Origin of the sequence: Dyadobacter sp. LHD-138 (genome assembly GCF_030929615.1) — a bacterium.
Classification (GTDB): domain Bacteria; phylum Bacteroidota; class Bacteroidia; order Cytophagales; family Spirosomataceae; genus Dyadobacter.
The window spans coordinates 1-57,671 of record NZ_JAVFVU010000010.1 but is presented as its reverse complement, the minus strand read 5'-3'; the positions used below and the strand labels follow the sequence as shown (position 1 = coordinate 57,671).

The window sequence follows — 57,671 nt, the reverse complement described above, 5'->3', positions numbered from 1 at the left end:
CCGCAGTATCCCGCCAATTTTCTTAACGAAAGTACTGACCGACACGACTTTCCATGTCGCTATCAAACTGGACAGGCTGGAACTAAACAAAACCTTCGTGCTGGATAACATTTATTACGACTTGAATAAATACAATATCCGTCCTGATGCCGCGATAGAACTGGACAAGCTGGTTCAGATCTTAAAGGATAATCCGACGATGAAAATTGAGCTCAGCTCACACACGGATGCCCGCGCTACGGATGCTTATAACATGACACTGTCGCAAAACAGGGCCGAATCAGCGGTAAATTACCTGAATCTGAAAGGTATTGATGCCGATCGTATGACGGCGCGCGGATACGGAGAGCGCCAGCTGATTATTCCAAATGCTAAAACAGAAGAAGAACATCAGCGTAACCGTCGCACTGAATTTACCATCCTGAGCTACTAAAAATCCTGTTTTCAGAAATTTTTCGGATCCAATAAGATAGTTTTTGAACGACTATTTTGTTGGATTCGTTGTTTTCAAACGTTTGTACTTGTAAACCCGATTCTTTTGGCCCTGAACAAGCAAGAATTGCTTTTTTTAGTATACTTGTACGGACAACAATCAAAATTTTCTTTCTATTATCTCCTTCAATGATTCACCGCATTATCTATTGGTTCCGTAACGATCTCAGACTTCACGATAACGAAGCCTTCCTTTCTGCCACTCAAATCGCCCAGGAGGTTGTTCCGGTTTATGTTTTTGATCCCCGTCAGTTTGAAAAGACAAAATTTGGCTTTCGCCGCGCAGGCGCATTAAGGGCACAATTTCTTTTGGAATCCGTTTTGGATCTGAGAAATCGCCTGAGAGAAAAAGGAGGAGATCTGTTGATCCGTGTCGGAAAACCTGAAGAAATTATTGCCGAGCTTGCCGAACAATATGGTGCCCAGTACATATATACCAGCAAAGAAATTGCACCTGATGAAACCAGTGTCGAAACCAGCTTAAGTAAAAACCTGAAAGTAGTTAATGTTGATATTAAGTTATTCTGGATGTCAACTTTGGGCAATGTACTTGATCTTCCGTTCCCCATAGCCAAACTTCCTTTTGATTTTGATGACTTTTACGAAGCACTAAAAGGGGATATCAGGGTAAAAACCGCTTCACCGGAACCTGAAAAAGTTACGTTGCCACAAGGATACGAAGCGGGGCTGATTCCGTCGCTGCCCATGCTTGCCATCGACCCGATGGAAGTTGAGCATAGTAAGTCTGACACAAGCCCGCCACAAAAAGGCGGAGAAACGATGGGACTGCTTAATTTAAGTACGTTTATTGAAAATACCATCAAATCTGGACAAACATTGGTTTCCGATACGCCGATCATTGACTACGGATTATCCACATGGTTGTCGCTGGGCTGTTTGTCCCAAAAATACATTTATGAGTCCTTATTGCCCTACGCCGGTAACAACCAGGTAGAAAAAGTGATCTTTGATCTGTTAAAAAGAGATTTTGCACACTGGACCCTGCTCCGTCACGGCTCAAGGCTTTTCAAACCGGGGGGAATTAAACATGAAATCAATAAGCGCTGGCTGAATGATCTTCCTCTATTTGAAAAATGGACCACGGCCAAAACCGAGAGTGAGGCAGTCAATAAAGTCATTACGAAACTGATTTCAACAGGCACCTTAACCATTGCTGAAAGAATCGTAGCCGCCGACTATCTGGCCAATGAACTTGGACTGAACTGGACCTGGGGCGCTATGTTTTACGAAAGTTTCCTGGTTGATTATAACGTAGCGGGCAACTGGTTCCGCTGGAATAACGTTTCCGGCGTTGGCAGTAAATGAATCCTGTCATCACCGCTGGCAGCACTATATAAGGTCCCGTTGCCGGTTATGTAGTTTTTCTTAAAGATTTTACTAGCTTTGGTCAACTTTGAACCCAATCATTAACTCTAAATCAAATAATACAATGTCAAAAGGACTTATCGCAGTTGTTGTCATTCTCCTGATTTTCGGATTTGTTGGATGTGGCAAATATAATGGCCTGGTAGGCAAGGATGAGATCGTAAAAGAATCGTGGGCAAAAGTAGAAAGCCAGTACCAACGTCGCGCAGACCTTATTCCAAACCTGGTAAGTACCGTAAAGGGTGCGGCTGATTTCGAAAAAAGTACATTAACAGGTGTGATCGAAGCCCGTGCAAAGGCAACGTCTACAACCATAAGCGCAGATCAGCTTACACCTGAAAACATAGCAAAATTCCAGGGAGCTCAAGACCAGTTAAGTGGAGCGCTTTCGCGTCTGTTGGTTTCTGTTGAAAGATACCCTGAACTGAAAGCAAACCAGAACTTCCTTGAACTTCAGGCGCAATTGGAAGGAACAGAAAACCGTATTACCGTAGCACGTAACGATTTTAACGCGGTTGTAAAAGTATACAACCAGGAGGTAAGAACGTTCCCTACGAATCTGTTTGCAGGCATTTTCGGATTTGCTCAGAAAGGTTATTTCACAGCCACGGCAGGTTCAGAAAAAGCCCCGACTGTACAATTCTAATTCATTTTACCCTTATTGCACCGGGTTTCTCCTGAGGCAATAAGGGTGATACCGGTATCCACTTTCAACTTTCAACTCCCCTTATGCCTACCGATTCCATTTTTTTCGGAGAAGAGGAACAAAAGCAGATCATTGCCGCTATCCGGGAAGCCGAAAAACAAACTTCGGGCGAGATCAAGGTACACATTGAGAAAAAGTGTGCTTCGGGTGATGCTTTGGAAAGAGCAAAAGAAGTTTTCGGTCTTTTGAAAATGTATGTTACCCAGGAGCAGAATGGTGTACTTTTCTACCTCGCCTATGAAGACCGCAAGTTTGCCGTGATCGGCGATAAAGGTATTAATGAAAAAGTACCGGCTGATTTCTGGAACAGCACAAAAGATCTTATGCGTACTTATTTTTCCCAAAGCAAATATGCAGAGGGCCTTTGCGCAGGAATTGAAGAGGCCGGCATTCAATTAAAAACTCATTTCCCATATCGTTCCGACGATGTTAATGAACTCCCCGACAACATCTCGTTCGGGTAAATATACCTATGAAAAAATACCTTATTTTTTCTTTAATGTTCTTTTTGATCCTTTGCCGGGTTTCGGCACAGGATATTCCCGTTAAGCCTAATCCGGCGCGCCTGGTCAATGATTTCGCGAAGCAGCTCAATCCTACCGAAGTGAGTGCGCTGGAACAAAAACTGGTTGCTTACAGCGATTCAACCTCTTCACAAATTGCCATTGTGGTAGTTCCCACAACCGGAGAATACCCTATCGCCGATTACGCGCTCAAACTGGGCCGGGAATGGGGCGTAGGCGGAAAAGGCAAAAACAACGGGATTGTTATTCTTTGGGCTTCAACAGACCGGAAAATATTCATCAGTACCGGTTATGGCATGGAGGGCGCAATACCGGATGCCATTGCCAAGCGGATCATCACCCAGGTAATCACACCCGAATTTAAAAACGGTATGTACTACCGCGGTCTTGACAAGGGTATTGATGTAATTTTTAAATATGCCACCGGCGAATACAAAGCAGATCCAAAGGAACAGGAAGATGGCGGAGGTATATCCCCCCTGCTTATTTTCATCATCATCTTTGTCATTATCCTGATTATTATCTCCCGAAATAAAGGCGGAGGAGGAGGCGGTGGTTATCGCAGTTCAGGCGCCGGGCCGATAATATTCTGGCCGACAACCTTTTCAAGTGGAGGAAGTTCATCAGGCTGGGGTGGTGGTGACGGAGGCGGATTCGGTGGTTTTGGAGGCGGAAGTTTCGGCGGAGGTGGTGCCGGCGGAGATTACTAACTGCGGAATTATTCGCCAATCTGGTTAAAGTAAAACATTAAATTCCCCTTTGTTGGGGGCATATACAGGAAAACCTATTCAAAAGCGCCTGCTTTCGGATAGGTTTTCTTCATTTGTGGGGAAACGCATCTACGTATATGCTGGCACAGTTATTTATAGAATTTAAGCAAGATTAAGTTTAACCTAAATTAAATTTTATGGAAAATAAGAATAATACTGGTTTGGTGATCGGTTTAATCATCATGACCGTAGTTGCAGCTGTTTTCGGATATCTTTATTACCAGGAACGTAACATCACAACGAAGCAGGAAGCTGATTTGGAAGTGCGCGTCAATGAACTCGCGATGAATGAAATTAAGCTCGATTCCATATCCAAACAATTAGATGCCAAAATTATCGAAGTAAAAGGCTTGGGTGGAAATATCGAAGAACTTGAAAAAGCCAAAGCCGATTTAGAACGAGACCGTGCAGCTTTGCGAAAAGGTACGATTAAATTGGGCAACAAAATCAAAGATTATGAAAGCTTCCTGACCAAAAAAGACGAAGAAATTGCTCAGTTGCGTGAGGAAAACCAACAACTGATCAGCAAAACAGAAACATTGACCCAGGAAAAGGCAGAACTGGAAACCAGCAAAAAAGCAGTCTCAGATTCACTTTCGGGTGTCGTTTCTAAAAATGCTGAGCTTGAATCAAAGGTTACGGTGGCAGCAGCGTTGCGTGCACGTAATGTAAAGGTATACGCGATTTCATCTAAAGGAAAGATAAGAGAAGGTGAAAACGTAAAAGCAAAAAGAATTGACAAGGTAAGGGTTGATTTCATTTTAGAAAAAAATCCGTTAACCCAGGCAGACAACAAAACCATTTACATGCGGGTAATTGACCCAAGCGGGGCAACCATTGCCGACAACGCAACAGGATCAGGCAAATTCCAGTATGAAGGCCAGGAACAGGGTTACACGATCAGCCAGGACGTTATGTACAGCAACAACAACCAGGGCGTCAGTATCCTTTATGATAAAAACAGCGCTTTCAAATCGGGGACTTACAGCATCGAACTCTATTCCGAAGGTTTCAAAGTGGGAGAAGGTTCTTTTTCAGTGAAATAAGACATTAAAAAGCTAAAAATGAAAAGCCGGATCGACAGTATAAAAACCTGTCTGTCCGGCTTTTCATTTGCATGAATACATGCCAACAGTTTTGCATTATTTCGGCATGTCCATTGCGCATTGCTTCAAATCCGGAATAATTGTTTAAACAAATAATAATTTAAAATTTAGTCATATTATCCTATCTTGCGCCATTAAAACCACCTGGCAGGAACGTTATTGCCAAATAAAACACCTCTTTTGTTTTTATGAATCCGACAATATCCCAGAAGCACCCGCGCGGTCTCTATGTTTTGTTTTTCGCTGAAATGTGGGAGCGTTTCAGCTATTATGGTATGCGGGCAATCCTTCTACTATTTCTTTTAGATAATATACGGGGAGGGATCGGTCTTCCTGCTGCCGAGGGTGCTGCGATATATGGACTTTATACTGCATCTGTTTATTTGCTTACCCTACCCGGTGGCTGGTTGGCAGATAATTATTTAGGTCAGAAAAAAGCGATCTGGTATGGCGGGATTATCATCATGGCGGGCCATATTATACTGGCCGTTCCCGGTGGGAATATCCTGTTTTTTATCGGGCTGGCTACCGTTGCCCTTGGAACAGGATTATTAAAACCCAATATCAGTTCTATTGTAGGGGAATTGTATCCGGAAGGGGGTGCAAGACGCGATGCTGCTTTTTCAATATTCTATATGGGAATCAACCTGGGTTCCGTACTGGGGATTACCATTGTTGGATATCTTGGCCAAAAGATCAACTGGCATATGGGCTTTGGCGCAGCGGCGATAGGGATGTTAATTGGTTTGATCGTGTTTCGTTTTGGAAGTAGAAAATACTTAAAAGGCCTTGGCGATGTACCTCCGGTGAAAATCCGAACTGCCGAATCCGACGCCAAATCAGGTTCTAATAAAAAGCTTGGTTATGCTATTGTGGCGACACTGGTTGCTTTCCTCAGTATTTTACAATGGACCGGCACCATCGACATGACCACCGCCCAGGGGCTGGCCCAAGGTGCAGGGGTTATTATTGTCAGTGTATCGCTCTTTTATTTCCTGTATATCTTAATTGCCGGAGGTCTGACAACTATTGAAAAAAGACGTGTTCTTGTACTGATCGTTTTCTTCCTGGCCGCTGCAATTTTCTGGTCGGGTTTCGAACAAGCAGGTTCATCTTTACAAATATTTGCCGAACGATATACCCAAAGGACCTTTGGTGGCTGGGAAATGCCATCCAGCTGGTTCCAGAATTTCAATGGAACTTTCATCCTGATCTTTGCACCCATTATGGCAAGTCTCTGGATATTCTTGTCCTCGAAGGGGATTAATCCACCCACGCCCGTAAAATTCGCGGTTGCCTTGCTTCTGGTAGGCGCGGGTTTCTTCATCATGGAAATGGGATCCAAGGTAGCTGTAACCGGAGAACTGGTTTCTCCCTTGTTCCTGACCTTTACCTATATGGTTCATACCATCGGTGAGCTATGCCTGAGTCCGGTTGGATTAAGTTCTTATACCAAACTGGCTCCAAAACGTTATGTCAGCCAGTTGATGGGTATCTGGTTTGTGGCTGCATCCCTTGGAAACCTCATTGCAGGTTTGTTTGCCGGTGGCTTCGATGAAGAAAATTTGCAGCAAATGCCTGCTTTGTTTCAACAGGTAACCCTGTTCTCTATAGGTTTTGGATTATTGCTGTTGATATTCTGGAAACCGGTGAAAAACTGGATGGGAGGAATTCAGTAACGGTTTGTTAAAGAAGTCAAGTTTTAAAAACTTGACTTCTTTGTTTACCAGCTATAGTGTTCATTACTTACCCATCGACTTATCACGTATCGATTTGAATTCAGATCCTTTTTTCCAACCCGGGAACGTTGATTCGTAGCTTAACTTCTTCCCTACTTCAAATACCAGCTGCATATCTTCAATGATCCCTGACAAATCCCAGGAAGGCGAGTACTCGTCAGCGGGTGAGTGATAACGGTTATCATTATAATCTTTCTTCTGCGCTTCTCCCCAGGCTTCACCATGCGTCACCGAGACTGAGCCGTTTTCAATATATAAAGACGGAATGCCTACTTTGGCAAAATTAAAATGATCGGAACGGAAATACCATCCACCCGATGGATCCGGTTCGCCTCGGGTTGTCCGTCCCTGTTTGGCGGCAGCTTCATCCGCATACGCATCCAGATCCGACTGTCCTTTGCCGACAATAATAATATCCTTCATTTTACCGAAGGGTTGCAAAACATCCATGTTAATATCCGCCACCGTTTTGTTGACCGGGTAAACCGGATGCGAAGTATAATAATCAGACCCGAGCAATCCCTGTTCTTCCGCCGTTACCGATAGAAACAATACCGACCTTGATGGCTTCTTTTCAAGTTTCGTAAATGCATTTGCAATTTCGAGTAACGCCGCAGTTCCCGAAGCATTGTCTGCCGCTCCGTTATAGATGGAATCTCCTTTAATGGCTTCTCCTTTCCCAAAATGATCCCAGTGCGCCGTGTAAATAATATACTCATCCTTCCGGTCGGTTCCGGGCAACAGGGCAAGCACGTTATTGGATGTCGACTTTTTAATGGTGTTATTAATAACCAGGGAAGTGCGGACTTTTAAAGAAACAGGTTTAAACCCCTTCTTGCCCGCAGCCGTCAGCAACGTATCTGAAACATTGGCGAGCTTAAACAACTTCCTGGCCGACTCCATCGAAATCCAGCCTTCCACGGCCGCGCGCGACATATTGTTATCATCAGAATTAAGATACAATTTTGACTTCGACCAGCCGCTGCGCACCACCGCCCAGCCATAGCTCGCCGGTTTGGTATCATGGACAATCAGCACACCAGCCGCTCCCTGCCGTGCAGCTTCCTCAAACTTATAAGTCCACCGGCCATAATAAGTCATCGTTTTACCTTTAAATAAAGTACTGTCGCCAAAGCCCGGATCATTCACCAATACCACCACCGTCTTACCTCTCACATCCAAACCCTGATAATCATTCCAGCCGTATTCTGGTGCGACAATACCGTAACCCGCAAATATTAACTCTGAATCTGCCAGCTTCACCTGATCCTGAACATGCCTTGAAGCGGCTACGAAGTCATCCAGATAATTAAAGACAACGGATCCTTTGTCGTTTTTAATAACAAGCGGACCGGCCGGTTTGGAAAGTATATCCACCATCGGAACTTTCTGAAAGTAACTGTCACCATTACCAGGCTTCAGCCCCAGTTTTTCAAACTCTGTTTTTAAGTATTGAATTGTCTTTTCTTCCCCCGACGAAAAAGGTTTTCGGCCTTCCAGGGAATCGGAAGCAAGCACTGCGATTTGTTTGGCAAATATTTTACCGTCAATCAAAGAAGATGATTCTTCCTTCTCTGATTTTGCACAACCGGAAAATGCCAGTCCCGCCAGGGCAATGGTCCAAATGTTCTTTTTAATTTTCATTTTGAAAGCGAAAAGGTTAACATTAAATCGACGTTTAAGAACGCACTGATCGGTTGCCATACGTCAATAAGATAAAGATAAACCGATCATCACGATCTTAATAAACTTATTTGACGAAATAATTACATTTGCTTTTATAGAATAACTTACACCAAATAATCTTTACTTATGAAATCAGCTTTTTTAAAGTGGTCCCTGATGGCATCCGTCGTTGTGATCACCTCCTGTAACCGTGAAAAGGACAGCAGTTCTGCCACGGAAAAAGTACCAGGATATGATCTCAGTTCTCTTGATTCTACCCAAAAAGCATGCGATGACTTCGATAGTTATGCAAACGGCGGATGGAAAAAGAAAAACCCGATCCCAGGCACAGAAAGCCGATGGGGTGCCTTCGGAATTCTTGACAAAGAGAATAAAGAGGTACGTCTGAAAGGAATTATTGAAGAAATCACCAATCAGAAAGACCGCAAAAAAGGAAGTGAAGAGCAGCAGATTGCAGATTATTATCAGTCGTTCCTGGATACTGCTACAGTTGAAAAACGTGCATTGGAACCTTTGAAACCCTATCTTGATAAAATTGAGTCCGTTCAATCCCTGAAAGAACTGTCTGCTGTAACAGGAGAATTGCAGAAAGTAGGGGTTTCTACCATTCTGGGTTTTGGTGTGGAAGGTGATCTGCGAAACAGCAAAATGAATGTGTTGTATCAGGGACAGGATGGTTTGAGCCTTGGTGAAAAAAGTTATTACGAAAGAACAGATTCCAGCACGGTTAAGGTACGCGGCGAATTTGTAAAACATGTGGATACCATGTTCGGTTTTGCCGGTTTCAAAGATGCCAATCCGGGCAAAACAATCCTTGATTTCGAAACGAAACTGGCCAAACTTCAACTGACAAACGTTGAGCTTCGTGATCCGATCAAGACTTACAACAAAACGTCTTTCGCGGACTTCGCGAAACTGGCTCCTGATTTTGATTTGAAAGCGTTTGCCGACAAACAGGATATCAAAACGGATACCGTTATCGTTCAGAATATCCCTTATATCAAAAATGCAAACGCGCTTTTGAAAGCGACGCCACTGGCAACGCTTAAACTATATACGCGCTGGCAATTGCTTTCAAACTTTGCAGGATATCTTCCCAAGAGTTTCGACAAAGAAGATTTCCGGTTCTTCAATACGGTTATGCGTGGAACAAAACAGCAAAGAGCGCGTGTAGAAAGAGCCATTCGTTCCACGGATGGCTTACTGGGTATGCCTTTGGGAAAACTGTTTTCTAAAAAATACTTCCCTGAAGATGATAAGAAAAAGGTATCCGAAATGATTGAAAACGTGCGGACCGTTTATGGGGAACGAATTGACAAACTGACCTGGATGAGCGATTCCACCAAAGCACGGGCTCATAAAAAACTGAAAGCATTTACGTACAAAATCGGTTATCCTGACAAATGGAAGGATTATTCGTCCATCAAGATCGAAGCGGACAAATTGTTTGAAAATGTAATTGCTGCTTCCTTATACCAAAATGATGAAAATGTTAAAAAAATCGGCAAGCCGGTTGATAAGAGTGAGTGGCATATGACGCCGCAAACCGTGAACGCTTATTACAATCCTTTGAACAATGAAGTGGTGTTCCCGGCAGGTATTTTACAGCCGCCATTCTACAACCGTGATGCAGATGACGCGATCAACTACGGCGGTATTATCGCGGTGATTGGCCATGAATTTACACATGGATTTGACGATCAGGGTTCACAATTTGATGAAGAAGGAAACCTGAAAAACTGGTGGACCGCTTCGGACCGTGCCAACTTTGATAAACTGACCAAAAAATACATTGATTATTTCAGCGGTATCGAAGCCCTGCCTGGATTTAAGATCAACGGCGCGCTGACGATCGGAGAAAATGTTGCGGATTTGGGCGGACTTACGCTGGCTTATTACGCATTGGAAAAATCACTGAAAGGCAAGGCAGAACCTGCCCCAATTGATGGTTTTAACTGGAAACAACGTTTCTTCCTGGGTTGGGCTCAGGTGTGGCATATGAACACCACGGATGAAGCGTTGCGCAACCAGGTTCAAACGGACCCACATTCGCCTGCTAAAAGTCGTATCAACGGCCCGCTGCCTCATTTGAAAGAATTCCAGGATGCGTGGAGCTGTGGTGCCGGCAGTAAAATGGTGTTACCGGAACCTTCGAGAGTTGTGATCTGGTAGTTTGAAACCTACTATTTTTTATTTGTTTCAAAAAAAAAGCAAAGCCTCCAGGGAAGTCAAGTTTTGAAAACTTGACTTCTCCTTTTTCCCAAAAACCTCCCTTCTTCCCCAACTCACTTTCCCGCCAAATGTTTATTCCGGTATTCACTGGGATTACAGCCTTTCACCTGCCGGAACTGTCGCGCGATATTTTTGCTGTCGGACAAACCCATATCCAGCGCAATTTCAAAAACCGACATATCGGTATCCAGCAGTTTCTGGGTAAATTTTTCGATTCGCAGGTTGTAAATGTATTTGTAGATCGGATAACCCATCACCTCCATAAAGCGCTTTTCCAGCGCTCTGCGCGATAACGGGACCTGCTTGACGACTTCATCCACATGCAGGTTTTTATCAATATTCTGATGAATATATTTTAAGGAAGAAGCAATATGATCGTCATTCGTTGCATAGATATCCGTGGAATGCCGGGTGATCACCTGCGTTGGTTTTACAACAATATCATAAAAATCCCGCATGCCATTTTTGATCAGATGATCCAGCAACTTTGCCGCATCATACCCTCCCTTCTCGGCATCCTGCCCGATACTGGAAAGCGGCGGATCCGAAAACTCACAGATCATCTCGTCGTTATCGACACCCAGCACGGCCATATCCTCAGGAATACGGATGCCATAAAGACGGCAAGCCTCGGTAATATGCTGCCCCTGATTGTCGTCGCAGGCCATTAAGGCGATGGGTTTGGGAAGCGACTTCAGCCATTTGCCCAACGAGCTCGGTTTGTAATACCATAACTCCGACGGGCGTGCCATTTTATGTTCGAAATAATGCACCTTATGTCCTGCCCGCGTCACCCTTTCCTCAAACCCCTCTGCCCTTTCCTGTGACCAGACGATATCCTTAAAACCATAATAAGCGAAATTTTTAAAACCCTTTTTCAGGAAATAATCGGCTCCCATTTCACCCGCCTCATAATGCGCTCCTGTAATATTGGGAATTTCATCAAAACGATTTTTAAAATCCTGGGCAATAACCGGGATGCCGGCATCTATTATTTTACCAATATTGGGATCGTTGTAAAACTGCCCGATAATGCCGTCGGCACCCCATTCCAACGCCCATTTTAATATACCTTCAATACCCACCGTTTCACGGTGAAACAGTGGCATGCGACAAAAAATCCAGGGACCATGTTCTCTGGAATACTTCGCAATACCCTTCAAAAGCGCCTTGCTGTATTCTTCTGCAAAATCGATCAGTAAAATAATTTTATACATAACTGACTGCCCGATGATAAATTTTAGGAGTGCACAAGCCTGTCAAAGCTGTAATCCTATGCAAACAATTCTTTAAGATTTTTCACCGTATCGTTATTGACCAAAGGCTTTGCCCATACGCCAATGCTGAGGATATAACCCAATGTAACCAGCAAAAAAAGCATCGCCAATTTCAACCCGACCAGCTCTCCCAGCCCGCCGATAATTAATGGTACAACCGCACCACCCGCAATACCCGCACACAAAATCCCTGAAAACGTACCATGGTGATGGGGCACAGAATTAAGTGCCAGCGAGAATATAACGGAATACATGACCGAAGCAAAAAAACCAGTCAACGGAAAGGCATACAGGCTCATTTCCTTTGTTCCAAATAACGCTATCAATAAGGCCGCAATAGCCCCAACCGTAAAGACAATTAATACTTTCCGGCTATCCAGCAGTTTCAAAAGTATCAGTCCCAGGAAACAGCCAACGGTAAGTAATCCCCAAAAATAAGAGATCACCGAAGCCCCCGTCGTTGCCGGATCTACGTTATGGTATGTTTGTAAAAATTTGGAGATCCAGTTGGCAATTCCCTGCTCTGTGCCAACGTAAGCGAATATGCCGAAGAAAAATAACAGCACCGATTTATTGGCAAGCAACTCTTTAAAAGCCCTACCGACATCTATGCGCTCATCCTCTTTAAGGTCTACTTTGGGAAATTTAACAACTGCAATGATAACCACCATCAGCAGCGAGATCACGGCAAAAACCCAATACAAAGAAACCCATTTCAGGTTTTCCGGGACCAGCTTATTTAACGTTTCGATCAAAAATCCTGATTGGGCTGAATGTACATTTAATACCAGATAGCTATACAACAACGGACTTAAAAACGAAGCTGCACCGAAAAACAATTGCCCAAGGACCGAGTTAAACGCAAATTTCTCCTCTCCCCCAGCCACCCGCAGCAACGGGTTGATGACAACCTGCAGCATCGCCATACCGACACCAATTAAAAACAGCGAGAGCAATGCAATGGAAAATCCGGGACTGACGGCAAAAAGCAGAGCGCCCCCAAAAGCAAACATAAAGGCGAGCAATAAAACTGTTTTCTCACCGTATTTCTCGATAATCAAACCCGCTGGAATGGACATCACCCCATAAGCCACAAAAAAAGCAAAAGGAAGAAATCCGGCCAGTCCGATACTCAGATCAAAACTTTCGACGATATCCGGGATGATCGGGCCAAGAATATTGGTAAGAAATGATATTACGAAGAAAATTAATAATATCAGGATAACGATAAATACATTTCGTTTCATGGAGAGCTCAGATCGGTGGGTTTCAGACTTACAAGATACGCTAAACGGGGAATTAATAAAAAGAGCTTTCATACAGTAAAAAGCCAGTTTCACTGTATGAAAGCCCGTTGGATTAATTATCCATCAATGCAGCTGCGCCCAAAAGGGCAATATTTTCATTTTCAGAAAGCAATAACGTCAATCGTTTGACGGATTCGGGATAGGCGAAATCCTGAAGACTGTCAAGCATGCTGGCTCTGAAAAACTGATGTGCCTTGGCCAGCGAGCCACCTAAAATAATAGCCTCCGGATCGTAGGTATACAAGACTGTTTTGACGACAACACCCAGATGTATGCCAAACTCTTCCCATATCCTGATGACTTTGGCGTCACCTTTTAACGCGGCTTCATGGGCTTCGTACGCGTCGCAACCGAGATTATCCTCAAAAAAACGGTTACAGACATAATTTTCCAGAATCGAATTTTTATAGGGCAACATCCCGATTTCGCCCGCTCCGCAGTTATTCCCCGGATATAATTCATTGTTGATGATGATCCCGGAACCAATTCCCGTCCCGATTGCCATCCCAACAACAGACTTATACTTTTTTGCAAGCCCAAAACGGTGCTCGCCCAATGTAAAACAATTCACATCATTATTGATCGAAACAGGCAGGTTGAATTCCTTTTCCACAATGTCCCGCAAAGCAACTTCCTCCCAGGAAGGAATATTCATCACGTTATAGACAATACCCTTGTCTACATTCACGACAGAAGGCACACCAATACCAATGCCCTTGACCGGGTACTGCGTATAAGGACGGATCAAATCCATGAGCTGCGTCAATGTAGAAGAAAGCGACTCCTTGTTTTCCAGCAAAACATTGCTTTGTCGTGTGATGGAACCACCCAACTCTATTCCGGCCCGCATGTTGGTCCCTCCGATATCTACGCCTATATTCATTAAAAGTTAAGAAATTAATTATTTATGTGATTTTGAATATTTACTTACATGGGGGTTTCATCCAATTCTATTTTGACGAAACAATGCTTTCCCGGCTTGACTTACCGGCTTTATCAAAACTTTTCAGCTTTACAGTGCCCGAAACTTTCACAGGCGCGTTATACATGGCCGACTGAGCAGTGGGTTCAGAGCCATCTGTGGTATACCGGATCGCAAGTCCTGGTAAATCGACATTGGCTTTCAGCATGCCGTTTTCAATGATCGCTCCCGGTTGCGGCAAGCGGTAGTTATAACCTCCATTCAGATAACTCAGCCTCGGAATCTCTTTTTGCGCAATCGAATTGGCGAAAACATTCCAGCCAGCCGCGATGGACTTATCTCTTGCCGTTTTGTCCTCGATCACTTCCCAGCTTCGCGGCGCCGACCACGCACTTTCAGAAAATCCTAACAATTTTGGCAAAATCGCATATTCCATCATATCCCTTCCCTTGATGGTTTCGCACCAAAGCTGTGCTTCCAACCCAAGAATATTTTTTCTGGCCTCCGGTTTCAGTTTTTCTTTTCCAACAAATTCTTCCGCCATCGGTTTACCCATCGCCGTAGCATAAGTCGTTTTAAACATATCAAACGGAGCAAAAGCCCAGTTGTCCCAGGTATTCACAAACCCCGCCCAATACAACCCCGGCTCTTTGGGATCGTTGTTGTAAGCCATGTCGAAATAAAAGTTGGTCACGTTACAGAGAACTACCTGATATCCGGCATTGGCAAGTCTGTTACCCAAGTCTACATCATATACGTTGTTCCAGATATAGGGTACTACTTGTTTTCCGACAAACTCGGGATTCGAATGATATTTCCCATCGAGCGTTTTGGTCAGTGCGACTTCTTCCCAGCCATGAATTTTCAGATTACGTTTCGCGAGTCGTGGAATCAGTTTCCCGAAAAAATAAGTTTGTAAATTTCTTGGACTTTTAATTTCAGGATTTTCTTTGATCAGCTTCGCCGCCATCGGAGATTTCTCCCACGCACCCTCCGCCACTTCATCCCCACCGGTGTGGAAAGTGTCCATCGTCAAACCCGCCTCCTTGTACATTTTGGCGATTTCATCAACCACTTTTTCATAGAAATGATAAGTGGATTCACGCGCTACACTTACGACATTATCCTTATATCCCTGCGCGGAAATGTATTCTGACTTATCTTCCGGGTCTACCAAACGGTATTCATTGGCCTCTTTTTCTTTCCCTTCTTTCATCAGACGCTCATAACGTGCTTCCATCGACTTGATCGCCGCACGTGCGTGCCCCGGAAAATTCAGCACGGGTATCACATTGATATGGCGCTCTTTTGCATACTTTAAAATTTCCACAAAATCGGCTTTGGCGTAATAACCGCCTCCATGTTTGCCCGCTTCATTGGCAACCGGGCCTGAGCCGTAAGATGGATGCAGCACAGCCGTGTTCATCCCCGAAGTATGCTGACGCTGTGCGCCAACCTTGGTCAGTTCCGGCAAACCGTCAATTTCCAGGCGCCAGCCTTCATCCTCTGTGGTGTAAAACAAAAAGTGGTTAATTTTATACGTGGCAAGCAAATCCAGGACGCGTTTAATCGATTCCTTTGTCTGAAAATTCCGGCTCACATCCAGGTGCAGTCCGCGGAAATAAAATCTCGGTGCATCTTCAATTTTCGTAAAACCAAAGGCAATGGATGCCGCTGGTTTCTGATATGCCTCCAACGGAACAAGCGCCAGCAAACTCTGAACACCATAGAAAACACCGGATGCATCCGTTCCGGTGATGGTAATACCGCTGCCATTGATACCCAGATTATATGCCTCACGGGACACATTATTCACCTGAACTTTGCCGGATTTAAGTATGATCCCATTGGTAACCGGTGTAGCTGGCAAACCACTTTTCGGCTCGTAATTTTTATCCGTAACCGTTTTAAGTTTTTCGCTTAAATATTTCGCCTCGCCTTCCAGGCCCGCTTCGTAGTAAATAACCGTTTCGTTGTTTAAGGTAAAAGTCCCGGCGCTATTCGTCATTTTTACAGGAGCCGGAATAATCTTCCGAAGCTGGTCAGCACCGAGTGTTGTCATAGCAAGATTCTGACTATACCGCAATTCCGCAGTCGGAATCAGATCTTTGTCCATTTTCCCCCGCAAGATCTGGTCCTTTGTTGTAAAGGGCTCAATGTTATAATCGGCCACCTGAACGATATCTTTTTCCTTCCCTTCGTTATCATAAAAAACAAAATACAGTCCCAGCGGTGCATCCGTTTCTTTGATCACCCCTTCGGTTCCCGTATAATGAATGGTTATGGAATCACCCGGATTCAGTTTAAAATCTTTCCCCGGGACCAGTTTATACCAGTCGCCGTTAATATGCTCTACCGTGGCAGGTTCAGCTGTCTTGTTGGTCAGGATCGGCCTGGGCGACATGCTAAAAAACAAGGTCCAGTTCTTATCATTCAGCGCAATATCACCGCCATTTTTAAGCGTAAATTTGGCTTTAAAAGTACCCTCTACTTCCAGGAAATTCGTCATAAGCTTCCAGGAAACACCGATTTTCTGAGCCTCCTCTGTGGAAAATTTATTCGACGGGCTGCAACCGGCCAGCCATAACATCGGGATGATAAAAAATAAATAAGATTTCCTCATGGGTGCTTGTCAATTTTTAATGTTTTAAATCTCCTGATCATCGCATTCATAGTACTGTAAGATGATCAAAACATACCATTTCGTGAAAACTTTTAAATCCGAATGGATGCCCCCGGACATTTTCCGCATACAAAAATGATAATGTGAAGTCCGTAATAGCCCTTAACCTATCCGTTTGCGTATCTAATCTTAAAACAGAAAGTATTATGACAAACCCGGTAGCAGAGTCATCACGTCTTATTTCGCTTGACGCCATGCGTGGTTTTACAATCGCCGTGATGATCATTGTCAACTTCCCGGGAAACGAAGAATTCGTTTATGCTACATTAATGCATTCACGATGGAACGGGCTGACTTTCACGGACCTCGTTGCTCCTTTCTTCCTGTTCATTGTCGGTGTTTCCATTGTTTTCGCTTTTTCTAAAAGAATGGAAACAAAGGGATCTAAAAACGACCTGCATAAAAAAATCGTTATCCGTTCGCTCAAAATATTTGCCGTAGGCATGTTCCTGAATATGCTGCCTGATTTTGATCTGGGGAATTTGCGCTGGACAGGCACTTTACACCGGATCGCGATTGTCTTTCTGGTCTGTGCTTTTGTATTCCTCCATACAAACTGGAAACAGCAGGCATTAACCGGCGCTTTGATTCTTATCATTTACTGGCTGGTGATGACTTTAATCCCGACACCCGGAACCGGAAGAGTAGTTTTAGAACGCGGTTTAAATCTCGCTGCCTGGATCGATCAGCAATATTTACCTGGGAAAATGTGGCAGGGCACCTGGGACCCGGAAGGGATCTTAAGTACATTTCCATCCATCGTAACAGGGATAACCGGCATGCTCGCAGGCAAACTGATGTTAAGCCATTTTACGCCTAACGAAAAGGTAAATTATATGGTAACCATAGGCTTGTTTACGGCGGCGACGGGTTATTTCTGGGGGCTTATCTTTCCCGTCAATGAAAATATCTGGACAAGTTCGTTTGTGCTCGTCACTTCGGGTTTTGCCGCCATGCTATTGGGTGCACTGTATTTTCTCGTCGATATTTTGGGATACAAAAATGGTACAAAACCGGGGATAATTTTCGGTACCAATGCGATCATGGTTTATGTGCTGGCGGATATTTTCGCGCTCTTCTTTTATCTGCTTCCTTTTGGACAAAAAACACTAAACCACCACGTTGTTGATCTGTTCATCTCAACGGGTTTTGCACCAAAACTGGCGAGTCTACTGTATGCTTTACTATTTGTTTCAATCAATTTTGTTCCGGCGCTTTTCCTTTACAGAAAAAAGATTTTTATAAAACTTTAACCAAAAACGCAACCGCTTTTTAATACGAATCAGTAATTATTTAAGATACATATGTCAAAGTTTATTCACAGCCTGCTATTATTTGTCGTCATAAAATTTGGGGTTCCGCACGTCCATTCCCAAACACTGGACCTATCCAAAGCACAAATATATACCACCATTTCAGATCAAAATATACTGTTAAGAAGTATCGAAGTTTTACAAAATGAAGCAGAGAAACGGAGTGGAATCAAATGGCCGGTTACCAAAAAACTGCCAAAATCCGGTCAGTCCGTTATACGCATTGCACTGGAAAATGAGGTCACAAAACTCCCGCCAGCTTATCAAACGGCTTTAAACAGATTACCCGAACTTAAAAGTGAAGGGTTTAAACTTGTGGCATTGCCGTCAGAAAAAGCCATACTTATTGTTGGGAAAGATACACGCGGTATACTTTACGGGATCGGGCGATTTTTACGCAACGCTGACATGCGAAACGGGTCTGTACAAATCCCGGATCAGCTCGCCCTGTCGACAAGTCCGCGTTATCCCGTACGCGGTCACCAGCTGGGTTATCGTCCCAAAACCAATGCTTATGATGCGTTTACCGTCGCTATGTTTGACCAGTACATCCGCGATCTGGCCATGTTTGGTGCAAACAGCATTGAAATCATGCCTCCGCGCACCGACGACGACTTCACAAGTCCGCACATGAAGCTGCCGGCTAGCAAAATGATCGTGGAGCAATCCCGAATCTGCAAAGAATATGGCCTCGATGTATGGATGTGGTATCCCAACCTGGGAAAAAATTATACGCATCCTGATTCTATTCAAAAGGAATTGAAAGAAAGGGAAGAAATCTTCTCGACCCTGCCAAAACTGAATGCAGTATTCGTACCCGCCGGTGACCCGGGCGATCTCGAACCCGATGTACTTTTCGCATGGCTGGCAAAAGAGGCCGTTCTATTGCAAAAATATCATCCGCATGCCAAAATCTGGGTTTCGCCGCAGGTATTTCGCCCTACGCAGAAATGGTTTGACGCCTTCTTTTCACATGTAAATAAGGAATATTCCTGGTTTGGCGGCGTGGTGTTCGGCCCCTGGATAAAATTGCCCGTACAAAAAATAAGGGAGATCGTTAAGCCTTCCATTCCGATCAGACATTATCCGGACATCACCCATAATTACAGTTCGCAATATCCGGTGCCGCATTGGGATCTGGCTTATGCCCTGACCTCAGGACGTGAAAGTATCAATCCGCGCCCGCATGACGAAAAGGCCATCCATAATGCATTTGACCAATACGGAATCGGCAGCATCAGTTACTCCGAAGGCACCAATGATGACGTGAACAAATTTGTGTGGAGCGATCAGGACTGGGATCCGGAAAGACCGGTGATCGAAACACTTCGGGAATATTCACGTTTGTTTATCAGCCCTGATTTTACGGAAAGTTTCGCACAGGGAATTATCGCGCTGGAAAATAACTGGAAAGGTGAACTACTTACCAATGAGAGTATTGACCGGACTTTGGTACAATGGCAGCAGATTGAAAAGCAGGCACCATTAAAAGTGCAGCAAACAGCCCGTTTTCAGATGGGGTTAATCCGCGCCTATTTCGATGCTTACACAAGGCAGCGATTGATATATGAAACCAATATTGAGCAGCAGGCGAAAGGAATTCTTGAAAATACGAAATCAGGCAATTCAGCCGAGTCACTAAAACAGGCAAGGGCAATTTTAGAAAGTGCGTGGAAGAAACCAATCCTGCCCGACTATCAGGCCAAGTGTCAGGCCCTGGCAGATTCCCTGTTTAAAAGTATCGGTGCGCAGTTAACCATCAAAAAACATGGCGCAATGTCGGGCAGAGGTAATTTCATTGACCTGATCAACATGCCGCTGAATGATGCACCATGGCTTTTAGATCAGTTTAATCAGGCCGAAAAAATAACCGATGAGTCAGGACGACTGAAAAAAATACAGGAAATACTCCACAGAACCGATCCGGGTCCAGGCGGTTTTTATGATCATTTTGGTGATCCTGACAGCTGGCATCGGGTTGTGCAAACTTTACCATGGAAGGAAGATCCCGGAAGTTTGCAATCGCCAAGAATCGGGTTTGGCGTCGGGCTGGTGGGTGAAGAATGGGTGGATGAAATCCAGGCCACCGGATTTAAAGGTCAGGTCACCCCACGGGTATGGATGAAACAGGCCAAGACACTCTACGACGAGCCCCTGAAAATCCATTACGATGAACTCGATCCCAAAGCCGACTACCGCATTCGCATTGCTTATACCGGCAGATTCCGTTCCCGCATGAAAATGACAACCGACGACGGCCAGGTTATTCATGATTTTATCAAAACGGGGGATACACCGATTTATGAATTTGATTTACCCAAAGCGGCCATAGCAGACGGGCAGGTCACCTTCATCTGGACCTGCGGAGAAGGTGAAAGAGGCTCACAGGTTACAGAAATCTGGTTAGTAAGAAAATAGCTATCATTTTAAGGCAAACAAAAAATGGGACTTTTACAAAAATTGCAAAACGGAGAAAACGTTTACGGAACCTGCATCACGTCAACGGGACCGATGTGGCCGGCAGCAATCAAGCGAACCGGTGTTGATTTCGTTTTTATTGATACAGAACATATTCCGCTGGGGAGAAACGAACTGGCAGCCTTATGTCAGCAATTTCGGGCATTGGCGATCACACCCATTGTGAGAATTCCATGCCCCGATCCATTTCTGGCCTGTCAGGCAATTGATGGTGGTGCGCTCGGCGTAGTGGCACCTTACCTTGAATCTGTGGAACAAGTCCTCGAACTTGTTGGCGCTACCAAATTCCGCCCCCTGAAAGGAGAATTACTTACGGAATATCTGAACGGAACCGAGCCGATACCGGATGAAGTGAAAAAATATGTTGACCACTACAATGCTGAAAACATTTGCATCGCCAACATTGAAAGTGTCCCGGCATTGGAAAAACTGGATGATTTGTTGTCAGTGAAGGGAGTCGACGCCGTTTTTATAGGCCCCCACGATTTGTCAGTCAGTCTGGGTTTGCCAGAACAATACGACCATCCGGAATTTGAAAAGGCTGTAACAACGATTATCCACAAAACCAGAGCCAAAGGACTTTCTGTTGGTATTCATTTTTCGCTGGAACCGGAGCGCCAGATACGCTGGATCAAAGAAGGAGCAAATATTGTCGTGCACAGTTTTGACGTCGCCCTTTTTACCCAGCGTTTGCGTCATGACATAGGACTGATCAAAGAGGCAGTCGGTGATCAGAAAGCGCCGGAAGATCATACCGCGATGGTTGTTTGATCGGGTCCGGCCCTGTTGGTGAAAATTACTTCCCGCTCCCTTTTTGCATCATCAGGGATTCTATCACCATACCAAGTTCTTTAAATCCCATTTTCTGCGTCAGATAAGCGTGCGGCCCCATGGGGTCGTCACGCCACTCGTTGGTCCCTCCGTTAATAACGATCTTACCACGTTTCAGGTCAAAATAATGCTGTGCGCCACGGATGGCCACCAGCACGGCTGTCTGGTCCCAGCTCATCCGGCCCTCGCTATCATTTTTGCTCAAAGGTATGGCAAGCGCATAAACATGTTTTACAGGACTGTCCAGGCTTTCATTGGCAATAAGTTTCAATCCTGTTTTGATACCGTTTCCAATCTCAACACCGCTGAAAGTAATTTGTGTGGGCCATTTTGCAAATACATTTTCCGAGGCCACAGAATCAATCATGACGTTAAACTCTCTCCCTTTTGGAAATGCTCCTGCCATGGCAACAACCTCTTTCACTTTCCGTTTCACCAGATCTGTGCCTGATAAAGCTGAAAATTTATCGGGCCCGGAATTAAGTAAATTGGACAGATTGGTCAGAAAACCGACCGTTACGATGGTTACACTCTGGTCTGGCTGAGACGCCAGTATTTTACGATAAGTCTCCACCGCATCCGGTACCTCATCCGTAGATTTGATTTTGTGCGGGTATTTTGCCAACAGCATTTCAGGCCATTTCTGCGGCGCACCCATGTCCGGTGCTTTACCCTTAGGCGCGGCAACAGGGATTTCCGGTCTGCCGAAATAATTATTGATAATTTCAATCGTAGGTGCTACCAACGCATTTTTATTGCTTGCAATAACAGCCAGCGGTTTTACCTCTCCGCGGTCCGCCAGGGCGTGCATAACTGCCATGGCTCCTACATCATCGTAATCAGGGCCAATATCCGTATCGAGAATCAATGAAACTTTTTGAACACGGGAAATCTGCGCGGTGGTATACAGACTTATGAAAAGAGAAAGGACCGATAATAAATACTTCATATGTGCACTGAATTTGTTTCGGGTTCGTGAAAATTCACCTCTTATAAAAAAGAAAATACAGTTACTTATACCTTCGAAATACAAAGAAATTTCGTTGCAAGTTTCATTACAATATTCATCCTGTCTGCCCGGCTCAGGAATTTGACTGAATACCGCCTGCTTTCGACAAATAATCCGCTCCAAACTGTGGACATAAACCGTCTAAAGCAAGTCATCCAAACCGGTTAATCCGGATTGGATGATATCGTTTAAAAATTAACACGAAAAACTTTATAACCTGACCACGCGGAATATCTCTCGTTTCTTTCCTGCGACTACCTCCACCAAATACAACCCCGGCGTAAATTCAGCGCTTCCCAGATTGATCTGATATTTTTGAACCGACCCGCTTGCCGCCCAGTTCCCTTTGAGCGAAGGTCTGCCCGTCAGGTCTGTCACGCTCACCCGTACTTCCTCGCCCGCATCGGCCTGATAAACGATGTTGATAATATCCTTGGATGGATTCGGATAAATCTGCCAGTCAATTTTTTCATTGATAACAACGGGGCGTATCGCTGAATACTTGAAGGTTTCATCCAGATCAACCATTTTTAACCGGTAATAACGTACATCCGATTTATTGTTTTCATCATCGATAAAAGAATAATGCTGCCCGGCCTTTGGATTTCCCTCAGCCGATATTTGTCCAAGTTTGGTAAATTGTCCGCGTTTCAAAGCATCATTTCCACGGGCAACTTCAAGTTCAAAATGACTGAAATTAACTTCCGAGGAAGTTACCCACTCAGCCACCACTTCCTGAGACGCGTCGGCACCACCTTTTCTTTTGGCCGTAAAACTGATCAATTCAACCGGAAGCGGCGTACTTGCCCCCAGGGCATCTTTACTGAGCCAGAATTCCGATAAATCTTTCACCTTAAACTCGGCAAAATAGCCTTTGTCAAAAGGGACCTTCTTCGTCCTGGTCGCAGCCAGGAATAACCATCCGGAACTCGTATTATTCGTTACGCTGCCATCCTCATTATTATCATTACCATCACTGTACTTTGAAATTCCCAGCTCATTCACCGATGAAGGTTTCCCACAGCTGCCGCACCCGCTTGCACTGATCAATTTCTCAACATCGGAATCCAGGAAGTAAAAACGGATACTGATCGAATCAGCCAGACTGTTGTTCGTTGGCTTGATCGTAATATTTCTGTTAAGATAATATTGGTTGTTTACATTCCTGACCGTACCCTTGTTGACATACATTCGTACGTCCGTCGTACCAAGGTTCTGATTATTCGCATGCACGGAGGCCACCAAAGTTCCGTTGTTCAGGTAATTAACCCAGCCTTTCTCCCCGGTAGCCGCCTGCGTAGAAACAGAAGCACTCGACCCATCATAGATTCCATTCCGGTTGTCATACACATGAATATCGTCAATCGCAATCCCTTCTTTCGATTCCGTAGCATCCGTTGCCAATACAAATCTCAGACGAATGCTTGCGCTACCGGCCGGTAATGCCATCGTCGCGACGTGCCAGCGCGTATATTGCTGAACACTCCAGGCGTTATTGTTACTATAATTTTTGTTATACCAGTTGGTTCCATCTCCGTTCGCCCCCAGTCTTTTCCAGGTTAACCCATCGGTTGAATATTCCATGTATCCGACATCGCAAGCCGAAGTCCCGCAATCTTCAATATCCAGTGCCATGTTGAAACTCACCGTTGGCGCCAGCATTCCTCTCAAATCAAAGCAGGGAGAATACAAATAGGACACTTCATTTATATTGTAGTTCCCCGTCAAATTGGTTTTCCAGGCTTTGCTTCCACTGGCCGCTTTGCTCACAAGCGCGGATGACGGGCTGCCATATTTCCACGAATTATTCGTCCCGTTGCTATACCAGAATCCACTGCCGCGCTCAAAATCTTCCAAATAGGGAAAAGAGGATATCAAAGGAGAATTAAACAGTTTTGCCGTAGCCAGATCATTGGAACGGTTAGAATCCGACGATAAATCAACCCATGCTTTTACGATATGCGCTCCGGGAGCTGATAGGTCGGCGCGGGCCGTGAAGGTATAATCCGTAGCAGCATTTCCGGCAAGACTTATGATGGTTTCGGTAAAAATGGCTCCGTTATCTACCTGAAATTTCACCGGAATGTCTGCAATAAGATTCGGGGAATTATTCCTCACCGTTATCTTCACCTGCTCTGTATTACTCAAACCGCACCCTGAACTAACAGAACTACTGAGACTTACGAGCTGTACGTCGTTGGCAATCTGGAATATCTTAATATCGTCGAAGCTATAACCCGAACCGCTGTAATCATCCCCAACCATCAAGGTCCCGTATTGTCCCCAACGAATCTGAAAGCTGGATGAAAAACCCTTTGCATTGGCCGCGAGAATATGGCTGAGTTCAATGTCAGCAGACAATTTATAAGGCGTTCCAATCGCGCTCTGGTTAGTGAAAAGATTGTAAACTTCAATCCATTCGTCGGTATCCTTTCCCCTGATCCAAACTTTATTGTTTGCATTGCTCGCCTGTCCGTGATTTTTATATCTGAAATTCATACGGATGTCATCCGAAGCAGCATTGAACGCAGAAAGATTATAAGTCGCAATCAGATAGTTTGTATTTCCACCGGCAATGTATCGGTCGGCATCGAGCACCAGCGCCTTTGTTCCCGAGTTAGCCAAACCCGTATTGACAAAAGTTCTGATACGACCCACGGCCGAGCTTGCCATTAAGTCGTAACGATCCGCACCGTTAAGCCCCATTTTATTTGTAAAATATTCCTGTACCGGCAACGATTCCATATCGTCAGAAAACGGCAAGGATACAACGGTATTATTTAACTGCGTAATCGTTTGAACAAGGGTATTGTTTTGGGAAACAACGTCGCTGCTCTTTTCAATTTCTACTTTAAGGTTATAGGATTTAATCGCTGAAAGATCTGCCAGGTTGGCAAAAGTATGATCCAGCGTTGCTCCCGGTGGTATGGAAGTGGCGATGGTTTGCTCTCCTTTCAGGACATTGTCAATGTAATACCGCACCTTAAAATCTCCGGCTGAACTCACATCATCCAGATTTTTCACTCTGATTGTGATCTTTGTGCTTGCAGACAATTCAGTTGACGTAAATTTCCGTCCCGATGAAGCCGGTGATACAATCGCATCAAGTTTTAAATCATTGTCGGAAATTATCCCGCTACAATTTCCGTTATCCGGTTTTCTTGAAACCGCAACGGCCCTGCGACCAGGGTTTCCGTTCAACCTTGCCCTTACTGAAACCCAATAGGTAACATCTTTTGATAACCCTGAAATGGCATAGTTGGTGCCAGAAGTGGTAGCTACTGAAACCATATCGTCTCCTTGCAGGATCATGACTTCATAATCCGTTACTCCCGAAACAGCTCCCCATTGCAGGGCAATATATCCTTCACATTGCACTGGAGCCAGTGTTAAAACCGGCACCCCAACGATGGTAAACGCCTCACTGACGCTCACCTTACCGGTGCCATTTTGAATGATTTTGATCTTTGCCTGCGACGAGGTCACAGCCGGAACTGTCCAACTCAGCTGACGCAAGTCTGCGGCCACGGACGTATTAATATCAGTCCACGACCCTCCATTATCCGTCGAATATTGGACGGTAAAACCATTCGATTCATTGCCAAAAGAGTCCCAGCTGATGTACATCACTTCACCCTGCTGCACACGCTCCGTTCCGATCGGATACGTAATGGACGTTTCGACAGGAATCGCATCATACACGACAAAATACTCTTGCTCCGGGTTTTGGTTAATCGCAGTCCCCTTGATCTCAATGTTATAACTGCCCGCTGCCGGACGGTCAATAACCACCTGTTCTATATTGTTGGTGTGATCGGCGCCCGTGGTTGCGGGCTTATCTACATTAAGCGGTGCTGCATCCAGTAATTTAGGCAGAACTTTCGCCTGACCAGATGGGGTGACCTCCAGATCCAGGTCATTAACCAAAGTCTGGCTCGCCAGCACGGCCGCAGCCGGATCATTCCAGTAAAGCATCACTTTCAGCTGCGCCGTATTCGCGGGAACGGTGATGGTGTGCGTTTTGGATACTTTATTCTTAACAGCGCCAGTCATGTAACTGCCGCTTTCAAGCATTTTCGCAGAGCGGACCAGATTTAACCAGCCAAAACCATATTTATAATCCGGTCCTGCATTGCCTTTATCGATTCCGCTGTTACAAATCAAAGCCTTTATCAACGCACTCTTCGGATTGGCGCCGCCGTTCAGTTTTCTGTATTGCTGATATAACAATGCGACACTACCGGTAACTGCCGGAGAAGCCATGCTCGTTCCCGAACCCATTCCGTACGCATTGTTAGGCATCGTCGATCGGATGGACGTCCCCTGCACAACAATTTCAGGTTTAATGCGGCCATCTTTGACAGGCCCACGGCTTGAACTTCCGGAAATCACTCCCTCCTGCGTCGTATTACCCACAGTCAAAATATTTTTCGCCGACTGATAGCCTCCCAAAACATTTCCAAACCCTGCAGGAAAGGGACTACACAAATTGGCACCGCTGTTTCCCGAAGCGAAAACATTCTGGAGGTATGGCATCTGGAAAGCCTGTTGATCGAGAATCTGGGAATACAGGTCGTAGGTACCAAAGGAAGAGCAGCTTGAGACATCGTTCCCGTATGAATTATTGGTAACCACCATACCATAGTCTTTCACATAACTGGGTAAGCTCGCAAGAAGATTAGAAAAATAGTGCGTTACGATCCTCGCTTTGGGCACATATCCCTTGTAACGCTCATCAATTATCCCGGCTCCGCCCAGCGTGCCCATGACGTGCATCCCATGCGAAGAACTCACTTCGGCAGCGAAACGGTTAATAATTCGGTCATTAAAATCAATATGGGTCATCGGATCAGCGTTATCCCCAATGCCCACGACAACGCCTTCTCCATGCAGATTCCGGTTTCCGGATGCGGTGGAGCTTAAAACATTTGCACGGGAATTTTCTTCGCTATGGTCATTAAAAGCCTGATCGGGTCCCGGAACGGCCTGTACGTATTGAACAAAAGGAAGCAGCGCCAGTTCTTTGATCCGGTTTTTGGCCGCCCGTATTTCAAGTACGCCATAAGCCTGGTATAAGTCCGATGTTACGTTAAAATTCTTGTTCAGCAGCTCTTCACGAACCTCCTTATACGAAAATGTTTTTGGAAAACTGATCCACAAATCTATCGTTCCATTGGTTTTCAACGCATGGGAAGGAAAATTTCCGCTCACCAAAGAAGTATGCATTTTTTGGTTTGCAGATAACTCCAGCACGGACCGGACCTTCATCTGCTGTAAAGTTGCAGAGGCAAGCGCACGGGTTACCGTCGCAGAATAGGCATTGTTGGGAATGTAGTCCAGCAGTTCAATCCCTTCTGCCTGTAACCGTTTTTTTTCAGACTCATCCGGAATTTCTTCAAACTGAATAACGACAAATGATTTTCGGTTGAATGAGGTCATTTTCCGGTTGAATTCAACTAACTTCTCCGGCGAAATATTTTTCTCAGGGGTAATCGATTCATTTTTTAGCAAGATTCGGTATTGCCCAAAGGTTACAGAAAGAGAGACAGCAAAAAAAACGACAGGCAAGTAGAGGTTCTTTAATTTCATTTAATTATTAGTTCGAACTAGTTTTTTCAAGTTTAGGAAATTAGTTCTAATAATAAGTAAAAGTCGGGCAAAATCACAAAATCATTTCACGAAAACGGTAATTTATACTAAATCTTTACTACAAAATAAGTTTCAACTTGTAACCAAATCCACAATAGATTATACTGTAACCAATAATGATTTCTTACTTTTTCATTTTGTTATTAAAAGAAGAGTACAGTAACTTCGCCCCCTCGGACAGTTTTTTGTCCGGACAAAGATTGGTTTTCCACTTTACAGGCGACAACGTTAAAAAACGAGCATGTAATCCTTAATACGACTTTTATGAATTTATATGGTTTGATAGGTTTTCCTTTAACGCACTCTTTCTCGAAACGTTATTTTTCAGAAAAATTTGCCCGTGAAGGTATTGCCAACAGCAGTTACGACCTATTCGAAATGCAGACGCTGGAAAAGCTGCCTGAGTTATTGAAAAAACACCCCGATTTAAAGGGAATTAATGTGACGATCCCATACAAAAAGGACGTCATTACTTATCTGGACGACCTGGACGACACTTCTGCCGAACGCATCGGTGCTGTCAACACCATCAAGATTTTTGCCGATGGGAGCACTAAAGGTTACAATACCGATTACTACGGGTTCCGCCAGTCAATTTCGGAGTGGATGGACCGCCGCGGAGAAGCCTGCTCCAACCTTAAAGCATTGGTTTTAGGCAATGGCGGAGCGGCATTGGCCGTAAAAACAGCCTTGGAAGATATGAAAACGGAATATAAAATTGTATCCCGTCAAAAAAGCAACGACTCGCTTTTATACGAAGAGCTGACACAGGAGATCATGGAATCGCACCTTCTGATCATCAATACCACCCCGCTGGGAACCTACCCCAATGTAGATACATGCCCTGAAATCCCCTATCAATGGATATCCAAGGGACATTTTCTCTACGACCTGGTTTACAACCCGACGACAACCCTATTCATGCAAAAAGGCTTTGACCAGGGTGCAGCGGTGCATAACGGCTTAAAAATGCTTGAAATGCAGGCAGAAAAAGCCTGGGATATCTGGAATTCGGAAGAAGATCTGTGGAGTGTTTAGGGCAAGGAAACAAATTAATCTGTGATTAACTTGTTTAAAGAATCTACTTAATTCTTGTGTAGTATATAATAAGTTTACGTAGCACACTATAATTACATTACAACCAGGTGTGACACTTTGACAAATTAGCTTTTTATCATGCCATCATCAACTGAAACTATAACCAACGGCTTTAAAATACGTTATGATGGAAAATACCATCAAATAGATGCTAGCGTATTTATTAATAGTCTATTGCATATTACAACAATTATACAGGAAATTAATAAAGTCGCTCAGTCTGACAAAAAAGTTGAAATAAAAATCAAAGCCCTTGAAAAAGGTAGTTTCCTTGTTTCTTTGGAAATTATGGAAACGATAGTTGAAACTTTAAAACATCTTTTTACACCTGAATTATTTACACTTGGCGCTATAATAACAACTTTAAAAGAATTTTTAGAATTAAAAAAACTGTTAAAAGAGAACAAAGAGCACACTGCCGAAGCTGACAAAGAAACAGTCAAAATAACTACGAACAACGGTAATGTAATAATTATCCAGAACCTTACCTACGAAGTTTATAAAAATAGCCCATTGGCTAATGAAGCAGTTGCACAAAATTTTGAAACTTTACAAAATGATCCATCAATTGATGCTTTTGAGATAACAGACAGCGATGAAAATACACTGGTAAAAATTGAAAAAGTTGATTTCCCTCAAATGAGCGTACTCCATGAAGAGATTGATTCTGAAACAAAAACTATTTATGAAGTTGCACTTTTAAGTATCATCAAAATTTCCTTTGAACCTAGTCTAAAGTGGGAGTTTTATCATCGTGGTAATAAAATAGCAGCGAAAATAAAAGATACTGCTTTTATGCTATTAATTGATAATGGTCAAGCATTTTCAAAAGGCGATAGATTGGAAGTAGAATTAAAAGTCACTCAAAAATATGACCAAAGTGTAAATACATACGTTACGAAAGAATACATTATTGAACGTATAATTAGGCATATTCCACGTTCAGAACAACAAAAAATTAATTTTACAACTTAACAACTGTTGAGATAGTTAAGTATTAACATAATACGTCCAAAAATCCTCCTGAATCAATTCTGAGCCAGTTAAAACACCTTCCGACAGTGGTGCTTTGACGCCGCTGCCGATTGTTTTTATACTCTGGCATCTCCTGATCTCATTCCATAGCCCGGCTTTCAAAAAAGCGGATAAAACCTCTGCGCCGCCCTCCACCAATATCGACTGAATTCCCCGTTTGAAAAGCTGCTGCAAAAGTTGCAGTATTTCATCTTCGCCGGGGTTAACCTTGATGTATCCAATACTTCCCCGCTCAGAATATCTTCCCGAATTATTGTCAAATGTTGTCTGGCGGTCGTAATTAACCGCAAAAGTCGGTTGTGAAGTATCAAATAAATGTAAAGATTCGGGAAGTCGTAAATGGCGATCAAGCACAACCCTTACCGGATTTCTGCCTTTCCAGTGACGGACATCGAGTTTCGGATCGTCGTTGCGCGCCGTATTGTACCCCACCAGAATAGCATCTTCCACTGATCGCCATTTGTGGACCCGGACGCCGGAAAACACTCCGCTGATCTGCACAGGCTGTCCATTTTCAGCAGCAATGTAACCATCCGCCGTTTCCGCCCACTTCAAAATAACGTAAGGAAGTTTTTTCCTGAAACTGAAAAAAAAACGCTTGTTTAATTTTTCTCCTTCCCCGGCCAGCACATCACCAACTACTTCAATCCCCGCAGTCCTTAATCGCTCGATGCCTCTGCCAGAAACCAGTGGATTGGGATCGCCATTGCAAACCACAACTTTTTTAATTCCTTTGCGCACCAGCAAATCCGCGCAAGGCGGCGTTTTTCCGGTATGCGAACAGGGTTCAAGCGTCACATAAGCAGTGGATTCTGAAAAAAGATGACCGTTATGTCTTTTCTCAACATCTTCAACAGCACGCACTTCAGCATGCGGACCGCCGTATTGACGGTGCCAGCCTTCACCAATAATCCGGTCATTACGCACGATCACACAACCCACCATCGGGTTGGGACTGACATGCCCGCGCCCGTATTCCGCAAGCTGCAAAGCCCGCTGCATCCACTGTATATCCTTGTTCATTTGGTAAAAATACAAACCTCCTTTCAATCTCAGCTTTCGTGAGTTCTTATAATTTGCTAACTTTCCGACATCAGAATAAAAAAATCAACTCAAAAATGACTTCGGCTCGTCAGTTATATCAACATATTGTTAGTGGAATTAATGTTTATCCGCCCAAAGAATCCCAGGCCATCGCGTTCATGCTCCTGGAACATTACATGCGGTTAAGAAATATAGATGTCCTGGTTGACAGGCCGGTTCCGGAGAATACCGCCCAGCCCGACTGGGGAAATATTATTTCCCGCCTGAACAACAACGAACCTGTTCAGCACATTATCGGAACCACCGAGTTTTGCGGGCTGGAATTCCGTGTGTCTTCTTCGGTCCTTATTCCAAGACCGGAAACTGAAGAGCTGGTGCAAATGGTGACAAGAGATTATGCGGAACCCGACAAAGATGTAGCCATCCTGGATATCGGAACCGGAAGCGGCTGTATTGCTATTGTTCTTGCGCGTTTCCTTCCCCACGTAACCGTGCACGCCTGGGATGTATCGGATGAAGCACTTTCCGTAGCCCGCGAAAATGCCCGCCAGCTGATTGCAGACGTTCAGTTTGCGAAACAGGATATGCTTGATGTGACCTTTCCTTTGCCGGGAAACATTATCAAATTCGATTGCCTTGTGAGCAACCCGCCTTATGTAACCTATTCCGAAGCCGAACACATGCGCCCAAACGTATTGCGTTTCGAGCCGCATGAAGCACTTTTTGTGGAAGACAGCGATCCCTTGTTATTCTACAAGGCCATTGCTGACTTTGGCATTCATCACCTTAAAAAAGGCGGAAAATGTTACGTGGAAATCAACGAACACTTCGGTGAAGGTACGAAGCAGGTTTTTGAAGAACGTGATTACAAACAGGTAGAAATCCTGCGTGATATCCACGGAAAAGACAGGTTCGTGAGAGCAGTCTGGAAGAAATAGCAATGATTCCCCCGAGATAACTGCTGCTATTTCAACCCTTTTCGCATGCACATATCCGGAAACTCCAGGACTTTAACCAGTATACTCCGTGTTAAAAATTAACACCTCATGTATTTAGAAAAAATAAAAGAAGTACTCGACGAAATGGGCAAGGTAGTTGTCGGGCAGGATCGTCTGCTCAACCGGCTGCTGATCGGTCTTTTCACCGGCGGGCACATACTTCTGGAAGGCGTTCCCGGTCTTGCAAAAACATTGACCATCAATGTGATGGCAAAAGTTTTACAGCTCGACTTCCGCCGAATTCAGTTTACGCCCGATTTATTGCCCGCCGATTTGATCGGTACCATGATCTACAAACCAAAGATTGGTGATTACGAAGTAAAAAAGGGACCGATTTTCTCCAACATTATTCTGGCCGATGAAGTAAACCGTTCTCCCGCCAAAGTACAATCCGCTTTACTGGAAGCAATGCAGGAAAAACAGGTAACGATCGGCGACCAGACTTATCTTCTCGATAAACCTTTTGTCGTACTCGCAACCCAGAACCCGGTTGAGCATGAAGGAACTTATCCCCTTCCGGAAGCCCAGATCGACCGTTTCATGATGAAAGTTTATGTCGATTATCTTAACAAACAAGAGGAACTTGAAGTGATGCGGCGGATGTCCGACATTACTTTTGACTATCAGATCAAACCGATTTTGAATAAGGAAGATCTTTTTGCAATCCGCGAAAATGTCAATAAGGTTAACATATCAGAAACCCTTGAACGCTATATCATCGAGCTGGTTTTTGCCACCAGACGGCCACTGGATTATGGTTTAAGAGACGAAGCCCGTTATATTCAATTCGGAGTGTCGCCACGGGCAACCATTTATCTGAACCGTGCTGCAAAGGCGCTGGCTTATCTGGAGGGGCGTGATTATGTGTTGCCGGAAGATATTAAAGCACTGGCGCCGGATATTATGAACCACAGGATCATGTTAAATTATGAAGCAGAAGCGGATGGTGTCAAAACAACCACCATTATCGATTCTATTCTTAGAAAAGTAGCAATCGGATAGTTTCGCTGCGTAAATATGAGTATGTCAGGGCACAGGATCAGGGCCGTGACCACCCCAGGGATGGCATCTTGAAAACCGCTTTAAACCCATAGGTACCCCTTTCAAAACACCATATTTTTGAATAGCCTGGATCATGTATTGCGAGCAGGTTGGCGTGTAACGGCACGAATTCGGCAGATAAGGAGATAAAACGCCCTGATAAATTCGTACCAGTCCAATGAGTAAAAATTTCATTTTGCTTCGTTGTGTAAAGTATTATCTTTGACAATTAACATCATAAACACATGATTTCCTACATAATTTGGGACGTTAATCCCGAAATCTTTACAATCCCTCAATTTCTGGATTACGGTCCTTTTCCCGTTCGCTGGTATGGTCTTCTTTTTGCAGCCGGTTTTTTGATCGGGCAACAAATCATGATCCACATCTTTAAAAACGAAAAAAAACCACTGGAAGATATTGACGCCCTGACCTTGTATATGGTGATATCCACCGTGGTAGGCGCACGTGTCGGCCACTTTTTATTCTACGAACCGGAGGTCCTTTTCAAAAATCCCCTTGAAGTAATTCTTCCTCCGTATGCAGGACTGGCCAGCCATGGAGCCGTCATTGGCATTGTAACAGGATTATATCTCTATGCAAGAACACGAAAAAGCACCGGACAAAGCTTTCTCTGGATCGCTGACCGGATGGTTATTTTAGTCGCTTTGGCGGGTTCATTCATACGTTTTGGAAACCTTATGAATTCTGAGATTGTGGGACGCCCAACAGACGTTCCATGGGGCTTTATTTTCATGAAAAACACAGAGTTCCTTCAGATACCAAGACATCCGGCGCAGCTCTACGAATCCATCTCCTGCTTTGTGCTCTTTTTCATCCTGCTGGGGCTATGGAATAAGTTCAAGGAAAAAACACCACGCGGCTTATTGGTAGGCATATTCTTCGTTTGGGTATTTACCTTACGTTTCCTGTATGAATTTTTAAAGGAAAACCAGGAGGCTTTTGAAGCCAATTATGCGCTCAACATGGGTCAGATATTAAGTATTCCTGTCGTCCTTTTAGGACTTTACTTTATCGTGCAGTCAAGAAAGCATGCCATCCAGAAAATCAGTTAGTTAAGAGCCGGATTACCATAAAATAAATGATAGTAATACAGAATAGTTTTTTTAGTTAAATTGCATTTATCAAGTAATATCTATAATCTATCTGTATGAAAAAGAGACTTATTTTGACGCTTACACTTGCCTCTGTTTTCTTACTATCCGGCTGTGGTTCAAAAAAGCAGGAGAATGAGGAGAAAGAAGAACCTAAAAATGCCGTTGATGCCTTGCAGCAACTTGCAGATAAGGCTAAGAATATGCAAAATAAAGAACCTGTTGACCCGGTTGATTTCCGAAAATTAAAAGAACTATTGCCGGAAAAAGCGGCAGGATTATCCAGAAAAGAGGCTTCTGGAGAGAAAAACGGGGCGATGGGTTTTACCATTTCAAGAGCAGAAGCCAAATATGCTGACGAATCCAACGCTTCCGTCCATGTAGAGATCTTTGATACGGGCGGCGTGGCAGGAGTCGCCACCATGGCGCTGGCCGCCTGGACGATGGCTGATATTGATAAGGAAACAGAAACCGGTTACGAAAAAACGACAAAAATAGAGGGCTACAAAGGCTACGAAAAATATAATAACGAAAGCAAATCAGGAGAAATCAACGTACTGGTAGCAGACCGTTTCGTCGTCAACGTCAATGGGGATAACGTGACCATGGATCAGCTTAAAGGCATTCTTGCCGACATGAACCTGGACAAATTATCCGATTTAAAATAAGCAGATCAACCTTGTTCTCACATAAAAAGGAGCCTTTCGGCTCCTTTTTTGGGTTTAGGGATCTTTGTGTAGAGTTGTATCGGGGGTTAATATCTGTGCAGGTAATTTCAGGCAGTTGCAAAATCTACTTTTTCCCTTAATATCTGTTTTGCTTTCACCAGCTGATTTTTTACCGTATTCTTCGAAATTCTGAGAAATTCTGCAATTTCCTGATACGATTTCCCTTCCTCAATATTCAGTCTTAGTATCTGTTTTCTTTTTAATGACAACGAATCGATCGCAGCCTGAATCAAATAAATTCTCCGTTCCTTCTCCTCTTTTTCATCATCGGCAGCGATTTTGATCAGCTCCATATATTGTCTGCGCAGATAGTCATTTTTCTCAATTTTCTTAAAATGATCGAACGCCATATTACGCAGGCATGTAAAAAGGTATGAATTGAAATTATGATCGGGTTTAATATGTTCCCTTTTCATCCAGATTTTCAGGAAAACATCCTGTACCATGTTCTCCGCTTCCTCCTCATCCTTCAGCAGGGAAATGGCAAATCTCAGTGCCGGAGTCTTATAATAATTGTAGAGCGTCGCAAAAGCGGCTTCGTCGCCTTGCGTAACTTTTTGCAGGATATCTTGATCAGGATGGGCCACGATAGTAATGGTTATATCAAGTGAACAGGGTTAATTCAAAATAGTATGTCTAAACAAATCAATCGTATTAATTATCATTTTTTCAACAATTAGTCCAAAACAACTGCATCAAAAATTCGACAATCTAAACCTTCATTATTTAGCAATAAGCCTTGTACGTTGAAATAAAATATGATGAAACATTATATAGTCAATAGTATATTCCGCTTCGGATTATCTATACAATGTTTTGTTTTGATCGATGCCAGTAGAATTGTGATTATAAATTTACGCGGCGTTATTGAAAAATATATCGCAACTTGCGTAAAAAGATCTTCATTTTGCGTAAAACAGTTTTATTTAATAAAATGTTAACGATTATTTCTCATTTAGCTCTTAAATCCTCCCGCTCAGGCTGTTTCATCAAATAAGAACATCATTTTAAAAGATGGTCTTTTATCGATTTCTGTAAAGTTAAAAGCAGCCTTTTCAGACCAGGACCTTAAAAATGAAACCGCTGCAAATAGCCTACCTTATTCAATGCAGCGTATATATTGCACAGCGAAAGCGGTGATATAATATATTTGAAAAATTAAATTCCTGAACCTTTAGAGCAAATTAATGCAATGGACCAAAATCGTATCGAAAGTATTCTGAATAAAATCTCAGCTGTGAAAATTGCCGTGTACGGCGACTTTTGTCTTGATTCCTACTGGATCATGGACAAGCGGGGTTCCGAAATCTCAATCGAAACCGGCCTTAAGGCCGAAGCGGTATCGGAGCATTATTACACACCAGGAGGCGCGGGAAATGTTGTAGCCAATCTGGCTGCACTTAATCCTGAAAAAATTAAGGTTATAGGCGTCATTGGCAACGATATCTATGGCCGCGAACTAACACGCCAGTTACAAACGCTTGGCGCGGATACTTCTGCGCTTTACACCCAACAGGAAAATTTCAATACCTATAGTTATCTAAAAAGACACATTGACGGCAAGGAAGAGCCGCGAATTGATTTTGGACTTTTCAATGAACGCACGATCGAGACAGACCGCAAGATCCTGGATGCAATTGAAAAAACACTACAAGAATATGATGCGCTGATCTTCAACCAGCAGGTTCTTGGCAGTATTAACAACGAATCGTTTATCAAAGAAGCCGATCTACTTTTTAAGAAATACAGTCATAAAATAGTGATGCTGGATTCCCGACACTATAACGACCGTTTTGAGAATACCTGCCGCAAAGCAAATGACCGGGAAACGGCTGCCTTACTGGGCATCAGTACGAGCCCTGATGAAACCATTCCGACAAACGATGTCAAAAAATACGGTGCCGAAGTTTTTGAAAAAACACAAAAGCCTGTTTTCGTTACCTGCGGCGAACGCGGCATTCTGGCTTTCGACACGGATGGTTACCATGAAGTTCCCGGCTTGCAGCTAAAAGGAAAATTGGATACCGTTGGCGCGGGAGATACCACCATCAGCGCGCTTACCTTATGTCTGGCAGCAGGAATTTCCGCGGGAGAAGCGGCTCGTTTTGCCAATTTTGCGGCCGCTGTAACAGTACAAAAATTGTACACAACGGGTACCGCCACCGGCGAAGAGATCCTAAAAATAAGCCACGAACCTGATTTCGTATATAACGCAGACCTTGCGGAGAATGAACGTCTGGCCGTATATGTTCCTGAAACAGAATTTGAACTTTGCAGTCCTGAAATCCTGGATCGTTTAGGACATATCCGTTATGCCGTTTTTGACCATGATGGTACCATCAGCTCCCTGCGCCAGGGTTGGGAAGAAATTATGGAACCGGTGATGATGAAATCAATTCTTGGGGAACAATATGATACCATTGATTCGGGCACTTATCATAAAGTATTCGAAAGGGTTAAAGATTTCATCCACAAAACCACCGGCATTCAGACCATTTTCCAAATGGAAGGGTTGGTCGCGCTCGTGAAAGAGTTCGGATTTGTACCCGAAAACCAGATTCTTGATAAATTTCAGTACAAGGAGCTATACAATGACGGCCTGATGGAAATGGTCAATAAACGTATGCAAAAACTGGAAACCGGTGAGCTTGGACAAGCGGATTACACGATGAAAGGTGCCGTTGATTTCTTATATGCATTAAAAGAACGTGGTGTAACCATGTATCTGGCCAGCGGCACGGATGTTGACGATGTCGTGAATGAAGCCAAAATGCTCGGCTATGCTGACCTTTTTGACGGCGGCATTTATGGCGCTTTAAAGGATTATACCAAGTTTTCCAAAAAAATGATCATTGAAAAAATCATCCGGGAAAATAACCTGAACGGTAACGAACTGGCTGTCTTCGGTGACGGTCCTGACGAAATACGGGAAGGTCGCCGCGCAGGCGGTGTTTCCGTGGGGATCACCAGTAACGAATTGCAACGCTTCGGACATAATCCGGCCAAACGACCTCGTCTGGTGCGCGCCGGGGCACAATTGCTTATCCCGGACTTTTCTCAGCATAAAAAACTAATCTCGCTCCTGTTTCAGGAAAATGTAGATTACGCTTCGTAATAAGGTTCAACGCGGTGTTTTGGGGAGGTTTTAGCGGAGTTCCGCGGATGATATTAAAAATATGGTATTGTCTGACCTTCCCTCCGAGTGGGTAAATATTCCGAAATGATAAAATAAATGCGGCTTTGTCTGGTACGATCGGTGAGACGGACAGTATTGTTATTATGAATGCCTTTTGAAACTAAAAATATGAAAAAACACACATTTTTATCTTTCCTGGTTTTTCTGATAACATGGACAAACTTAATGGCACAGTCGCCCGAAACCTATGCAGAAAAACTTGGCTGGCCAAAAGGTGCGAAAGTAATCATATTCCACGTCGATGATGCAGGAATGTCCTATTCGTCCAACCAGGGAGCGATTAAATCCATTGAAAGCGGGATTGCTACTTCATGCAGTATCATGATGCCCTGTCCATGGGCCGCCAGTTTTACCAAATATGCGGTAAAGAATCCCAAAATGGATGCTGGTCTGCACTTGACATTAACATCGGAATGGCAGGCATATCGGTGGCCGCCGCTCGGAGGTATCAAACACTCGCCGGGACTGGTTGACGACGAAGGTTGTATGTGGCATGAAGTTGAGGATGTCGTAAAAAATGCCAGTGCTGATATCGTCGAGCAGGAGATCCGTGCCCAGCTTGAAAGGGCGTTAAAAATGGGTTTGAAGCCATCACACATGGACTCTCACATGGGAACACTCTTTGCCCATCCGCCTTTTTTAGAGCGATATATCAAGGTAGGGGTTGAATATGGCATCCCCGTGATGTTCCCGGGAGGAAATAACAGGCTTCTGATCGAATGTCTGAATAACCCGCTTGTCAAAAAGTTAAAGGCGGAAGGGAAATGGAAAGAAGGCATGCAGCTTCCCCAGCCGGCCATTATCAAGGAATCCAAATCGGTTGGTGAAAAAATCTGGAACGCCGAATTGCCCGTTCTCGATGATTTGCATACGATCAGCGGCGACTGGAAACCGGCTGGCGATAACGTATCAGCAGCGCAATGGGGAAAATACAAAGCCGAAAAATTCCGTGAAACAATTACAAAAATGCAGCCAGGCGTGGCCATGATGATTGTCCACAGCAGCGATATTACAGACGCGTTCAAACATATCAGCAGTTCCGGCGGATCCCGTTATGCGGACATGCTTTCGATGCTCGATCCGGATTTAAAAGCGTTCATCAAATCCGAGGGTGTTATTTTAACGACCTGGACAGAAATGCTGGCGAGGCGCAAGCAAGTGAAGTAGTTTATATTGAGTAATCCTGTTTTTTAAAATGAAAATCAAGTTATACGTTTTTTTTCTGTTCTTTTCAATCCATATTGTTCAGGCTCAAACCTCCCCCGTTTTACAACAAACCATTATTTTCCCGCACCAGGAAAAACACGTTCACGGAAGCAGCATCGTCAGCCTGCCCAATGGAGATTTTCTTGTTGCCTGGTTTCAGGGAAGCGGTGAAAGAACGGCCGATGACGTAAAGATTATGGGTGCACGCTTGAAAAAAGGTGATAAAACATGGAGCGAACCATTTTTGATGGCCGACACACCCCTTATTCCCGATTGTAATCCGGTGCTGTTTTTAAATAACCAGGGAAAACTTTTTTTAACCTGGATCGCCGTGCAGGCCAACCTTTGGGAGCAATCGATCATCCGGTTTAAAACTTCTGTCGATTATAACAAAGCAGGTGCCCCGGTCTGGAACTGGCAGGACAACATTTTATTAAAACCCGATAAAAAATTTGAAGAAGAAACAGCCGCAAAATTCAAATCCATGCCGGAATCAACGATTGGCTGGGCCGGTTACGCGCCAAAATATGACGAAATGATTGTGGAAGCCAGTAAGGATGCCACGAAAAGAAGTATCGGCTGGATGACCCGTATCAAACCGCTGCTATTCGAAAATGGAAGAATTGTGCTGCCACTTTACTCCGATGGTTATAATTTTTCCCTGATGGCCATTTCCGATGACAACGGAGAAACCTGGCGTCCAAGCTTACCGGTTATTGGTCGCGGTCCGATTCAGCCCGCGCTTGCCAGAAAGAAAAACGGAGATATTGTGGCGCTGATGCGTGATAGCGGCGACGGCCCGACACAGGTTCACATCAGCGAGTCGGCCGATCAGGGAGAAACCTGGAAAGCAACCGTAAAAACCGATATCCCCAATACGGCCAGCGTAGAGCTGCTTGTTCTTCAGGACGGCAAATGGGCATTCCTGGGAAATGATATTGGCGATGGCCGGTATCAGCTGAGTCTGCGTATATCGGGCGATGAGGGGAAAACCTGGAAATGGAAAACTTTTATTGAAAACGATCTGTCTAAAAAAGGCAGTTATTCCTATCCTTCGCTCATCCAAACCAAGGATGGTTTGTTACACATGACGTATTCGCATCATGCCGAAAAACAGAAAAAAACGATAAAATATGTCGTGGTCGATCCTAAAAAAATCACCAACTGATCATCAGCGCTAAACCCGACAGCTTTAAAACCCTTACTTCAATTGTTATGCACAAGACATTTCTTTATTCACTCCTTTTACTTTGCACTGCGATCTGTTTTTATTCGTGCAGCAAGAGTTCTGTAAAACAACCTGTTCATGAAGACAAACCTTTCGTTCAGGATTACAGTATCAAATATTATGCCGATACCACAAAACTGAATCTTCTTCAGACCTTTTCCGACCGCAATGCAGTTGTACAATTACTTGCAAAGGAAGGTTTGCAACACCCTTTTGACGGTAAATTTTTGTATCACGGTACCATCATGTCTGATAATACATACCGGTTTATGAAATTTAAAAAAATTGCTGCCATGGGTGTTTATGATCAGCAGTTTGTTTATCTGAGTGATTCCGTAGTTTTCAGCAATGCCTGGGCGGGTACTTTGTTTTCCAAACATACGCTTCCGGCGGCAAAAATATTTGAAGGCGGAAAAGATTTCACCTTCCTGATTTCTGACGGAAAATCACTGCAGCTTGTAAAAGATTCGAAAAATCTCTGGAACGGTACTTTAACGGATGACGAAGTTTTGAGTATCCGCTATCAGCAAAATGCCAACCAGTTTTGGATACTTGGAAAAAAGACCCTGAGTGTTTTGTCTGCCGAAAATCAATTGACCAAAGTATCTGACGGCGCTAATTTCACCGCATTTGATTTAACCAATAAGGGGCAAAAAATCGTAATAGGTACCACGGATGGTTATCTTGAATTTGATCCTGCCACTAAAAAACAGATCGGAGCAATCAACAAAAGACTTCCTGTCACCAACATTACTTATGTGAAAGAAGTCCACAACAAGGTTTGGTTTGGCTCAAACGCTGGCGCTTTTTCACTGCGTCCCGATGGCAAATTTGACTATTATTATGGCGAGCGCTGGCTGCCTGGCAATAAAGTTGTCCACATTTCAGAGGGTCCTGAAAACGCAGTGTTGGTTTTAACGACGGCCGGTTTGGGAAAAATCGATTTTAAAGAAATGACGCTGCACGATAAGGCGGTTTACTATGAGGAACAGGTTCGTCTGAGACATATCCGGAACGGCTTCAACGCAGCGCTGGACGGTATGGAAAAAGGAAATCTTGCAACAGGTTATATGTCCGATTCAGACAATGATGGTCTTTGGACCACCATGTATCTCGGAGGGGAAATTTTTCGCTATGCTGCTACCAAAGATTCCGTTGCGCTTCAAAACTGCCGCGAATCACTGGACGCATTGGAAAGACTATTCACTGTAAATCCTGTCCCGGGTTTCCCTGCAAGATCTTTTGAACGTAGCGGACATATCGAAAACCTGGCAGATCCGGAACGCTGGCAGCATGCACCGGAAAAAGAATGGGATTGGAAATCGACCACCAGCAGCGATGAAATCATTGGCCATATGTTTGCTTTTGGCGCCATCGCCGAGCTGATCGACGACGAACCGATGAAAGCAAAAGCCATCACGCTGATGGACACGGTGATGTCACATATCCTGAAAAACGACATGTACCTCGTCGATTTTGATGGAAAACCTACCATGTGGGGGAAATGGAATCCAAAATATGTGAATTCATTCCCGACGAATGTGGGAGACAGAAAACTGAATTCTTCCAACATCATATCCATGCTTCAAACGGCTTATCATTTTACAAAAAAAGAAAAATATAAGGCCAAAGCATTTGAGCTGATGAATAAATTCGGCTACTATGAAAACATGATGCGGTCGATGAATGAAATCGGGAAAGCACCGGCGGATGCCGATGACCATGCAAAACACATGTCCGATGGATGGAATCATTCGGATGACGAGATGTACTTTATCGGCTATTGGGGCTTGTATCGTTATGCGCTGAATGACACGTTGAAAGCAGCGTACAAAAATCAGATCCTGGACCACTGGAAAGCAGAAAGACCCGAAAAAGAAGGTGCCTGGAATATTTTCACTGCCATAACCGGCGTAGATGAATTTGACCTGAAAGAAGCCGTATGGTACTTGCAGGAATATCCGTTGGACATGATCAACTGGTCGATCAAGAACAGCCACAGAAAAGATATTGATCTGATCGAACCGAATTTCCGCAAGCAGACCACCAAGGAAGTTCTACCACCGGATGAACGCCCGGTTAAACGCCATAACAGTAATACTTTCGACCTGGACCGTAACGGTGTGGGTGGAACGTCCGAAGAAAGCGCGGGAGACATCTGGCTTCTGCCCTATTGGATGGGACGATATTTAGGTGTAATCAGCGCCCCGGGATCCGCCCCGGCCAAATAATAAAATCCGATGAACAATTTATCTTTGCCCGTATTTTTCACGCTAATATTTTTATCAATGCAATCCTGTCAACCGGAAAAGGAAACTGAAGAAAAACAAATTACCCATGACCTGACCTACAATCACGACCTGGATAATAACGACAATTTCTCTCCTGACGGCGAATGGCTGGTTTACGATACACGCACCGATGATGGTGGTATTGCGGAATCTCCGAGGATCGAAAAAGTAAATGTAAAAACGGGTGAGGTTAAAGTTCTTTTTGATGTTAAAAATAATGGAACCTGGGGACCCGGTGCAGGCGCCGTGAGTTATAGCCCTAAGGAAAACGCGGTTGTTTTTATTCATGGATTGGAAAATAGCACCCAGGAAAATCCCTACCAGCAATGGCGCCGGACCGGGGTAATCATTGAAGATGCAAAACCTAACGTTCCCATCTATATGGATGCGCGGGACATTACGTTTCCGTTCACGCCAGGCGCGTTGCGTGGCGGAACACATCGTCACGAATGGAGCGGAGACGGGCAATGGATCGGTTTTACCTATAACGACGCCATTTTAAAGGCACTTGAAGATGCATCTGGCGTAAAAAGAAATTTGCGGACCATTGGCGTTTCAAAAAAAAACAGCTCCGTTGTCGTACATCAAGACCCCGAAAATGTTGCCGGTCAGTGGTTCAGCGCACTGGTGGTTCGCGTAGTGCCTGAACCCAAACCGGGTAGCGACGAAATAAGTCATGCCGTAAGCGACAGCTGGATTGGCAGGAACGGCTATCGTCATACGGACGGAAAAATGCAAATCGCCCGGGCATTTCTGGGAACCGTTGTGAACAAAAATGGCAAAAACGTTCCCGAAGTATTTGTTGTAGATATCCCTAACAACATTACCCTGCCAGGAGAATACGGTCCATTGGAGGGTACCGCAACCGATTTCCCAATGCCTCCGAAAGGAACGGTGCAAAGAAGGCTGACTTATACTGCGGATAGTAAATTTCCGGGTTGTTCGGGTATCGTCCGTTCCTCGCCAGATGGTAGCACGCTGGCTTTTTTAGCAAAAGATGAAAAAGGAATTGAACAGGTTTTTCTGATCGCGCCAGCCGGAGGAAAACCCACACAACTAACCGAACATGAATCTGATGTGTCAGGAAATTTGCGCTGGCATCCGGACGGGAAGCAGGTAAGTTACATTTGGAACGGCAGTATTACGTTATGTAAAACCGGTGATGCTCCATTTCAGCAGCGTTTTAAATCATTAACCACGCCAACAGAAACTGCCCCAGCCAACGTAGTTTGGGCGCATGATGGCAAGACGTTTGCTTTCAACAGAGCCGTAAAACCGCAGGATGGCAAAACAGCTACGATACAGATATTTGTTAAAAACTACGAAGCAGAAGACTAAGATCCCTTTTGGAAATTTAGTCTCAAAAAAGGACTTAATGATAATATAATAAGAAAATGGGTGCGTGTGATCACACACACCCATTTTCTTATTGCCTTAAAGTCATCTATCGGCTATCTCTTTAACGACGATTCCCTAACCATCAACTCTGATTCCAGAATAATGGTGTTCGATACGTCGATCAGCTGCTTTCCTTTAAGATGATCGATCATACTCCGGACAGCCACCTCTCCCATTTGTTGTCCGGGATAATAAACTGTCGTCAAATTTGGTTCAATCACCTGGGACACCGGATCATTGTTAAAACCAACGATGGCAATATCTCTGGGAATTGAATAACCCCTTTCTTTCAGCGCCTTGATACAACTGGCTGCACAAATATCATTCGAAATAAAGATCCCGTCGACACGATAATCCATTTCATCAATGGTCTGCGCGGCAAATTTTCCGGCATCCTGGCTCAAATCCGTAATCAATATCAATTCCTCAGGTGAATTCAGTCCATTACTGACTAACGCTTCGCGATATCCCTGAAGACGGCCGGAATAAACGTTTCTCTTTAAATTTCCCGTCACATGCATAATCCGCTTACATTCCTGCTCAATCAAATGCGAAGTGGCCTTAAATCCTGCAAGCACGTTATCGATCACTACACCGCTGCATTTTGGATGGTCAATAATTCTGTCGAAAAATAAAATCGGGACATTCTTTTTGACGAAAATTTCAAAATGATCGAAGGTTTCGGTGTCATAAGCCACCGAGGCCAATAAGCCATCGACACGACTGTTGAACATGGTTCTTGCATTGGCAATCTCCTTTTTAGCAGATTCCAGCGACTGGCTTATCAAAAGATTATAACCGGATGCGTTGGCTTCTTCCTCCATTCCTGCCAATACCGCCGACATAAAATGGCTGTTTAAACGCGGAACGATCACGCCCAAAGTGTTCGTACTGCGCCTGCGCAAGTTACTGGCAAATGTATTGGACCGATACCCCATTTCGTTTGCCGTCGCCCTGATCGAAATTTTTGTTTTGCTGTTAATCGCCGGATGGTCATTCAAAGCCCTGCTCACGGTTGCCGGCGAAATATCCAGAATTTTAGCAATATCATATATCGTAACTTCTTTTTCCATTTTCAGGCAGGGGTGGTTCCAATTTAAATTGAAAGATAACAAGAAATCGATGTTTTACAAAAAATGAATGCAATCGGTTGCAATCCAAATTAATATTTAGATATTTATACCATTAAAACGATTTGGTCAAAAAAATACTGGTCAATCCCGTATTGACTTGATAAAAAATTATAGCATAAAAACTTCTACGACACAGTATGATACATACCATGCGTTGGTTCGGCCCAAATGACCCGGTTTCCCTGATGGATATTCGACAAGCTAGTTGCAGTGGCATCGTAAGCGCTTTACATCAGATTCCCGTTGGTGATATCTGGAGTTCAAAAGCCATTAAAGAACGTAAGGCACTTATTGAAGAAAAAAATCATCAGTTTTCACCCTTGCATTGGGTCGTCGTTGAAAGTCTGCCTGTTCATGAGGATATCAAAAAAGGATTGCCTGCGCGTGATTTGTATATCGAAAATTATAAAGAATCACTGCGAAATCTGGCGGCTAACGGTATAAAAACCGTTTGTTACAACTTTATGCCCGTACTGGACTGGTCTCGTACGGCACTTGATTATACAATGCCCGAGGGTTCCAAAACGCTGCGTTTCGTCTGGGTAGATTTTGCCATCTTTGATTTATTTATCTTAAAAAGACCGAATGCCGAAGCGGATTATGAACCGGAAGTAAGAATTGCGGCGGAAAGTAAATTCCAGAGCATGTCTTCCTATCAGCTTTCGGTACTGACCAATACCGTTTTACTGGGACTTCCCGGCTCCGAAGAAGCCTTTGATCTCAATATTTTTCAATCTTTACTGGATCAATACAAAGATATCGGTGACCTTGAACTAAGGAAAAATCTTTATTATTTCATTTCCCAGGTTGCTCCGGTTGCGCAGGAACTCGGAGTTAATCTTTGCATTCATCCGGACGACCCGCCACGGTCTCTCCTGGGACTCCCGCGCGTGGTTAGCACCGAAGCCGATTTTGAACATCTGATGCAAGCCTGTGACATCAGAGCGAACGGCATCACATTTTGTACCGGCTCATTGGGCGTAAGGGCAGATAATGACCTGCCGGGCATGATCGAACGATTTGGCGACCGGATTCATTTTGTACACCTGCGCACAACCAAACGCGAAGAAGGCACCCGAAATTTTCACGAAGCGCCGCATTTAGATGGCGACGTGGATATGTATGAGGTTGTTAAAGCCTTGTTGAAAGAAGAAAAAAGGCGAAAAGCAGCCGGTTACACAGACCAGGCACTACCCATGCGACCGGATCATGGTTTTCAAATGCTGGATGATTTGCAAAAGAAAACTTATCCGGGATATTCAGCCATAGGTCGTTTGAAAGCGCTGGCGGAACTAAGAGGACTGGAATTAGGAATTTCCCGCTCGCTGCTAAATTACAACCCGGATTAAACGATCTGTGGAGAAAATTCCATTTCCAGTGCGTACCAAGTACCTTAAACGTCTCCTTTAAGAGTCCGTTTTTTTCAAAACCAAACATTCCAGCACATCCAACCCATCGTTTTAACCAAATGTCTGATTCAGTTAACAAAGAAACCTTAAACCCTCCGATTTTTTCTTTGGACGGGAAACTTGCCCTCATCACCGGCGGTGGCAGCGGAATTGGCTTTTACATTGCCCAATGCATGGTACAGGCAGGAGCCCGTGTCGTTTTAACCGGCCGCCGCGAGCCTGTGTTACAAGAAGCCGTGGATACATTAGGGGCAAATGCTTCATATTTCGTCAATGATATTACCCAGCTTACCACAATTCCCACCCTTGTTGAAGCAATTGAAAACAAGTGCGGCCCCATTGATATTCTTGTCAATAACGCAGGGATCAATATGAAAAAATTTGCCGTTGAGGTAACTGACGAAGATTTCGACAAGGTGATCCAAACTAATTTACATGCTGTTTTTTCAATGACACGGGAATGCGGCAAACGGATGATCGCGCGGAAAGAGGGCTCTATTATCATGATCACTTCCATGGCCGCGCTCTATGGAATCGACAGGGTGGTGGCTTACACGGCTTCCAAATCTGCGGTTGCCGGGATGGTTAAGGCCTTAACGACTGAATTTTCGCCTTATAATGTAAGAATCAATGCAGTTGCTCCCGGATTTATAGAAACACCTATGATGCTGACCGCCATGAATGGAGACATTTCCCGCCGGGATAAAGCCATGGACAGAACGCCGATGGGAACCTGGGGAAAACCGGATGATATCGGCTGGGCAGCGGTATTCTTAGCCTCACAGGCAGCCAAATTCATTACCGGTGTTTCGCTCCCTGTCGATGGCGGAAACTCCATCGGATTTTAATAATTCAATCTCCTTTTCCCTTAATAAAAGTCAAATGCTACCAATGAAAAAAACAGCTCTTAAACAATTTACATGCCTCGTAATGCTATTGGCTGCGGTCTTGTTTACCCTGCCTGCGGATGCTCAGAAAATTAAATGGAACAAAGTAAAAGTGCTCGTCTATACCAAAAACGGGAAGGGTTATGTGCACGACAATATCGCAAATTCTGTTGCTGCGATCCAGGCATTAGGCAAGCAATATGGCTTCGCTGTGGACGCCAGTGAAGATCCGGCCAAGTTTACGGATGGAAATCTCAAACAATACGACGTCCTTGTTTTTTCAAATACCAATAACGACGTTTTTGATACCGATGCACAACGTGTTGCACTGATGCGATACATTCAGGCTGGCGGTAATTTTGTCGGGCTCCATTCTGCCTGTGGTACGGAACGCAGCTGGCGGTGGTTTAAAAATTTACTGGGAGGCACTTTCTTCTGGCACGAGCCTGGTCAGCGTTTCTCGGTAAAAGTACTGGATTCAAAAAATCCTTCGCTGGCACACCTGCCTAAAAAATGGGACCGTGAAAAAGATGAATTTTATTTTCTAAAAGAAATGAGCGTTAACCTTAACGTGCTCGCGGTTAACGATCACACCACGATCCAAAAACCCGGGGGAAAAGCCCTGGATACTTTCGGAACCATATTCCCATCGGTATGGTGGCATGAGTACGACGGAGGCCGGGCATTTTACACGTCTATCGGTCACGAAAAAGAGGACTATTTAAAGGACGACTTACGCAAACACATCCTTGGAGGAATCGAATGGGCGATCGGAGCGCAAAAGCCACGCAATTACAGAAAAGCTTACGCTAAAACCCCGAACGATGAAGTCCAAACCAAGTAAAGGCCTGAAAGGCCGTCCTATTTTAACATAGGTCAGCGCCTATTTTAACATAGGGCAGCGCCCTATGGAGCGACCATCTGACGAAGCAGCCCGGCATAAGCTCCAACATCTGATCCATCACCATAATCCCTGAATCCAATGCATAACGCAGAAGAAAAAAATCAAAGCAGAAGATCATTCCTGAAAACAGCAGGAACAGGCACTGCCGGTATTATCGCCGCATCCATGTTCCCGACGATTGTGCCCGCAAGTGTTTTTGGTAAAAATGCACCCAGCAACAAAATCAACATCGGTCAGATCGGATTCGGCCGCATTGGCTTATCGCACGATTTGCCCGAAGTAATTAAAAACGAGGCAGCACACGTTATTGCCGTTGCTGATCTGGATAAAAACCGATTGGCACAAGGAAAAATCTGGATTGAAAAAAAATATGCTGAACGTACCGGAAAAGAGAAATATCTGGATGTAAAAACCTACGATGACTATCACGAAATACTGGCCAGAAAAGATATAGACGCCGTTATCATCAGTACGCCCGACCACTGGCACGCGCAGCCAGCCATGGAAGCGGCCGCTGCCGGAAAACACATTTACATGCAAAAACCTACTTCTCTGACCATCCGGGAAGGCAGGCAGATGGCTGATATGGTCATCAGAAAAAAGGTGATCTTTCAGCTTGGAAGCCAGCAGCGTTCCATGAATCCATGGCCTCAGTTCAAAAGAACCTGCGAACTGGTTCGTAATGGACGAATTGGCAAGCTGAAAAAGGTTTACGTCGGATTGCCGGGCGATCCAGCTGGCGGAAATCCTGCTAAAATGCCGGTACCTTCCAATTTAAATTTTGACATGTGGCTGGGTTCAACCCCAGACACCTATTATACCCTGGATCGCGTCCACTCGCAAACCGATATACTGAATGAACGGCCGGGATGGCTGCGTCTGGAACAGTTCGGCGCAGGAATGATCACGGGCTGGGGTTCCCACCATATTGATATCGCCCATTGGGGAATGGATACGGAATTAACTGGTCCAATTGAAATTGAAGGAAAAGCTACATTCCCGGCACCAGGTTCAGGTCTGTGGGACGTACATGGCGACTTCTTGGTAAACTCAAAATATGCCAATGGCGTTGAAATGGAAATCGGTGGAACAAATCCAAATGGTGTCAAATTTGAAGGAACCGAAGGCTGGATTTTTGTTTCACGGGGCAACGTGGGGGTAACAGCCTCAGATCCTGGTGCAGCAGCTTCTGCCAAAGAGAACAAGGCATTTTATGCCAGCGACCCAAAAATTCTTGGCTCGGTGATCGGTAAAAACGAGGTCCATTTATACGCAAGCCCTGAGCAGCATCAAAACTGGATAGAAAGTATCCAGAGCGGCAAACAAACCATAAGTCACGCAGAAATAGCCCAGCGCTCCTGCACCGCTTGCTTATTGGCACATACGGCCATGAAACTAGGCAGGAAACTTAAATGGGATCCTAAAAAAGAAGATTTCATTGGGGATAAAGAAGCCAGCGCAACTTTATCAAGACCACAGCGCGGGCCTTATGGAACGACAAAGGTAAAAGGCTGATACATTAGCAACAGTTAAACTAAAGAACATCTCATTTTGGAAATTCAGCCAGAATGGGGTGTTTTTTAGTTCAGATCCTTCTTTGCACGATGAGCAGTTTTATTTCCTGAATCTGGCTTTTACTCAATTCCATGTCAGTATCGTTAGGTTGTTGTGGCATGACCAAAACTCATGCTTAACCTATTGACGTGAAATCCTCTTTTTTGTAACTAAACAGACCTCCCCTCACTCATAATTCCCCTTATATTCCCGTGGCGTATGCCCAATATATCGCTTAAAATTCCTGTTAAAATTAGATAGCGAATCAAACCCGCTGTCGTAAGCAATTTGGGCGATTGTCCATTGATCCTCCAAAAGCAGCTTACAGGCGTGCCCAACACGTATTTCATTTACAAAATCAATGAAAGTCTTATTCGCGCGGGCTTTGAAATAACGACAGAAAGCGGCCTCGCTCATTCCCGCCAGCGAGGCTACATCACCAAGCCGTATTTCCTGAGCGAAATGCTGGAGAACATAATTATGCACTTTCTGCATGCGTTCCGTTTCAGAAACTTTGTAGGTATTTACATAACCATAACTGGCAATGGGCGAACCGCCGGTCCCGTGGGCAAGCTTATCCAGCAGTGTCAGCAGTCTTAATATTCCAAGGAAACCTTCCGCATTTCTTAGCTCCAAAAGCTCTTCCCGGATATGGTCCCGCATCACACCTTTGTATGCAATACCACGTTTGGAATCAATCAAAAGTTGTTTTAAATGGAGCATTTCTGGTTTTTCAAAAAAGTCTTTTCCCAAAAAATCCTCCTGAAAATAAAGCACGACACCATGGGTAAAAAGCTCCGGACTTCCATCGAAATAAGCCGGATCACTGCGCCATAGATGTGGAATATCGGGCCCGAGAAAAACGGTATCACCCGGTTCAAAGGTCTGAATTGAGTCTCCGATCAGGCGTTTTCCCGTGCCTTCCAGCACGGTAAAAAGCTGGTAATGCGGGTGAAAATGCCAGTTTGGATCAAAATGAGACTCTTGTAGCTCATGTATCGTCACGGACCGTACCTGACTTTCGACATTTTTATGAATCGGCGCTTTCATAAGGATATTGACTTATCTAAATTTTGCCAAAAATAATGAACATATTTAAACAAAAGTCAAAATACAGCCAGTTCTAATCAAATGACAGAAAGTATTTAGTATTTTGTAGTTGTAAAATTGTATTAAAAAAAATAACACCGCATGAAGTACAGCATGAATCTCCTGCTATGGGGAAATCAAATTGACGATACTCTTTTTCCAACCCTTGAACTGATTAAAGAAATAGGATTTGATGGCGTAGAGGTACCCATATTCAATACCAATCCCGAGCACTGGTTTAAATTTCGTAAAAAACTGGACGACATCGGGTTATCCTGCGAAACAGATACAATTTGTGGCCCTGACAATCATTTGATCAGCCAGGATCCGGCCATGCGAAAATCGACTTTAGAACATCTTAAACGAGCCGTGGATTGCTCTCTGGTTTTAGGAGCGACCAAATTGATGGGGCCTTATCATGCTGCTTTGGGCGTTTTCACCGGACAGCCGGCCACTTCTGACGAATGGAAATGGGGTGTGGATGCAATCCGCGAATTAGCCGACTATGCAGAATCACTGGATATCACGCTCGGACTTGAATATCTGAACCGTTTTGAGCTCTATTTGACAAGCTGCGGCGACGAACTGATGCGCTTTGTGGACGACGTGAACCACCCGAACTGCAAAATCATGTTCGATACTTTTCATGCGAACATTGAAGAAAAGAATATTGGAGACACCATGCGAAAAATGGGTGACAGGATATCATTCATTCAGCTTTCTGAAAATGATCGTTCGACACCCGGCAAGGGAAATGTAGACTGGGATGGGGTATTTGGTGCAATCCGCGACTTAAAATATGACGGATGGATTGGCATCGAAGCATTCAGCCCGAAATTACCGGTAGCCAATATCTGGCGCAAAATGTTTGAATCCGAGGAACAGCTCATGCGCGATGGGCTGTCATTTATCAAATCAAATATTGAAAATCCACAGATCGTAAAATCGGTTGCGTTTTAAAAAGGAATTGCCCGGATACATCGAAATGATGTGCCCGGGCAAAATATTTTTAAAAAATCCGGTTTCTGAAAAAGATTAATAAACCTTAGCCAGCAAGTGCGGCCGTTCTTTTTCAAGCTTTAAAATCAATTCCCCAAACAGGGTATTTACCCAGGCAAACCACTTCCGCGTGAATTTTGACTGATCGTCTTTGTCAAAAGATTCGTGCATAAAGCCGGTATGGTTATGCGTATTTTTAAGCAGCTTTAATTGTGCTTCAATTTCCTTGTCGTCCGTAGCAGTAATGGCACGCGCGATAATCCCCATCGGCCAGATCTGATCGATGAGCGTATGCGGACTTCCCAATCCTTCTCCGGCTTTTCCTTTAAAATAATACGGATTCGAGTCACTCAGAACAAATTTACGTGTGTTTACATAAACCGGATCCTTGGTAGAAACTGCGTTCAGGTAAGGCATACTGATCAAACCAGGAATCCCGGCGTCATCCATCAGCAAATAGTTGCCAAATCCGTCCACCTCAAAAGCATAAATTTTGCCGAATTTCGGATGTGGATATACTGCATATTTTTTCAACGCATTTTCCACTTCCGTCGCAAGTGCCTTGAATTCAGAAGCCAGTTTTGTTTCCTTGGCAACTTTTTCCAGTATTTCTGCTACTTCACGGAAAGAAACAACGGCGAAGAAATTGGACGGAATGAAAAACGGATAAACGGCCGCATCATCCGACGGTCTAAATGTGCTCGCAATAAGCCCAACCGGCTTGATCGGATTACCATAACCATTACCTGGAACAGTATCCGTGGACCATGCTGTAACACGGCCAAACGTGTAAGGACCACGATTTTCTTTACGTTGCTGCTCTTTACAGGTTTTCAAAATCAACTGCACCGCTTTCAGCCAGTCTGCATCGAAAGGTTTGGTATCGCCGGTCGTTTTCCAATAATTGTAAGACAAACGGATGGTATAACACAAAGAATCCAGCTCCCATTTCCGTTCGTGAAGCATCGGCGTCATCTTGGTTTTGTCGGTAGTCCATTCACTTTCCTTCGGGCTGTCGTAAAATGCGTTGGCATACGGATCAATCAGGATACATTTCGTCTGACGGTTGATAAGCCCGGCCACCATTTCCTGAAGGTGAGAATCATCTTTCATCAAAGGCAGATACGGCCAAACCTGCGCAGAACTGTCGCGAAGCCACATCGCGTCAATATCCCCGGTGATCACAAAGGTATCCGGTTTGCCGTCGACAGGCTTAAAATGAACCGTGGTATCAATGGTATTGGGAAAACAGTTTTCAAACAACCAGGCCAATTCCGGATCTTTGATCACTTTTTTCATTCTGGTTATGGTCGCTTCTACCGCAGTGCTTTTGAAACTGCGCTGATCAACGGAAATGCGCACTACTGGAAAATCAGCTGCACTTCCCATCGCAAATGACCAGTTACCCACAGCAGCTCCCGCCGCCGCCAGTGCGCCTGTTTTTAAAAATGTTCTACGTTCTATCATGCTCAAATTAATCCTGCTCTGAATTCTTAAAAATTTTAAAGAAGCAATTTAGGCAAAAAATACGGACACTATTTTCTAAACCTTAAACACCAGTTTATTCCTGTAAAGAATATACAAAATCACAAACCATAACGTAAGGTATATCAGCGCATAGGCAAGCGACGCATTGATAGGGTTAGAAAAAAGCGGAGATAACTGAAACTCATAAAAATAAGCCTGCAAACCGATTGATTCATGCGCCGAATTATTGGGATACGCGACTTTAATGCTGCTCAACATCCGTGGAATAATACCGGAGAAGAAAAACACGACCATAGGATTTACGCCAAAAATGACAAAAAATTTCGTCCAGCCGGAAATCCCTAAAACATCGATCACATAATACAAAACAACCAGACAAAGTGAGGCAATCCCCGCTGCATACAGCACATATGAACTCGTCCAAAGCGCCTTGTTAATAGGAAAAACGATATTCCAAAGCTGGCCCGCAACAATCGCAGACAGCGCAGCAATGAACAGATAGAGCGCCTTTTTGTCTTTGGAAAAGGAATTTGTCAATAAAGTCCCGACCAGCAGTCCGGCAATGCCGGTTCCAATGGCTGGCAGCGTACTAAGAATTCCTTCCGGATCCCAGGTTTTGGAAGTAGCCCACAAATGCCCGGGAAGTAAGTAATGATCCAGCCATGCCGCAAGGTTGGTTCCTTTTTCAAAGTTAGGCGCCCCAATGCCAGGAACAGGAATTAACGTCATAAAAGCCCAGTAGGCCAATAAAACCACGATGCCAATAATCGCTTGTGTTTTCCAGGTCGTTTTATGGTATAACAACGATACGATGAAATAAACAATAGCAATACGCTGCAAAACGCCCGGAATACGTACCGTTTCATAGTCCTTAAAGCCGCCGAATGCCAAAATCATCATCGTCAAAAAAACAATAACCGAGACATAAAACTGAAGTTTCCGGTCATAATCACGGAACAATGCCACGACTACAATGGCTGTAATGACCAGCCTAAGGCTAAGAAGCGGTAAACCTTCCAAACCAAAAGCATTAATTTTTGAGAAAAAACTCAAAAACAGACCCAGACAAAAAATCCTCAGTGTTCGGGTTATAATCTTTTGCAATGAATGAACAGTCAGGTTTTTACTCGGCGTTGCCAGCACAACCGAAACCCCAACGATAAAGAGGAAAGTAGGAAATACCAGGTCTGTCGGCGTGCAGCCATGCCACTCCACATGCAACAGCGGTGAATAGACATGCCCCCAATCCCCGGGATTATTGACGATCGTCATGAGGATTATGGTGAGTCCGCGAAGGACATCCAAAGAAATAAGACGAGGTTTCATGTCAAAAAAACTTTTACAAGGTTTAGGAGGACACAAGTTACTGTTTTTTGAAATGCAGTGTCCAAAATGCAGCACAATCGAAACATGGGTATTAATCCATATTCCTGACCATATGCTCATACTGATGCCCCATAAATTCTTTTTTTCCGGCTACGGTAAAACCGAGCTTTTCATATAATTTTTTGGCGGCAGGGTTCTCCAAATCTACAATCAGCCCCACACGAGGATAACCGAGCTTGCAGGCATGCTCGCAAAAAGCGGTTATCAGCAATTGCCCAATACCCTTTCCTTGCTGGCTTGGATGCACATTCACACAATCCAGGTAATATTCGCCGGCTTCGGTTTCATCGTTGGGTAAAAAACCGGGATCCGATTTGTGAAGTTCTTCCAGTATCGGCTCGCGTAATGCGCGAAGCAATTTCCCGTCGTAACCCGTTACAGAGCCCACAACACCGGATTCATTTTCGAATACCAACGTGTTCACGTAACTATATTGATTGTTCTCCTGTCTGAAAAAAGCATCAAAAAACGGAATGGCGTCTTCATGCTTTTCCGATTGTGCAAATATGCCGGCAATATGCCCCATCGCCAGAATCATTAAAGGTGCCACGGCGGCTGCATCCTCGGGTTTTGCTGGTCTGATCATACTTTATAAGTAACTGAATTTATTTAAAACAATCTTGCGGCCACCATTCTCTTATAGCTTTATTTTGCTAAAAAGTAGACCCACGAACGAAAATAAGTCAAAATACAGCCAGTACTAATCAAAAGACGTAAAGTTTTTAGCATTATTTTGCTGTAAAATTGTATTGTCAATAAAAGAGCTTAGCATAGTGCAATTTGTACCCCGTCTCGCATCGAAAAACACATTAAAATAGCATGCGAACGCTTTAAATTTAAAACCATAAAAGGTTACAATCCGAATCTTTAATCCTTTACTTAATATGTCACAAAAAATTAACATTGCTATTGTTGGTCTCGGTTTCGGAGCTGAATTCATCCCTATTTATCAGCGTCACCCAAATGCGAATATGTATGCAATTTGTCAGCGTACAGAATCAAAACTAAACGCTGTGGGCGATCAATATGGTATCGATGTTCGTTACACAAGTTACGACGACCTTTTGAATGACCCAAAAGTAGACGCGGTTCACATCAACTCTCCTATTCCAAATCACGCAGAACAGACTTTGAAAGCACTACGCGCCGGCAAACACGTCGCGTGTACGGTCCCTATGGCTACCAGCGTTGAAGATTGTATGGAAATTGTGAAAGCCTGTAAAGAAACCGGCAAGAAGTACATGATGATGGAAACCGTGGTTTATGCACGTGAATTTCTGTTTGTGAAAGAACTTTATGAAAAAGGAGAGCTTGGGAAAATACAATTCCTAAAAGCCAGTCACCAGCAAGATATGGAAGGATGGCCTGACTACTGGCCAGGTTTGCCTCCGATGCACTATGCCACACACTGCGTAGGCCCTGTGGCCGGTTTGCTTAAACTGGAAGCAGAATATGTTTCATGTTTCGGATCGGGAACGATCAGCGAGGATCTTGCAAAAATCCATAACTCACCGTTTGCAGTTGAGTCTGCCCATATCAAATTTAAAGACAGCGACTTATCAGCTTATGTCTATCGTTCTCTTTTCGACGTGGCACGTCAGTACCGCGAAAGTTTTGAGGTTTACGGAAGTAAAAAATCTTTTGAATGGCCATTGATCGAAGGGGAAGATCCGGTGATCCATACCGCTAAAAAGCCAGAGCATGAAATTGCTGCACACGTAAAAACACCGGATTACGCGCATTTATTGCCGGCAGAAATCCAGCAGTTTACCGGTCACGGTGTTTATGACCTGGATGATAACGCGCACTTGTCATTCGTACAAGGTGGCGGACACGGAGGCTCTCACCCGCATTTGGCGCACGAATTCCTTACGGCTTTGGTTGAAGCCCGCGATCCTTTCCCGAATGCATGGCAGTCGGCAAACTGGACAAGTGTTGGAATTTTGGCACATGAATCTGCTTTGCAAGGCGGTGCTTTGATCCAGCTGCCTGATTTTAAGAATGCGTAGATTAAGGATAACGATTCCATATTGCGGTGCTACGCACCTCTAATTCGGAATATAGATGTGTTTTTCTACAATTATTAGGGTGCGCTGCACCAAAACCAAGTACGGAACACCCCAATAATTGTAGAGCGCAAAAAGATTAACACAAAAGAAAAAGGTGCAGAGCACCACAATAGTTGTAGAAAAACAAAAAGATTAACGCAAAAGAAAAAGGTGCAGAGCACCATAATAATTATAGAAAACAAAAAGATCAACGCAAAAGAAAAAGGTGCAGAGCACCACAATAATTGTAGAAAAACAAAAAGATTAAGGCAAAGGAAAAAGGTGC

At 44.2% G+C, this 57,671-nt stretch carries 43 protein-coding genes (1 of these 43 running past the window's edge); 28 read left to right on the top strand and 15 right to left on the bottom strand.

Annotated elements, in window-relative coordinates; translation table 11 throughout:
• The 7 genes from RB622_RS08925 to RB622_RS08895 all read left to right on the top strand — a co-directional run.
• A protein-coding gene (locus RB622_RS08925; RefSeq protein WP_308046361.1) for an OmpA family protein crosses the window boundary here: on the top strand, window positions 1-433 show its 3' portion. 1,508 nt of this gene lie to the left of the window's left edge; only the last 433 of its 1,941 coding nucleotides appear in the window; its start codon lies off the left edge, out of view; the stop codon is at window positions 431-433.
• 188 nt (window positions 434-621) lie between these two features.
• Window positions 622-1,818, top strand: coding sequence for a deoxyribodipyrimidine photo-lyase (locus RB622_RS08920; RefSeq protein ID WP_308046217.1), 1,197 nt, complete (start codon window positions 622-624; stop codon window positions 1,816-1,818).
• 124 nt (window positions 1,819-1,942) lie between these two features.
• Window positions 1,943-2,524, top strand: coding sequence for a LemA family protein (locus tag RB622_RS08915; protein WP_308046216.1), 582 nt, complete (start codon window positions 1,943-1,945; stop codon window positions 2,522-2,524).
• A gap of 83 nt (window positions 2,525-2,607) precedes the next feature.
• Window positions 2,608-3,048 (top strand): TPM domain-containing protein, encoded by a 441-nt coding sequence (locus RB622_RS08910; protein WP_308046215.1) that lies wholly within the window; start codon window positions 2,608-2,610, stop codon window positions 3,046-3,048.
• Between the two features lie 8 nt (window positions 3,049-3,056).
• Window positions 3,057-3,818, top strand: a complete 762-nt coding sequence (locus RB622_RS08905; protein WP_308046214.1) for a TPM domain-containing protein — start codon at window positions 3,057-3,059, stop codon at window positions 3,816-3,818.
• A gap of 197 nt (window positions 3,819-4,015) precedes the next feature.
• Window positions 4,016-4,924, top strand: coding sequence for a hypothetical protein (locus tag RB622_RS08900; RefSeq protein WP_308046213.1), 909 nt, complete (start codon window positions 4,016-4,018; stop codon window positions 4,922-4,924).
• Window positions 4,925-5,172: 248 nt separating this feature from the next.
• Window positions 5,173-6,663: a peptide MFS transporter gene (locus tag RB622_RS08895; RefSeq protein ID WP_308046212.1), complete on the top strand. Its 1,491-nt coding sequence runs from the start codon at window positions 5,173-5,175 to the stop codon at window positions 6,661-6,663.
• A gap of 63 nt (window positions 6,664-6,726) precedes the next feature.
• Here RB622_RS08895 and RB622_RS08890 read toward each other — a convergent pair whose 3' ends face one another.
• Window positions 6,727-8,367, bottom strand: a complete 1,641-nt coding sequence (locus RB622_RS08890) for a M28 family metallopeptidase (protein WP_308046211.1) — start codon at window positions 8,365-8,367, stop codon at window positions 6,727-6,729.
• A 168-nt stretch (window positions 8,368-8,535) separates the two neighbouring features.
• Here RB622_RS08890 and RB622_RS08885 point away from each other — a divergent pair, with 168 nt between their 5' ends.
• On the top strand, window positions 8,536-10,581 hold the full coding sequence (locus RB622_RS08885; protein ID WP_308046210.1) for a M13 family metallopeptidase: 2,046 nt from the start codon (window positions 8,536-8,538) through the stop codon (window positions 10,579-10,581).
• A gap of 113 nt (window positions 10,582-10,694) precedes the next feature.
• Here RB622_RS08885 and RB622_RS08880 read toward each other — a convergent pair whose 3' ends face one another.
• The 4 genes from RB622_RS08880 to RB622_RS08865 form a co-directional block, all read right to left on the bottom strand.
• The gene (locus RB622_RS08880) at window positions 10,695-11,858 is read right to left on the bottom strand and encodes a DNA-binding transcriptional regulator (protein ID WP_308046209.1); all 1,164 of its coding nucleotides are present in this window, start codon (window positions 11,856-11,858) and stop codon (window positions 10,695-10,697) included.
• Window positions 11,859-11,914: 56 nt separating this feature from the next.
• A complete protein-coding gene (locus RB622_RS08875) occupies window positions 11,915-13,165 on the bottom strand; it encodes an MFS transporter (protein ID WP_308046208.1) in 1,251 nt (416 codons plus the stop codon).
• A 112-nt stretch (window positions 13,166-13,277) separates the two neighbouring features.
• Window positions 13,278-14,108: an ROK family protein gene (locus RB622_RS08870; RefSeq protein ID WP_308046207.1), complete on the bottom strand. Its 831-nt coding sequence runs from the start codon at window positions 14,106-14,108 to the stop codon at window positions 13,278-13,280.
• A gap of 67 nt (window positions 14,109-14,175) precedes the next feature.
• A complete protein-coding gene (locus tag RB622_RS08865; protein WP_308046206.1) occupies window positions 14,176-16,770 on the bottom strand; it encodes a family 20 glycosylhydrolase in 2,595 nt (864 codons plus the stop codon).
• A 206-nt stretch (window positions 16,771-16,976) separates the two neighbouring features.
• Between RB622_RS08865 and RB622_RS08860 the strand changes: the two genes are divergently transcribed.
• The 3 genes from RB622_RS08860 to RB622_RS08850 are packed head-to-tail and all read left to right on the top strand — an operon-like array spanning window position 16,977 to window position 21,392.
• Entirely contained in the window at window positions 16,977-18,083 is a 1,107-nt protein-coding gene (locus RB622_RS08860; RefSeq protein WP_308046205.1) for a heparan-alpha-glucosaminide N-acetyltransferase domain-containing protein, read from the top strand.
• A 51-nt stretch (window positions 18,084-18,134) separates the two neighbouring features.
• Entirely contained in the window at window positions 18,135-20,561 is a 2,427-nt protein-coding gene (locus RB622_RS08855; RefSeq protein WP_308046204.1) for a hypothetical protein, read from the top strand.
• 24 nt (window positions 20,562-20,585) lie between these two features.
• A complete protein-coding gene (locus RB622_RS08850) occupies window positions 20,586-21,392 on the top strand; it encodes an aldolase/citrate lyase family protein (RefSeq protein ID WP_308046203.1) in 807 nt (268 codons plus the stop codon).
• A 25-nt stretch (window positions 21,393-21,417) separates the two neighbouring features.
• On the opposite strand, the gene RB622_RS08845 is transcribed toward RB622_RS08850, so the two are convergent.
• Both RB622_RS08845 and RB622_RS08840 read right to left on the bottom strand, forming a co-directional pair.
• A complete protein-coding gene (locus RB622_RS08845; RefSeq protein WP_308046202.1) occupies window positions 21,418-22,401 on the bottom strand; it encodes a nucleoside hydrolase in 984 nt (327 codons plus the stop codon).
• A gap of 270 nt (window positions 22,402-22,671) precedes the next feature.
• The gene (locus RB622_RS08840; RefSeq protein WP_308046201.1) at window positions 22,672-28,050 is read right to left on the bottom strand and encodes a S8 family serine peptidase; all 5,379 of its coding nucleotides are present in this window, start codon (window positions 28,048-28,050) and stop codon (window positions 22,672-22,674) included.
• 324 nt (window positions 28,051-28,374) lie between these two features.
• On the opposite strand from RB622_RS08840, the gene aroE reads away from it, so the two are divergent.
• Together aroE and RB622_RS08830 are read left to right on the top strand one after the other, a co-directional pair.
• Window positions 28,375-29,148, top strand: a complete 774-nt coding sequence (aroE, locus tag RB622_RS08835; protein WP_308046200.1) for a shikimate dehydrogenase — start codon at window positions 28,375-28,377, stop codon at window positions 29,146-29,148.
• Between the two features lie 138 nt (window positions 29,149-29,286).
• Entirely contained in the window at window positions 29,287-30,183 is an 897-nt protein-coding gene (locus RB622_RS08830; protein ID WP_308046199.1) for a hypothetical protein, read from the top strand.
• Window positions 30,184-30,198: 15 nt separating this feature from the next.
• On the opposite strand, the gene ribD is transcribed toward RB622_RS08830, so the two are convergent.
• A complete protein-coding gene (ribD, locus tag RB622_RS08825) occupies window positions 30,199-31,266 on the bottom strand; it encodes a bifunctional diaminohydroxyphosphoribosylaminopyrimidine deaminase/5-amino-6-(5-phosphoribosylamino)uracil reductase RibD (protein WP_308046198.1) in 1,068 nt (355 codons plus the stop codon).
• A 95-nt stretch (window positions 31,267-31,361) separates the two neighbouring features.
• Here ribD and prmC point away from each other — a divergent pair, with 95 nt between their 5' ends.
• Window positions 31,362-32,225: a peptide chain release factor N(5)-glutamine methyltransferase gene (prmC, locus tag RB622_RS08820; protein ID WP_308046197.1), complete on the top strand. Its 864-nt coding sequence runs from the start codon at window positions 31,362-31,364 to the stop codon at window positions 32,223-32,225.
• 108 nt (window positions 32,226-32,333) lie between these two features.
• Window positions 32,334-33,287, top strand: coding sequence for an AAA family ATPase (locus RB622_RS08815; protein ID WP_308046196.1), 954 nt, complete (start codon window positions 32,334-32,336; stop codon window positions 33,285-33,287).
• 24 nt (window positions 33,288-33,311) lie between these two features.
• On the opposite strand, the gene yidD is transcribed toward RB622_RS08815, so the two are convergent.
• Window positions 33,312-33,521: a membrane protein insertion efficiency factor YidD gene (gene yidD, locus RB622_RS08810; RefSeq protein ID WP_308046195.1), complete on the bottom strand. Its 210-nt coding sequence runs from the start codon at window positions 33,519-33,521 to the stop codon at window positions 33,312-33,314.
• A gap of 50 nt (window positions 33,522-33,571) precedes the next feature.
• Here yidD and lgt point away from each other — a divergent pair, with 50 nt between their 5' ends.
• On the top strand, window positions 33,572-34,402 hold the full coding sequence (gene lgt / locus RB622_RS08805) for a prolipoprotein diacylglyceryl transferase (RefSeq protein ID WP_308046194.1): 831 nt from the start codon (window positions 33,572-33,574) through the stop codon (window positions 34,400-34,402).
• Between the two features lie 95 nt (window positions 34,403-34,497).
• Window positions 34,498-35,109, top strand: a complete 612-nt coding sequence (locus tag RB622_RS08800; protein ID WP_308046193.1) for a hypothetical protein — start codon at window positions 34,498-34,500, stop codon at window positions 35,107-35,109.
• A gap of 107 nt (window positions 35,110-35,216) precedes the next feature.
• Here the strand turns inward: RB622_RS08800 and RB622_RS08795 are convergent, their stop codons facing one another.
• Window positions 35,217-35,756, bottom strand: coding sequence for a sigma-70 family RNA polymerase sigma factor (locus tag RB622_RS08795; RefSeq protein ID WP_308046192.1), 540 nt, complete (start codon window positions 35,754-35,756; stop codon window positions 35,217-35,219).
• 605 nt (window positions 35,757-36,361) lie between these two features.
• Between RB622_RS08795 and RB622_RS08790 the strand changes: the two genes are divergently transcribed.
• From RB622_RS08790 to RB622_RS08770, 5 genes are all read left to right on the top strand, one after another.
• Entirely contained in the window at window positions 36,362-38,284 is a 1,923-nt protein-coding gene (locus tag RB622_RS08790) for a PfkB family carbohydrate kinase (RefSeq protein ID WP_308046191.1), read from the top strand.
• Between the two features lie 189 nt (window positions 38,285-38,473).
• A complete protein-coding gene (locus RB622_RS08785; protein ID WP_308046190.1) occupies window positions 38,474-39,532 on the top strand; it encodes a polysaccharide deacetylase family protein in 1,059 nt (352 codons plus the stop codon).
• Window positions 39,533-39,560: 28 nt separating this feature from the next.
• Window positions 39,561-40,739 (top strand): exo-alpha-sialidase, encoded by a 1,179-nt coding sequence (locus RB622_RS08780; RefSeq protein WP_308046189.1) that lies wholly within the window; start codon window positions 39,561-39,563, stop codon window positions 40,737-40,739.
• Window positions 40,740-40,786: 47 nt separating this feature from the next.
• Window positions 40,787-43,030 (top strand): hypothetical protein, encoded by a 2,244-nt coding sequence (locus RB622_RS08775; protein ID WP_308046188.1) that lies wholly within the window; start codon window positions 40,787-40,789, stop codon window positions 43,028-43,030.
• A 57-nt stretch (window positions 43,031-43,087) separates the two neighbouring features.
• A complete protein-coding gene (locus RB622_RS08770) occupies window positions 43,088-44,428 on the top strand; it encodes a DUF3748 domain-containing protein (RefSeq protein WP_308046187.1) in 1,341 nt (446 codons plus the stop codon).
• A gap of 113 nt (window positions 44,429-44,541) precedes the next feature.
• On the opposite strand, the gene RB622_RS08765 is transcribed toward RB622_RS08770, so the two are convergent.
• A complete protein-coding gene (locus RB622_RS08765; protein ID WP_308046186.1) occupies window positions 44,542-45,561 on the bottom strand; it encodes a LacI family DNA-binding transcriptional regulator in 1,020 nt (339 codons plus the stop codon).
• Window positions 45,562-45,758: 197 nt separating this feature from the next.
• On the opposite strand from RB622_RS08765, the gene uxuA reads away from it, so the two are divergent.
• The 4 genes from uxuA (at window position 45,759) to RB622_RS08745 (ending at window position 50,336) form a co-directional block, all read left to right on the top strand.
• A complete protein-coding gene (uxuA, locus tag RB622_RS08760) occupies window positions 45,759-46,970 on the top strand; it encodes a mannonate dehydratase (protein ID WP_308046185.1) in 1,212 nt (403 codons plus the stop codon).
• Window positions 46,971-47,089: 119 nt separating this feature from the next.
• Complete coding sequence (locus RB622_RS08755) at window positions 47,090-47,878, top strand: SDR family oxidoreductase (RefSeq protein WP_308046184.1); 789 nt, start codon at window positions 47,090-47,092, stop codon at window positions 47,876-47,878.
• A 43-nt stretch (window positions 47,879-47,921) separates the two neighbouring features.
• Window positions 47,922-48,761, top strand: coding sequence for a ThuA domain-containing protein (locus RB622_RS08750; protein WP_308046183.1), 840 nt, complete (start codon window positions 47,922-47,924; stop codon window positions 48,759-48,761).
• 138 nt (window positions 48,762-48,899) lie between these two features.
• Window positions 48,900-50,336 carry a Gfo/Idh/MocA family oxidoreductase gene (locus RB622_RS08745; RefSeq protein ID WP_308046182.1) on the top strand — a complete coding sequence of 479 codons (1,437 nt, stop codon included), beginning with the start codon at window positions 48,900-48,902 and terminating at the stop codon, window positions 50,334-50,336.
• Window positions 50,337-50,561: 225 nt separating this feature from the next.
• Here RB622_RS08745 and RB622_RS08740 read toward each other — a convergent pair whose 3' ends face one another.
• Window positions 50,562-51,425 carry an AraC family transcriptional regulator gene (locus tag RB622_RS08740; RefSeq protein WP_308046181.1) on the bottom strand — a complete coding sequence of 288 codons (864 nt, stop codon included), beginning with the start codon at window positions 51,423-51,425 and terminating at the stop codon, window positions 50,562-50,564.
• 141 nt (window positions 51,426-51,566) lie between these two features.
• Here RB622_RS08740 and RB622_RS08735 point away from each other — a divergent pair, with 141 nt between their 5' ends.
• Window positions 51,567-52,424: a sugar phosphate isomerase/epimerase gene (locus RB622_RS08735; protein ID WP_308046180.1), complete on the top strand. Its 858-nt coding sequence runs from the start codon at window positions 51,567-51,569 to the stop codon at window positions 52,422-52,424.
• Between the two features lie 75 nt (window positions 52,425-52,499).
• Here RB622_RS08735 and RB622_RS08730 read toward each other — a convergent pair whose 3' ends face one another.
• The 3 genes from RB622_RS08730 to RB622_RS08720 all read right to left on the bottom strand — a co-directional run bounded on the left by RB622_RS08730 (window position 52,500) and on the right by RB622_RS08720 (window position 55,923).
• Window positions 52,500-53,930: a glycoside hydrolase family 125 protein gene (locus RB622_RS08730; RefSeq protein ID WP_308046179.1), complete on the bottom strand. Its 1,431-nt coding sequence runs from the start codon at window positions 53,928-53,930 to the stop codon at window positions 52,500-52,502.
• Window positions 53,931-54,005: 75 nt separating this feature from the next.
• Complete coding sequence (locus RB622_RS08725) at window positions 54,006-55,277, bottom strand: DUF5009 domain-containing protein (protein WP_308046178.1); 1,272 nt, start codon at window positions 55,275-55,277, stop codon at window positions 54,006-54,008.
• A gap of 91 nt (window positions 55,278-55,368) precedes the next feature.
• Window positions 55,369-55,923, bottom strand: a complete 555-nt coding sequence (locus RB622_RS08720; RefSeq protein WP_308046177.1) for a GNAT family N-acetyltransferase — start codon at window positions 55,921-55,923, stop codon at window positions 55,369-55,371.
• Between the two features lie 298 nt (window positions 55,924-56,221).
• Between RB622_RS08720 and RB622_RS08715 the strand changes: the two genes are divergently transcribed.
• Window positions 56,222-57,346, top strand: coding sequence for a Gfo/Idh/MocA family oxidoreductase (locus tag RB622_RS08715; RefSeq protein WP_308046176.1), 1,125 nt, complete (start codon window positions 56,222-56,224; stop codon window positions 57,344-57,346).
• Window positions 57,347-57,671: the final 325 nt, after the last annotated feature.

What these genes read in the sequence shown, in the direction of transcription:
- RB622_RS08920 (WP_308046217.1), top strand. Translation starts at nt 622, where the DNA reads ATGATTCACCGCATTATCTATTGGTTCCGTAACGATCTCAGACTTCAC.
- RB622_RS08915 (WP_308046216.1), top strand. Translation starts at nt 1,943, where the DNA reads ATGTCAAAAGGACTTATCGCAGTTGTTGTCATTCTCCTGATTTTCGGA.
- RB622_RS08910 (WP_308046215.1), top strand. Translation starts at nt 2,608, where the DNA reads ATGCCTACCGATTCCATTTTTTTCGGAGAAGAGGAACAAAAGCAGATC.
- RB622_RS08905 (WP_308046214.1), top strand. Translation starts at nt 3,057, where the DNA reads ATGAAAAAATACCTTATTTTTTCTTTAATGTTCTTTTTGATCCTTTGC.
- RB622_RS08900 (WP_308046213.1), top strand. Translation starts at nt 4,016, where the DNA reads ATGGAAAATAAGAATAATACTGGTTTGGTGATCGGTTTAATCATCATG.
- RB622_RS08895 (WP_308046212.1), top strand. Translation starts at nt 5,173, where the DNA reads ATGAATCCGACAATATCCCAGAAGCACCCGCGCGGTCTCTATGTTTTG.
- RB622_RS08890 (WP_308046211.1), bottom strand. Translation starts at nt 8,367, where the DNA reads ATGAAAATTAAAAAGAACATTTGGACCATTGCCCTGGCGGGACTGGCA.
- RB622_RS08885 (WP_308046210.1), top strand. Translation starts at nt 8,536, where the DNA reads ATGAAATCAGCTTTTTTAAAGTGGTCCCTGATGGCATCCGTCGTTGTG.
- RB622_RS08880 (WP_308046209.1), bottom strand. Translation starts at nt 11,858, where the DNA reads ATGTATAAAATTATTTTACTGATCGATTTTGCAGAAGAATACAGCAAG.
- RB622_RS08875 (WP_308046208.1), bottom strand. Translation starts at nt 13,165, where the DNA reads ATGAAACGAAATGTATTTATCGTTATCCTGATATTATTAATTTTCTTC.
- RB622_RS08870 (WP_308046207.1), bottom strand. Translation starts at nt 14,108, where the DNA reads ATGAATATAGGCGTAGATATCGGAGGGACCAACATGCGGGCCGGAATA.
- RB622_RS08865 (WP_308046206.1), bottom strand. Translation starts at nt 16,770, where the DNA reads ATGAGGAAATCTTATTTATTTTTTATCATCCCGATGTTATGGCTGGCC.
- RB622_RS08860 (WP_308046205.1), top strand. Translation starts at nt 16,977, where the DNA reads ATGACAAACCCGGTAGCAGAGTCATCACGTCTTATTTCGCTTGACGCC.
- RB622_RS08855 (WP_308046204.1), top strand. Translation starts at nt 18,135, where the DNA reads ATGTCAAAGTTTATTCACAGCCTGCTATTATTTGTCGTCATAAAATTT.
- RB622_RS08850 (WP_308046203.1), top strand. Translation starts at nt 20,586, where the DNA reads ATGGGACTTTTACAAAAATTGCAAAACGGAGAAAACGTTTACGGAACC.
- RB622_RS08845 (WP_308046202.1), bottom strand. Translation starts at nt 22,401, where the DNA reads ATGAAGTATTTATTATCGGTCCTTTCTCTTTTCATAAGTCTGTATACC.
- RB622_RS08840 (WP_308046201.1), bottom strand. Translation starts at nt 28,050, where the DNA reads ATGAAATTAAAGAACCTCTACTTGCCTGTCGTTTTTTTTGCTGTCTCT.
- aroE (WP_308046200.1), top strand. Translation starts at nt 28,375, where the DNA reads ATGAATTTATATGGTTTGATAGGTTTTCCTTTAACGCACTCTTTCTCG.
- RB622_RS08830 (WP_308046199.1), top strand. Translation starts at nt 29,287, where the DNA reads ATGCCATCATCAACTGAAACTATAACCAACGGCTTTAAAATACGTTAT.
- ribD (WP_308046198.1), bottom strand. Translation starts at nt 31,266, where the DNA reads ATGAACAAGGATATACAGTGGATGCAGCGGGCTTTGCAGCTTGCGGAA.
- prmC (WP_308046197.1), top strand. Translation starts at nt 31,362, where the DNA reads ATGACTTCGGCTCGTCAGTTATATCAACATATTGTTAGTGGAATTAAT.
- RB622_RS08815 (WP_308046196.1), top strand. Translation starts at nt 32,334, where the DNA reads ATGTATTTAGAAAAAATAAAAGAAGTACTCGACGAAATGGGCAAGGTA.
- yidD (WP_308046195.1), bottom strand. Translation starts at nt 33,521, where the DNA reads ATGAAATTTTTACTCATTGGACTGGTACGAATTTATCAGGGCGTTTTA.
- lgt (WP_308046194.1), top strand. Translation starts at nt 33,572, where the DNA reads ATGATTTCCTACATAATTTGGGACGTTAATCCCGAAATCTTTACAATC.
- RB622_RS08800 (WP_308046193.1), top strand. Translation starts at nt 34,498, where the DNA reads ATGAAAAAGAGACTTATTTTGACGCTTACACTTGCCTCTGTTTTCTTA.
- RB622_RS08790 (WP_308046191.1), top strand. Translation starts at nt 36,362, where the DNA reads ATGGACCAAAATCGTATCGAAAGTATTCTGAATAAAATCTCAGCTGTG.
- RB622_RS08785 (WP_308046190.1), top strand. Translation starts at nt 38,474, where the DNA reads ATGAAAAAACACACATTTTTATCTTTCCTGGTTTTTCTGATAACATGG.
- RB622_RS08780 (WP_308046189.1), top strand. Translation starts at nt 39,561, where the DNA reads ATGAAAATCAAGTTATACGTTTTTTTTCTGTTCTTTTCAATCCATATT.
- RB622_RS08775 (WP_308046188.1), top strand. Translation starts at nt 40,787, where the DNA reads ATGCACAAGACATTTCTTTATTCACTCCTTTTACTTTGCACTGCGATC.
- RB622_RS08770 (WP_308046187.1), top strand. Translation starts at nt 43,088, where the DNA reads ATGCAATCCTGTCAACCGGAAAAGGAAACTGAAGAAAAACAAATTACC.
- RB622_RS08765 (WP_308046186.1), bottom strand. Translation starts at nt 45,561, where the DNA reads ATGGAAAAAGAAGTTACGATATATGATATTGCTAAAATTCTGGATATT.
- uxuA (WP_308046185.1), top strand. Translation starts at nt 45,759, where the DNA reads ATGATACATACCATGCGTTGGTTCGGCCCAAATGACCCGGTTTCCCTG.
- RB622_RS08755 (WP_308046184.1), top strand. Translation starts at nt 47,090, where the DNA reads ATGTCTGATTCAGTTAACAAAGAAACCTTAAACCCTCCGATTTTTTCT.
- RB622_RS08750 (WP_308046183.1), top strand. Translation starts at nt 47,922, where the DNA reads ATGAAAAAAACAGCTCTTAAACAATTTACATGCCTCGTAATGCTATTG.
- RB622_RS08745 (WP_308046182.1), top strand. Translation starts at nt 48,900, where the DNA reads ATGCATAACGCAGAAGAAAAAAATCAAAGCAGAAGATCATTCCTGAAA.
- RB622_RS08740 (WP_308046181.1), bottom strand. Translation starts at nt 51,425, where the DNA reads ATGAAAGCGCCGATTCATAAAAATGTCGAAAGTCAGGTACGGTCCGTG.
- RB622_RS08735 (WP_308046180.1), top strand. Translation starts at nt 51,567, where the DNA reads ATGAAGTACAGCATGAATCTCCTGCTATGGGGAAATCAAATTGACGAT.
- RB622_RS08730 (WP_308046179.1), bottom strand. Translation starts at nt 53,930, where the DNA reads ATGATAGAACGTAGAACATTTTTAAAAACAGGCGCACTGGCGGCGGCG.
- RB622_RS08725 (WP_308046178.1), bottom strand. Translation starts at nt 55,277, where the DNA reads ATGAAACCTCGTCTTATTTCTTTGGATGTCCTTCGCGGACTCACCATA.
- RB622_RS08720 (WP_308046177.1), bottom strand. Translation starts at nt 55,923, where the DNA reads ATGATCAGACCAGCAAAACCCGAGGATGCAGCCGCCGTGGCACCTTTA.
- RB622_RS08715 (WP_308046176.1), top strand. Translation starts at nt 56,222, where the DNA reads ATGTCACAAAAAATTAACATTGCTATTGTTGGTCTCGGTTTCGGAGCT.